56 protein-coding genes and 1 riboswitch (2 of these 57 only partly in view) are annotated in these 55,543 nt (G+C 67.9%); of the genes, 25 read left to right on the top strand and 31 right to left on the bottom strand.

Features of this window, described 5'->3' with window-relative positions; translation table 11 throughout:
• Nucleotides 1-130 carry the 3' portion of a phosphatase PAP2 family protein gene (locus LRK53_RS08600; RefSeq protein WP_027493875.1) on the top strand. Its footprint begins 665 nt before the window's first position, so only the last 130 of its 795 coding nucleotides appear in the window; its start codon lies beyond the left edge, outside the window; it ends in the stop codon at nt 128-130.
• The gene (locus LRK53_RS08595; protein ID WP_027493876.1) at nt 127-966 is read left to right on the top strand and encodes a DUF72 domain-containing protein; all 840 of its coding nucleotides are present in this window, start codon (nt 127-129) and stop codon (nt 964-966) included. Before LRK53_RS08600 ends, LRK53_RS08595 begins: the two co-directional genes overlap by 4 nt.
• A gap of 153 nt (nt 967-1,119) precedes the next feature.
• Here LRK53_RS08595 and LRK53_RS08590 read toward each other — a convergent pair whose 3' ends face one another.
• Nucleotides 1,120-2,673: a POT-type proton-dependent oligopeptide transporter gene (locus LRK53_RS08590; RefSeq protein WP_235642632.1), complete on the bottom strand. Its 1,554-nt coding sequence runs from the start codon at nt 2,671-2,673 to the stop codon at nt 1,120-1,122.
• Between the two features lie 138 nt (nt 2,674-2,811).
• Between LRK53_RS08590 and LRK53_RS08585 the strand changes: the two genes are divergently transcribed.
• From LRK53_RS08585 to LRK53_RS08575, 3 genes are read left to right on the top strand one after another with little or no spacing between them, the layout of a single operon-like run.
• A complete protein-coding gene (locus LRK53_RS08585; RefSeq protein ID WP_027493877.1) occupies nt 2,812-3,231 on the top strand; it encodes a ribonuclease domain-containing protein in 420 nt (139 codons plus the stop codon).
• Complete coding sequence (locus LRK53_RS08580; protein WP_027493878.1) at nt 3,228-3,668, top strand: barstar family protein; 441 nt, start codon at nt 3,228-3,230, stop codon at nt 3,666-3,668. Before LRK53_RS08585 ends, LRK53_RS08580 begins: the two co-directional genes overlap by 4 nt.
• Before the next feature lie 20 nt (nt 3,669-3,688).
• Nucleotides 3,689-3,934 (top strand): RNA-binding S4 domain-containing protein, encoded by a 246-nt coding sequence (locus LRK53_RS08575; protein ID WP_027493879.1) that lies wholly within the window; start codon nt 3,689-3,691, stop codon nt 3,932-3,934.
• Nucleotides 3,935-4,155: 221 nt separating this feature from the next.
• Here the strand turns inward: LRK53_RS08575 and LRK53_RS08570 are convergent, their stop codons facing one another.
• From LRK53_RS08570 to LRK53_RS08560, 3 genes are read right to left on the bottom strand one after another with little or no spacing between them, the layout of a single operon-like run.
• Nucleotides 4,156-4,737, bottom strand: a complete 582-nt coding sequence (locus LRK53_RS08570; protein WP_235642640.1) for an IS630 family transposase — start codon at nt 4,735-4,737, stop codon at nt 4,156-4,158.
• Nucleotides 4,697-5,221 carry a winged helix-turn-helix domain-containing protein gene (locus LRK53_RS08565; protein WP_235642338.1) on the bottom strand — a complete coding sequence of 175 codons (525 nt, stop codon included), beginning with the start codon at nt 5,219-5,221 and terminating at the stop codon, nt 4,697-4,699. Before LRK53_RS08565 ends, LRK53_RS08570 begins: the two co-directional genes overlap by 41 nt.
• Before the next feature lie 41 nt (nt 5,222-5,262).
• The gene (locus tag LRK53_RS08560; protein ID WP_027492635.1) at nt 5,263-6,069 is read right to left on the bottom strand and encodes an arylamine N-acetyltransferase family protein; all 807 of its coding nucleotides are present in this window, start codon (nt 6,067-6,069) and stop codon (nt 5,263-5,265) included.
• Nucleotides 6,070-6,197: 128 nt separating this feature from the next.
• On the opposite strand from LRK53_RS08560, the gene msrA reads away from it, so the two are divergent.
• On the top strand, nt 6,198-6,878 hold the full coding sequence (gene msrA / locus LRK53_RS08555) for a peptide-methionine (S)-S-oxide reductase MsrA (RefSeq protein WP_027492636.1): 681 nt from the start codon (nt 6,198-6,200) through the stop codon (nt 6,876-6,878).
• A 175-nt stretch (nt 6,879-7,053) separates the two neighbouring features.
• The gene (locus LRK53_RS08550) at nt 7,054-8,901 is read left to right on the top strand and encodes an ABC transporter ATP-binding protein (protein WP_235642631.1); all 1,848 of its coding nucleotides are present in this window, start codon (nt 7,054-7,056) and stop codon (nt 8,899-8,901) included.
• 366 nt (nt 8,902-9,267) lie between these two features.
• Here LRK53_RS08550 and LRK53_RS08545 read toward each other — a convergent pair whose 3' ends face one another.
• Together LRK53_RS08545 and LRK53_RS19215 are read right to left on the bottom strand one after the other, a co-directional pair.
• Nucleotides 9,268-10,338 (bottom strand): hypothetical protein, encoded by a 1,071-nt coding sequence (locus LRK53_RS08545; RefSeq protein ID WP_027492637.1) that lies wholly within the window; start codon nt 10,336-10,338, stop codon nt 9,268-9,270.
• Nucleotides 10,339-10,501: 163 nt separating this feature from the next.
• A complete protein-coding gene (locus LRK53_RS19215; protein ID WP_255324866.1) occupies nt 10,502-10,630 on the bottom strand; it encodes a hypothetical protein in 129 nt (42 codons plus the stop codon).
• Between the two features lie 33 nt (nt 10,631-10,663).
• On the opposite strand from LRK53_RS19215, the gene parE reads away from it, so the two are divergent.
• Complete coding sequence (parE, locus tag LRK53_RS08540) at nt 10,664-12,553, top strand: DNA topoisomerase IV subunit B (RefSeq protein WP_027492638.1); 1,890 nt, start codon at nt 10,664-10,666, stop codon at nt 12,551-12,553.
• Nucleotides 12,554-12,599: 46 nt separating this feature from the next.
• Nucleotides 12,600-13,121, top strand: a complete 522-nt coding sequence (locus tag LRK53_RS08535; RefSeq protein WP_027492639.1) for a 3-hydroxyanthranilate 3,4-dioxygenase — start codon at nt 12,600-12,602, stop codon at nt 13,119-13,121.
• An 80-nt stretch (nt 13,122-13,201) separates the two neighbouring features.
• Here the strand turns inward: LRK53_RS08535 and LRK53_RS08530 are convergent, their stop codons facing one another.
• A complete protein-coding gene (locus LRK53_RS08530; RefSeq protein ID WP_235642656.1) occupies nt 13,202-13,753 on the bottom strand; it encodes an NUDIX hydrolase in 552 nt (183 codons plus the stop codon).
• Between the two features lie 165 nt (nt 13,754-13,918).
• On the opposite strand from LRK53_RS08530, the gene LRK53_RS08525 reads away from it, so the two are divergent.
• Both LRK53_RS08525 and LRK53_RS08520 read left to right on the top strand, forming a co-directional pair.
• A complete protein-coding gene (locus LRK53_RS08525) occupies nt 13,919-15,403 on the top strand; it encodes an amino acid permease (RefSeq protein WP_027492640.1) in 1,485 nt (494 codons plus the stop codon).
• Nucleotides 15,404-15,746: 343 nt separating this feature from the next.
• On the top strand, nt 15,747-17,231 hold the full coding sequence (locus tag LRK53_RS08520; RefSeq protein WP_027492641.1) for an amino acid permease: 1,485 nt from the start codon (nt 15,747-15,749) through the stop codon (nt 17,229-17,231).
• A gap of 387 nt (nt 17,232-17,618) precedes the next feature.
• Here LRK53_RS08520 and LRK53_RS08515 read toward each other — a convergent pair whose 3' ends face one another.
• On the bottom strand, nt 17,619-17,951 hold the full coding sequence (locus LRK53_RS08515) for a high-potential iron-sulfur protein (RefSeq protein WP_027492642.1): 333 nt from the start codon (nt 17,949-17,951) through the stop codon (nt 17,619-17,621).
• A 165-nt stretch (nt 17,952-18,116) separates the two neighbouring features.
• Between LRK53_RS08515 and LRK53_RS08510 the strand changes: the two genes are divergently transcribed.
• From LRK53_RS08510 to LRK53_RS08495, 4 genes are read left to right on the top strand one after another with little or no spacing between them, the layout of a single operon-like run.
• Nucleotides 18,117-18,767 carry a methylthioribulose 1-phosphate dehydratase gene (locus LRK53_RS08510; protein ID WP_027492643.1) on the top strand — a complete coding sequence of 217 codons (651 nt, stop codon included), beginning with the start codon at nt 18,117-18,119 and terminating at the stop codon, nt 18,765-18,767.
• Nucleotides 18,764-19,315: a 1,2-dihydroxy-3-keto-5-methylthiopentene dioxygenase gene (locus LRK53_RS08505; protein ID WP_027492644.1), complete on the top strand. Its 552-nt coding sequence runs from the start codon at nt 18,764-18,766 to the stop codon at nt 19,313-19,315. Before LRK53_RS08510 ends, LRK53_RS08505 begins: the two co-directional genes overlap by 4 nt.
• 47 nt (nt 19,316-19,362) lie before the next feature.
• Complete coding sequence (mtnC, locus tag LRK53_RS08500) at nt 19,363-20,049, top strand: acireductone synthase (RefSeq protein ID WP_027492645.1); 687 nt, start codon at nt 19,363-19,365, stop codon at nt 20,047-20,049.
• Nucleotides 20,050-20,071: 22 nt separating this feature from the next.
• Nucleotides 20,072-21,076: a C13 family peptidase gene (locus tag LRK53_RS08495; protein WP_027492646.1), complete on the top strand. Its 1,005-nt coding sequence runs from the start codon at nt 20,072-20,074 to the stop codon at nt 21,074-21,076.
• A gap of 6 nt (nt 21,077-21,082) precedes the next feature.
• Here the strand turns inward: LRK53_RS08495 and hisIE are convergent, their stop codons facing one another.
• The 9 genes from hisIE to LRK53_RS08450 all read right to left on the bottom strand — a co-directional run bounded on the left by hisIE (nt 21,083) and on the right by LRK53_RS08450 (nt 28,877).
• Complete coding sequence (gene hisIE / locus LRK53_RS08490) at nt 21,083-21,709, bottom strand: bifunctional phosphoribosyl-AMP cyclohydrolase/phosphoribosyl-ATP diphosphatase HisIE (RefSeq protein ID WP_027492647.1); 627 nt, start codon at nt 21,707-21,709, stop codon at nt 21,083-21,085.
• Nucleotides 21,710-21,792: 83 nt separating this feature from the next.
• Nucleotides 21,793-22,569, bottom strand: coding sequence for an imidazole glycerol phosphate synthase subunit HisF (gene hisF, locus LRK53_RS08485; protein WP_027492648.1), 777 nt, complete (start codon nt 22,567-22,569; stop codon nt 21,793-21,795).
• Between the two features lie 157 nt (nt 22,570-22,726).
• Nucleotides 22,727-23,458 (bottom strand): 1-(5-phosphoribosyl)-5-[(5-phosphoribosylamino)methylideneamino]imidazole-4-carboxamide isomerase, encoded by a 732-nt coding sequence (hisA, locus tag LRK53_RS08480; protein ID WP_027492649.1) that lies wholly within the window; start codon nt 23,456-23,458, stop codon nt 22,727-22,729.
• A gap of 142 nt (nt 23,459-23,600) precedes the next feature.
• A complete protein-coding gene (hisH, locus tag LRK53_RS08475) occupies nt 23,601-24,194 on the bottom strand; it encodes an imidazole glycerol phosphate synthase subunit HisH (RefSeq protein WP_235642630.1) in 594 nt (197 codons plus the stop codon).
• On the bottom strand, nt 24,191-25,258 hold the full coding sequence (gene hisB / locus LRK53_RS08470; RefSeq protein ID WP_027492650.1) for a bifunctional histidinol-phosphatase/imidazoleglycerol-phosphate dehydratase HisB: 1,068 nt from the start codon (nt 25,256-25,258) through the stop codon (nt 24,191-24,193). The genes hisH and hisB overlap by 4 nt, the downstream gene beginning before the upstream one ends.
• Nucleotides 25,255-26,331, bottom strand: coding sequence for a histidinol-phosphate transaminase (gene hisC, locus LRK53_RS08465; protein WP_027492651.1), 1,077 nt, complete (start codon nt 26,329-26,331; stop codon nt 25,255-25,257). Before hisC ends, hisB begins: the two co-directional genes overlap by 4 nt.
• Nucleotides 26,328-27,626 carry a histidinol dehydrogenase gene (hisD, locus tag LRK53_RS08460; RefSeq protein WP_027492652.1) on the bottom strand — a complete coding sequence of 433 codons (1,299 nt, stop codon included), beginning with the start codon at nt 27,624-27,626 and terminating at the stop codon, nt 26,328-26,330. The genes hisC and hisD overlap by 4 nt, the downstream gene beginning before the upstream one ends.
• A gap of 28 nt (nt 27,627-27,654) precedes the next feature.
• Entirely contained in the window at nt 27,655-28,548 is an 894-nt protein-coding gene (gene hisG, locus LRK53_RS08455) for an ATP phosphoribosyltransferase (protein WP_027492653.1), read from the bottom strand.
• Entirely contained in the window at nt 28,545-28,877 is a 333-nt protein-coding gene (locus LRK53_RS08450; RefSeq protein WP_027492654.1) for a YerC/YecD family TrpR-related protein, read from the bottom strand. The genes hisG and LRK53_RS08450 overlap by 4 nt, the downstream gene beginning before the upstream one ends.
• A gap of 140 nt (nt 28,878-29,017) precedes the next feature.
• A riboswitch (cobalamin riboswitch) is annotated at nt 29,018-29,228 on the top strand.
• A 348-nt stretch (nt 29,229-29,576) separates the two neighbouring features.
• Between LRK53_RS08450 and LRK53_RS08445 the strand changes: the two genes are divergently transcribed.
• The 3 genes from LRK53_RS08445 (at nt 29,577) to LRK53_RS08435 (ending at nt 33,439) form a co-directional block, all read left to right on the top strand.
• Complete coding sequence (locus LRK53_RS08445) at nt 29,577-32,000, top strand: ribonucleoside-diphosphate reductase subunit alpha (RefSeq protein ID WP_051257564.1); 2,424 nt, start codon at nt 29,577-29,579, stop codon at nt 31,998-32,000.
• Between the two features lie 85 nt (nt 32,001-32,085).
• Nucleotides 32,086-33,183 (top strand): ribonucleotide-diphosphate reductase subunit beta, encoded by a 1,098-nt coding sequence (locus tag LRK53_RS08440; protein WP_027492655.1) that lies wholly within the window; start codon nt 32,086-32,088, stop codon nt 33,181-33,183.
• 10 nt (nt 33,184-33,193) lie between these two features.
• On the top strand, nt 33,194-33,439 hold the full coding sequence (locus LRK53_RS08435; RefSeq protein WP_037089635.1) for a glutaredoxin family protein: 246 nt from the start codon (nt 33,194-33,196) through the stop codon (nt 33,437-33,439).
• Between the two features lie 452 nt (nt 33,440-33,891).
• On the opposite strand, the gene LRK53_RS08430 is transcribed toward LRK53_RS08435, so the two are convergent.
• The 5 genes from LRK53_RS08430 to LRK53_RS08410 all read right to left on the bottom strand — a co-directional run bounded on the left by LRK53_RS08430 (nt 33,892) and on the right by LRK53_RS08410 (nt 36,456).
• Nucleotides 33,892-34,053: a 30S ribosomal protein THX gene (locus LRK53_RS08430; RefSeq protein WP_081666607.1), complete on the bottom strand. Its 162-nt coding sequence runs from the start codon at nt 34,051-34,053 to the stop codon at nt 33,892-33,894.
• Between the two features lie 68 nt (nt 34,054-34,121).
• A complete protein-coding gene (locus LRK53_RS08425) occupies nt 34,122-35,066 on the bottom strand; it encodes a cation diffusion facilitator family transporter (RefSeq protein ID WP_027492656.1) in 945 nt (314 codons plus the stop codon).
• Between the two features lie 58 nt (nt 35,067-35,124).
• Complete coding sequence (locus LRK53_RS08420) at nt 35,125-35,559, bottom strand: MerC domain-containing protein (RefSeq protein ID WP_027492657.1); 435 nt, start codon at nt 35,557-35,559, stop codon at nt 35,125-35,127.
• A 97-nt stretch (nt 35,560-35,656) separates the two neighbouring features.
• Complete coding sequence (locus LRK53_RS08415) at nt 35,657-36,145, bottom strand: transcriptional repressor (RefSeq protein ID WP_235642629.1); 489 nt, start codon at nt 36,143-36,145, stop codon at nt 35,657-35,659.
• 5 nt (nt 36,146-36,150) lie between these two features.
• Nucleotides 36,151-36,456 carry a hypothetical protein gene (locus LRK53_RS08410; protein ID WP_235642628.1) on the bottom strand — a complete coding sequence of 102 codons (306 nt, stop codon included), beginning with the start codon at nt 36,454-36,456 and terminating at the stop codon, nt 36,151-36,153.
• 100 nt (nt 36,457-36,556) lie between these two features.
• Here LRK53_RS08410 and LRK53_RS08405 point away from each other — a divergent pair, with 100 nt between their 5' ends.
• The 5 genes from LRK53_RS08405 (at nt 36,557) to LRK53_RS08385 (ending at nt 44,611) form a co-directional block, all read left to right on the top strand.
• Complete coding sequence (locus LRK53_RS08405) at nt 36,557-37,234, top strand: response regulator transcription factor (RefSeq protein WP_027491540.1); 678 nt, start codon at nt 36,557-36,559, stop codon at nt 37,232-37,234.
• A 5-nt stretch (nt 37,235-37,239) separates the two neighbouring features.
• Nucleotides 37,240-38,625: a sensor histidine kinase gene (locus LRK53_RS08400; protein WP_235642627.1), complete on the top strand. Its 1,386-nt coding sequence runs from the start codon at nt 37,240-37,242 to the stop codon at nt 38,623-38,625.
• 145 nt (nt 38,626-38,770) lie between these two features.
• Nucleotides 38,771-39,937 (top strand): efflux RND transporter periplasmic adaptor subunit, encoded by a 1,167-nt coding sequence (locus LRK53_RS08395; RefSeq protein WP_051257481.1) that lies wholly within the window; start codon nt 38,771-38,773, stop codon nt 39,935-39,937.
• A 22-nt stretch (nt 39,938-39,959) separates the two neighbouring features.
• Nucleotides 39,960-43,154: an efflux RND transporter permease subunit gene (locus tag LRK53_RS08390; protein ID WP_027491537.1), complete on the top strand. Its 3,195-nt coding sequence runs from the start codon at nt 39,960-39,962 to the stop codon at nt 43,152-43,154.
• On the top strand, nt 43,151-44,611 hold the full coding sequence (locus LRK53_RS08385; protein ID WP_235642626.1) for an efflux transporter outer membrane subunit: 1,461 nt from the start codon (nt 43,151-43,153) through the stop codon (nt 44,609-44,611). Before LRK53_RS08390 ends, LRK53_RS08385 begins: the two co-directional genes overlap by 4 nt.
• 12 nt (nt 44,612-44,623) lie before the next feature.
• Here LRK53_RS08385 and gltX read toward each other — a convergent pair whose 3' ends face one another.
• Together gltX and LRK53_RS08375 are read right to left on the bottom strand one after the other, a co-directional pair.
• Nucleotides 44,624-46,024, bottom strand: a complete 1,401-nt coding sequence (gene gltX, locus LRK53_RS08380) for a glutamate--tRNA ligase (protein WP_027492441.1) — start codon at nt 46,022-46,024, stop codon at nt 44,624-44,626.
• 82 nt (nt 46,025-46,106) lie between these two features.
• Entirely contained in the window at nt 46,107-46,544 is a 438-nt protein-coding gene (locus tag LRK53_RS08375) for a DUF4399 domain-containing protein (protein WP_027492440.1), read from the bottom strand.
• 112 nt (nt 46,545-46,656) lie between these two features.
• Between LRK53_RS08375 and LRK53_RS08370 the strand changes: the two genes are divergently transcribed.
• On the top strand, nt 46,657-47,817 hold the full coding sequence (locus LRK53_RS08370; RefSeq protein WP_037089456.1) for a glycosyltransferase family 4 protein: 1,161 nt from the start codon (nt 46,657-46,659) through the stop codon (nt 47,815-47,817).
• A complete protein-coding gene (locus LRK53_RS08365) occupies nt 47,786-48,349 on the top strand; it encodes a phosphatase PAP2 family protein (protein WP_027492438.1) in 564 nt (187 codons plus the stop codon). Before LRK53_RS08370 ends, LRK53_RS08365 begins: the two co-directional genes overlap by 32 nt.
• A gap of 551 nt (nt 48,350-48,900) precedes the next feature.
• Here the strand turns inward: LRK53_RS08365 and accD are convergent.
• From accD to LRK53_RS08330, 7 genes are all read right to left on the bottom strand, one after another.
• Entirely contained in the window at nt 48,901-49,770 is an 870-nt protein-coding gene (gene accD, locus LRK53_RS08360; RefSeq protein WP_235642625.1) for an acetyl-CoA carboxylase, carboxyltransferase subunit beta, read from the bottom strand.
• Between the two features lie 46 nt (nt 49,771-49,816).
• On the bottom strand, nt 49,817-50,617 hold the full coding sequence (trpA, locus tag LRK53_RS08355; RefSeq protein ID WP_027492436.1) for a tryptophan synthase subunit alpha: 801 nt from the start codon (nt 50,615-50,617) through the stop codon (nt 49,817-49,819).
• On the bottom strand, nt 50,614-51,825 hold the full coding sequence (gene trpB, locus LRK53_RS08350) for a tryptophan synthase subunit beta (protein WP_027492435.1): 1,212 nt from the start codon (nt 51,823-51,825) through the stop codon (nt 50,614-50,616). The genes trpA and trpB overlap by 4 nt, the downstream gene beginning before the upstream one ends.
• A gap of 159 nt (nt 51,826-51,984) precedes the next feature.
• Nucleotides 51,985-52,998 carry a cupin-like domain-containing protein gene (locus LRK53_RS08345; protein ID WP_235642624.1) on the bottom strand — a complete coding sequence of 338 codons (1,014 nt, stop codon included), beginning with the start codon at nt 52,996-52,998 and terminating at the stop codon, nt 51,985-51,987.
• Nucleotides 52,995-53,618 (bottom strand): phosphoribosylanthranilate isomerase, encoded by a 624-nt coding sequence (locus LRK53_RS08340; protein ID WP_027492434.1) that lies wholly within the window; start codon nt 53,616-53,618, stop codon nt 52,995-52,997. The genes LRK53_RS08345 and LRK53_RS08340 overlap by 4 nt, the downstream gene beginning before the upstream one ends.
• Nucleotides 53,615-54,382, bottom strand: coding sequence for a tRNA pseudouridine(38-40) synthase TruA (truA, locus tag LRK53_RS08335; RefSeq protein ID WP_027492433.1), 768 nt, complete (start codon nt 54,380-54,382; stop codon nt 53,615-53,617). The genes LRK53_RS08340 and truA overlap by 4 nt, the downstream gene beginning before the upstream one ends.
• A gap of 104 nt (nt 54,383-54,486) precedes the next feature.
• A protein-coding gene (locus tag LRK53_RS08330; protein WP_027492432.1) for a motility hub landmark protein FimV crosses the window boundary here: on the bottom strand, nt 54,487-55,543 show its 3' end. Its footprint extends 1,307 nt past the window's final position; the window shows 1,057 of its 2,364 coding nt (coding positions 1,308-2,364); its start codon lies beyond the right edge, outside the window; it ends in the stop codon at nt 54,487-54,489.

Genomic DNA, 55,543 nt, shown 5'->3' with positions numbered 1-55,543 from the left:
CCGCATCATGCTGCAGGTGCACTACTTCAGCGACGTGATGGGCGGCTATGCGGCGGGCGGGGCGTGGCTGGTGCTGTGCATCGGCGCCGCCGAACAGCTGCGCCGGCCGGCAACGGGAGTACGGCCATGAACGACCTGTTCGCTGCCGCCAGCCACGACGGCCCGCGCATCCGCGTCGGCATCGGCGGCTGGAACTACGCGCCGTGGCGCGACAATTTCTACCCGGCGAAACTGGTGCAGCGGCGCGAGCTGGAATACGCCAGCCGCCAGCTGCGCGCAATCGAGATCAACGGCACGTTCTACGGCGCGCAGAAACCGGCCACCTACGCGAAGTGGGCGGCGGAAACGCCGGCCGGTTTCGTCTTCTCGTTGAAGGCACCGCGCTACATCGCCGAAGGCAAGCGACTGGCCGACACCGGCAAGGGCGTCAGCGGCTTCGTGCACGGCGGGCTGGCCGAAATGGGCGACCGGCTGGGACCGATCCTGTGGCAGCTGCCGCCATCGCGCCCGTTCGACGCCGACGACCTCGCCGCCTTCCTCGCCCTGCTGCCGCGCGAACTGGACGGCCGGGCGCTGCGCCACGTGCTGGAAGTGCGCCACCCCAGCTTCCTCGACCCGCGCTACGTGGAACTGGCGCGCATCCATCGCGTGCCGACCGTGTTCACCGACTCACCCGACTACCCTTCGCTGGCCGACCTCACCGGCGATTTCGCCTATGCGCGGCTGATGCGCAGCGAAGACGCCAACCCCGCCGGCTACGTGCCCGCCGAGCTGGACCGCTGGGCCGGCCATGCACGCGACTGGGCAGCGGGAAACGACATTGCCGCCCTGCCGCACGTGTCCGCGCTGCAGCCGCCGGCAGCGCCGCGCGACGTGTTCGTGTTCTTCATCAGCGCCGCCAAGCACCGCAACCCGGCCGCGGCGATGGCGCTGCAGTCACGCATCGACGCCCCGCTCTCACCGTAGGAGCCCGCTGGCGGGCGATGCTCTTGGGGCCGGGATTCAGGATTCAGGATTCAGGATTCAGGATTCAGGATTCAGGATTCGGGATTCGGGATTGGTGATTCGGGATTCGCGAAAGCAGAGCATCGCCCGCCAGCGGGCTCCTACGGGTGATCGTCATGCCGATCGGTAGTGGTCCATCTCGCGATAACGCCGCGCGTACAGCCCGAACGCCAGCGCGGCGAGCAGCGCGAACGCGGCGAAGAAGAACATCTGGAATGCGGTGACGCTGAGGCCTGAGCGGGCGATCGAGCCGGTCACCGCCTCGTTGCGCACCGCCGCGTTGGCCAGCAGCACCCACAGGTTGCCGACCGTGGTGGTGAGGTTCCAGAAGCTCATTACCACGCCCTTCATCGAGGCCGGTGCCTGGCTGTAGGCGAACTCCAGCCCGGTGGCCGAGACTAGTACCTCGCCGAAGGTGAGCAGCGCGTACGGCAGCACCTGCCACACGATCGACAGCGGATCGCCGCCGTCGATCACCACCTGCAGCCCGCCCACCACGATCCAGGCCAGGCCGCTGAAGGCGATGCCGGCGGTCATCCGGCGCAGCGCGGTGGGCTGGTAGCCGGCGCGGCGTAGCAGCGGGTACAGCACCATGTTGTTGAACGGGATCAGCAGCATCACCAGCAGCGGGTTCAGCGCCTGCATCTGTGCCGGCCGGAACCAGGACGGCATCGCCATCTCGCCACCCTGGATCACCCAGGTCGAGGCCTTCTGGTCGAACAGCGAGAAGAACGGCGTGGTCAGCGCGAAGATCACCATCACGCGCAGCACGTTGCGTGCGCCATCGACGGCAGCGTCCGGATGCACGCCGCGCGCGCGATCCATCTGCAGCCACGCGCCGCCGCCCACGCCGCCGATCAGCACCACCAGCGCGATGCACGCAGCAATGACGAAGCCCAGCGAAGGCACCAGCGCAAACGACGCCAGCGCCGCCACCACCGCGGCCACCGCCAGCCACAGGCCGGGGCGCGCCTGACCCGGCCGCTGCGCCAGCAGCGCGGTGCGGATCACCCGCGAAAACGCATGTGGGTCCGGCGGCCCCGGTGGCACCATCACGTACTGCTTGCGGCCCAGCCAGAACACCACGGTGGCGACGAACATCAGGCCGCCGGGGATGCCGAACGCCACCGCTGCGCCGAAGTGGTGCAGGAACAGCGGCATCAGCAGCGAGGCGAAGAACGAGCCGAAGTTGATGATCCAGTAGAACGCGTCGAACACCATCTTCGCCAGGTGCTTGCTGGACTGGTCGAACTGGTCGCCCACGAACGATGCCACCAGCGGCTTGATGCCGCCCGCGCCCAGCGCGATCAGCCCCAGCCCGGCGAAAAAGCCCAGTCGGTTGTTCTCGAAGATCGCCAGGGAAGCATGCCCGGCGCAATACACCAGGCTCATCCACAACACGGTGTGGTACTTGCCGAAGAAGCGATCGCTGAGCCAGCCGCCCAGCAACGGGAAGAAGTACACGCCGATCACGAAGGTGTGGAACACGTCCTTCGCCGCCAGTGCGCGCTGCCCCTCGGGCAGGTACAGCAGCAGCGAGGTGATCAGGAACGGGGTGAGGATGTTGCGCATCCCGTAGAAGGAAAAACGCTCGCAGCCTTCGTTGCCGATGATGTAGGCGATCTGCCGCGGCAGGCGGCCCTCGGTGTGCTCGGGGGTATGACTCATCGCGATTCCAGGAACGGGGGCGGCGCAGACAGCGCGGCCACGGCGGCCGAGTGTGCGCAATTTCATGCGGTCGCGGAACCCCGGCCCGCGCAACGGCCCTGCTAAGCTCGCGCCGCCTCCCTTCGCTCACCTGCCTGCATGCGTTCGTTCAAGCCCCTGATCGTGCTGGTCGTCGTCCTCGCGGCGATCCTGTGGAAGCACTACACCGGCGTCCCGGCACCCGCCGCCGTGCCGGCAACGGCCGCGACCGCCGCTTCCGTCCCGGCCCTGCCCGCGGCCCCCGCCGCAGACGCGCTGCCGCCCGAGGCGCGCGACACGCTGGCGCTGATCGCCCGCGGCGGCCCCTTTCCGCATGCCCAGGACGGCGCCGTGTTCGGCAACTACGAAGGCCTATTGCCGAAACAGTCGCGCGGCTACTACCACGAATACACGGTGGAAACGCCCGGTGCGCGCAACCGCGGCGCGCGGCGCCTCATCACTGGCGGCACGCCGCCGGTGGTCTGGTACTACAGCGACGACCACTACCGCAGCTTCCGTCGCCTCGAGATGACCCAATGAATCCGCACGGTTTCGATCTGGACCTGACCAAGCCCGGCCTGAGCGGGGTGTATTTCGTCGGCGTCAACGATCTGGACCGCCTGGCGCGCGCCGCCACGCGCGATGAACTGCACGTATGCCGCACCGACCTCGCTGGCTGCCGCGACAAGAACGAACTGCTGCGCCGCCTCGCCGTCTCGCTGCAGCTGCCGGCCAGCTTCGGCCACAACTGGGACGCGCTGGCCGATTGCCTGCGCGACCTCGGCTGGCTGCCGGCGTGGGGCCACGTGCTGCTGTTCGACCATGCCGACGAACTGCGCCAGGCCGCCGCGGCCGACTACGACATCCTGCTCGGCATCCTCGACGACGCGGCCACCTTCGGCGCAGAACACGACCGCCCATGGTTCGCGTTCCTCGCACTGCCCGACAGCGCGTTCGACGAACGCCCCACCGCCTGACCCAACCACCCGGGACACCCATGCAAATCATCGACTTTGAACTGGAAGGCGACTACGTCGAACTGAACCTGCTGCTGAAGCTGGTCGGTCTGTGCGACAGCGGCGGCGCTGGCAAGGCGATCGTGGCCAGTGGCGCAGTGCGCGTGGACGGCGCGACCGAGCTGCGCAAGACCTGCAAGATCCGCGCAGGCCAGGTCGTGCGCATCGATGACGCCGAAATCCATGTGCTGGCCGACCCCAACCCGCACGACTCACGCTCCCGGTAGGAGCCCGCTTGCTCTTGGAGCCGAGATTCGAGATTCGAGATTCGGGATTCGGGATTCGGGATTCGGGATTCGGGATTCGGGATTCGGGATTCGAGATTCGAGATTCGGGATTCGAGATTCGGGATTCGCAAAAGCAGGGCATCGCCCGCAAGCAGGCTCCTGCCCCCCTTTTCCCCGGTGATGCGGGTCAGTCCGGCAACTCGCCCAGCCGCTGATTCATACTAATTTGCGTTCAATGATATAGAAGTTATCCACTTGAAGCCGGTCAAAGACTGGGTTTGGTCGTGATCGACTTCCAGTGCGCGCAATCCGCCGGCTAGGGTCGTTTCGACGGCATCGAGGTTCTTGAAGACCTCGTTGCCGAAGTCTTGCTCGCGCAAGGCCTTCCAGAGATGCTCGGCTGGGTTGAGCTCGGGGCTATAGGGGGGAAGGAACACCAGGCGCATGGAGTCGGGAACGACCAGGGCGTTTGCCTGATGCCAGCCGGCTTGATCCATGACCATGAGAATGAACTCGCCAGGATGGCGACCGGCCACTTCGGCCAGGAACAGGGACATGGCCTCGGCATTGACCCACGGCAAGATGAGACTGTCGAGGACGCCGTCGTGAGGACTCACGGCGGCGAAGGCGTAGATGTATTGACGTTCCAGCCGCGCCCCCACGACAGGACGTGTCGGTGAGGGCGCCCAACATCGCCGTGGCGAGCCGAGCAGGCCAAACCGCCCCTCGTCCTGGAACATCAAGCGAACCGGGCGACCGCACCTAGCCTGACGCGCGACCTCGGCGCGAACGCAGCGCCGCAGTTTTTTTATATGCCGCTTGGGCCGAAACGTCTGCCTTCGGGTGGCGGGGCCGTGGAATCACCTTGCGCCAACCATGCCGCTCCAACAGGCGATAGATCGTCGACAGCGCCACCGGTTTGCCGACCCGTGCCGCATATGCCTGCCGGATATCCAAGGCACGCAACATCCCACCCATCTCGGCCTGTCGCACAAACGGCTCCAGCAGTGCCTTCTCCTCTTCCTCGCTCAAGTACTGATGATGGCGGCCGCCACGCTCGTTCAGCGCGAAGATCGCCTCACCTTCCTTGGCCCAGCGCGAATGGATCGTATGGACGGTCGACGCCGACCATCCCAGGATCTGGGCAATCTCCTGCGCCGAGCTCCCCAGTGTGGCCCGTAGCAGCACGCACTGGATTCGCTGGTACTCGCGATGCGATCCGGCTTGCTTCAGTCGCTCCGCCAGTCGCTTCACCGTGGCCTTGTCGTTGCCGATCAGTGTCTTCACTTGCCATCTCCCTTCCAGGCGATGGCAAGAGTATATCTAGTTTATTGAACGCAAGTTGGTATCAGGCCAGCGTGCGGCGGCAGGCGTAGCAGGAATTCATGTTCCAGCACGTGGCGGATCTGGGCGACGTCAGCCAGCCGGTGCCGCTCGGGCTCCCGGCCCAGCCGGCGCACGGTGAACTCATGGTTGAGCAGGCTCAGGCGCCGGTCGGCGGTAGTGCGCGCCGCGATCAGGTTGTGCGGAAAGCGCGAGGCCGGGTGCGTGGAGACGTAGTGGTTGGCCACCACGTAGTCGACCATCTCGCAGCGGCGCAGGTCGAATCGGTACAGCGTCAGCCACTGCCCGCGCACGCATGACTGCATGCGCCATTCGCCATCGCGCTCGACCAGCCGGAACGGCTCGTGGCCGGTCGGCTGTTCCACGTCGGCCTGCAGCCGCAGTACGCCGGTCAGCACCTGGTTGCCGAAACCGACGTCCGCCAGCCAGCTCGCTCCGTCCAGCTCGACGCGCAGCAGCATGTGGGTCTGCGCGGTGACCGCATCCTCCGGGTGCTGCCACAGCACCCGCGCGATCAGCCCGGATACGTCGAAGCCGATCGTGCACAGTACCGCGGCGAACAGCAGGTTCTGCTCGAAGCAATAGCCGCCGCGGCCCTCGTGCACCAGCTTGCGTTCCAGCGCGGGCGTATCCAGCGGCACCGGCAGGCCCAGCAGCGGGGAGAGGCTCTCGAACGGGATCGCCGCCACATGCGCCACGGCCAGCCCGCGCAAGCTGGCCAGGTCGGCGGCCACGCTGCCGTGCCAGCCGATGCGCCGCAGGTAGGCATCCAGATCAATGGAACCGTGCATCCCTCAACTCCATGAAACCGATCAGCATGATGGTACCGGGCCAGCCGGCCCCGCACAGGTAACCAATGGCATGTGCCCGGCGAAGAACAGATACCGGCCACGCGGTGGCCATGCCGGCGAGGCGCAGCATGATCCGTCGCAGCACATTCCAGTCCGTGTCGCTGGCCGCCCTGCTGATGCTGGGCGCGAACGCCTGCCAACCGGTATCCGCCGCCAGCGGCGCGCTCCCGGCGCCGACCGTCGATACCCCGGAAACCGCCGCCCACGGCGAGCAGGTCGCGGTGCTGGCTGGCGGCTGCTTCTGGGGCGTCGAGGCGGTGTTCGAGCACGTCAGGGGCGTGAACGAGGTGATCGCCGGCTACTCCGGCGGCGACGCCGACACCGCACATTACGACGAGGTCAGCGCGGGCGACACCGGCCACGCCGAATCGGTGCAGGTGCATTTCGACCCGGCCCAGGTCAGTTACGGCACGCTGCTGCAGGTGTTCTTCTCGGTCGCACTCGACCCGACCGAGCGGAACCGGCAAGGCCCCGACGTGGGCAGCCAGTACCGCTCGGTGATCTTCTACGCCAACCCCGAGCAGCAGCGCATCGCCGGCGCCTATATCGCGCAGCTGACCGCGGCGAAAACCTTCCCGGCGCCGATCGTTACCCAGGTAGTGCCGCTGCGCGCGTTCTACCCGGCCGAGGCGTACCACCAGCATTACTTCCAGCGGCACCCGTACAACCCATACATCGCCATCAACGACGCGCCGAAAGTGGCGCAGCTGCGACAGCTGCTCCCCGAGCTATACCAGGTCTCTCTGTAGGAGCGCACCCTGTGCGCGATGCTCTTCGTCACGTGACAAAAAGGCATCGCGCACGACCGAAGGAAGTCCCCTGTGGACAGGGTGCGTTCCTACACGTTCTGCCTTGCGTGAAGGGGCACGGCCCCCATCTCGGGAGTTCCGCGCAAGCTGCGCCCATGGCCTGACGACCTCCCACGTGCCGCCCCACCCTTTCCCCGAACCCGCTGGATCGAGCGAACTCACCCGCAGCTTCCTGGGCGTGTTCCGCTATAGCGGGCGCGCGCTGGAACTGGTGTGGAGCACCAGCCAACCACTGACCGTCGCGCTGGCGCTGCTGACCCTGGTCGCCGGCCTGCTGCCGGCCGGCGTGGCCTGGGTCGGCGCGCACATCGTCGATGCGGTGGTGAACGCCAGCCGTGCGTGGTCCGCCAGCGGCCAGGCAGGCTTGCGGCCGGTATACGAATGGGTGGCGCTGGAAGGCGTGCTGGTGGCGGCGCTGGCCGGCGCACAGCGCGGGCTTTCAATGTGCCAATCGCTGCTGCGCGCGCAACTGGGCCAGCGCGTCAACGTGATGATCCTGGAGAAGGCGCTCACGCTGGAACTGGCGCACTTCGAGGACTCCGAGTTCTACGACAAGCTCACCCGCGCCCGCCGCGAGGCATCCAGCCGGCCGCTGTCGCTGGTCACGCGCACGTTCGGGCTGGGCCAGAACGCGATCTCGCTGCTCAGCTACGGCAGCCTGCTGCTGCAGTTCTCGCCGTGGGCGGTGGCCGTGCTGCTGCTGGCCGGGCTGCCGGCGTTCTTCGCCGAAACGAAGTTCTCCGGCGACGCATTCCGGCTGTTCCGCTGGCGCTCGCCGGAAACGCGCATGCAGCTGTACCTGGAAACCGTGCTGGCGCGCGAGGACCACGCCAAGGAAGTGAAGCTGTTCGGCCTCGGCCCGCTGCTGCTGGGCCGCTATCGTGGCATCTTCGACAAGCTCTACCGCGACGACCGCGACCTCACCGTGCGGCGCGAGAGCTGGGGCTTCGGGCTGGGCCTGCTAGGCACGCTCACGCTGTACGGCGCGTACGCGTGGATTGCGGCAAGCACCGTGGCCGCGCGCATCACACTGGGCCAGATGACGATGTACCTGATGCTGTTCCGCCAGGGCCAGGCGGCGGTGTCGGCGATGCTGTCGGCGATCGGCGGCATGTACGAGGACAACCTGTACCTGTCCACCCTGTACGAATACCTGGAGACCCCGGTGCCGCCCGCCACCGGCATGGCGCAACGCGGCGCTAAGCCCGACGACGGCATCCGCTTCGAGCACGTCGGCTTCACCTACCCCGGCGCCGGCGAGCCGGCGCTGCACGACATCAACCTGCACATCCGTCCCGGCGAATCGCTGGCCCTGGTCGGCCAGAACGGTTCAGGCAAGACCACCCTGATCAAGCTGCTCACGCGGCTGTACGCGCCGGACCGCGGCCGCATCCTGCTCGACGGCACCGACCTGCGCGAGTGGGACGAGGCCACCCTGCTGCAACGCATCGGGGTGATCTTCCAGGACTTCGCGCGCTACCAGATGCGCGTGGGCGAGAACGTGGGTGTCGGCGACGTCGGCCATTTCGAGGACGAAGCACGCTGGCGCGACGCCAGCGACAAGGGCATGGCCAGCGACTTCATCGACAGCCTGCCGGCCGGCTTTCACACGCAACTGGGCAAATGGTTCAACGACGGCCGCGAGCTGTCCGGCGGGCAGTGGCAGAAGATCGCGCTGGCCCGTGCCTTCATGCGCTCGCGTGCCGACATCCTGGTGCTGGACGAACCCACCGCCGCGATGGACGCGCAAGCCGAAGCCACCATCTTCGAACACTTCCGCGAACTCTCCGGCGGCCGCATCGCCATCCTGATCTCGCACCGCTTCTCCACCGTGCGCATGGCCGACCAGATCATCGTGATCCAGGACGGCCGCATCGTCGAACACGGCAACCACCAGCAGCTGATGGCGCTGGGCGGGCACTACGCGCAGCTGTTTTCGCTGCAGGCGCAGGGGTATCGGTGAGGCCGTGACGACCGCAGCAACCACCAGCAGCTGCTGGCCGGAAGACTCAACTTTGAAGTTCGGCACACTCGACGTCGAAGCCCGCCCCCCAGGAAAGGTCTGAACAAGCCGTCATCCCAGCGAAAGCCCGGACCCAGCGCCCAACTGTTTGAAGACGCTGGATTCCAGCTTTCGCTGGAATGACGAGCAAAGACCTGACCAGAACATCCCTGAAACGCCACGGATCAGCTACGCCGGTGCCGGATTCGCGTGAGCGAGTCCGGCCGTGCACGGGGCCCGCGATCGAAGAAAACCACAGATGTGGCTTTCTTCACCAGCTGCGGAACCAGGATCCTTCCGCAAGAAGAAGGCAGCCTACGGCATCGTTCAACGGCGACCTGCGGCATTGACCGGCACCATCACCATCGGCGAAGGCTTTTTCAGCGAGGCATCGGCGTCACCCGTCGCCATCGATACCATGCGGCCGCCGCTGACATAGTCGATCTCCCTCGTGCCTTCGCTGAACACCTTACGCGACTGTTCGATCCGATCAGTCGCGATCTGGCCGGCCAGATCAAGCTGCAGCATATGTGCAATCTCGGCACCGCTGGCCCGCATCGCGGTCTTCAGCGCATCACCCTGGTTGGCTGCCCACGCATTTGCCAGATGCTGGGCGCGGGTATCGGCATCCCAGACTGGCAGGGCCGCCTGAGCCAGCCGCTGGCGATGCTCGACCTGCTCCTGGTTGATCTTCGTGCGCAGGCGGGCCGCTTCCGAGTCGCGCCGATTCGGCTCGGCGTTTGCCTTCGCAATGTCGTCATCGACGTGCAATGCGGAATAACGCTGATTCTCCTGCGTCACCATGCGTTGGCTGTCTTCAGCGGTTTTCTGCGGCGCCACCTGGCGCTCCGACTGATAAACCAGCACGTTCCGATAAACCGGTTGGTCCGGAGTTGCGCCGGCGTCCTGAATCGAAACAGTCACAATCACTTGCAGTGCTGAAAAATCCGGTGTCATCGAATATGCGGTTTGCACCAGTAAACGACGGGCCGCGGAGGTCGGTCGGATTGACGTCATCGTGTAATTGCCGAAATGCGTTGGTTGCAGGACCAGCGCCTGCTGCAACGAGTCGCTCAGCACCGACCTCGCATCAAACCCCTGCAGCGCCGTGCGCAACGGTTGCACGTGCGCCTCGGCGAAACGCTCTGCCTCCGCCTTCACTGCGGCATTCACGATCACCATGCCGAGTGCGCCACCGGCTGCTGCTGCAAGGATCGGCACGCCAGGCTCCGGCACCACGTTGATGTTGGCGGCAGTAAAAGTATCCTGCGCAGCCAAGCTGTCCTGATCAATGACGTCAACCACCGGCAGCGGCTCCAGCGCCTGCAGTTGGGCCGAACTCGGCCGTATCACCTGCGCCTGCTGTGCACAGCCACCCACTCCCAATACCGCTGCCATGGCAACGGCCAACCTGCATCCTCGGCTCATGCTTTTCCCCTGATTCGATCTGATGACCAGATCACGCCATGCCCGAAGCGGCATGGCGAGCTGGCGAGCAACTCTAATCTCCCGTTCCGCGCAGCGACAAGCCGGCCGCAGGACCGCAATAAATTGCGCCATGTCACGACACGGAGCGATCGTTGACATCATCCAGGATCGATTCAAACACCGAGTCCGGTTCTTCGGCCGCGAACGCCGTCGGCATGGCGCATTCGCCCGCCAGCTTGACCCTGCCTGCCTGCCACCCCATGCTTCACCGTCTTTTCTCCATCGAAACACCCGCATGAGCAGTCGCTACAACGCCGCCGATATCGAAGTCCTCTCCGGCCTGGACCCGGTCAAGCGCCGGCCCGGCATGTACACCGACACCACCCGCCCGAACCATCTGGTGCAGGAGGTGGTGGACAACTCGGTGGACGAGGCGCTGGCCGGCTACGCGACGGCGATCGAGGTGGTGCTGCACGGCGACGGCTCGGTGGAAGTGAGCGACGACGGCCGCGGCATGCCGGTGGACATCCACCCCGAAGAGGGCGTGTCCGGCGTCGAGCTGATCATGACCCGGCTGCACGCCGGCGGTAAGTTCAGCGGCAAGAACTACAACTTCTCCGGCGGCCTGCACGGCGTGGGCGTGTCGGTGGTGAACGCGCTGTCGGAAAAGGTCGAGGTGACCATCCGCCGCGACGGTTCCGAGTACCGCATGGTGTTCGCGCACGGCGACAAGATCAGCCCGCTCGAAGTGATCGGCAGCGTGCCGAAGAAGCGCAGCGGCACCACCCTGCGTTTCTGGCCCGAGGCGAAGTACTTCGATTCGCCGAAGATCTCGCTGGCGAAGCTCAAGCATCTGCTGCGCGCCAAGGCGGTGCTGTGCGCGGGCCTCAGCGTGAAGTTCACCGACGAGGCTTCGAGCGAAGTCGTCGAGTGGCATTACGAGGACGGTCTGCGCGACTACCTGCGCGGCGAACTCGACGGCATCGAGGCGCTGCCGAACGATTTGTTCGTGCATCACATGGCGCGCGACGTCGAGGGCCTGGAAGTGGCGCTGGCCTGGCTGCCGGAAGGCGAGCTGGTGCAGGAGAGCTACGTCAACCTGATCCCCACCGCGCAGGGCGGCACCCACGTCAACGGCCTGCGCTCGGGCCTCACCACCGCGGTGCGTGAGTTCTGCGACATCCGCAACCTGCTGCCGCGCGGCGTCAAGCTGGCGCCGGAAGACGTGTGGGAACGGCTGTCGTTCGTGCTGTCCACGCGGCTGCAGGACCCGCAGTTCGCCGGCCAGACCAAGGAGCGGCTGTCCTCGCGCCACGCCGCCGGCCTGGTCGAGAACGTCATCCACGACGCCTTCAGCCTGTGGCTCAACCAGAACGTGGAGATGGGCGAGCGCATCGCTACGCTTGCGATCGAACGCGCCAGCGCACGGTTGAAGGCGGCCAAGCAGATCGTGCGCAAGAAGATCACCCAGGGCCCGCAACTGCCCGGCAAGCTGGCCGACTGCACCGCCACCGACCTCAGCCGCACCGAGCTGTTCCTGGTCGAGGGCGACTCCGCCGGCGGCAGCGCCAAGCAGGCGCGCGACAAGGAGTTCCAGGCGATCCTGCCGCTGCGCGGCAAGATCCTCAACACCTGGGAGGTGGAATCCACCTTGGTGCTGGCTTCGGAGGAAGTGCACAACCTCGCCGTGGCGATCGGCTGCGACCCGGGCAAGGACGACCTTTCCGGCCTGCGCTACGGCAAGGTGATCATCCTCGCCGATGCCGACTCCGACGGCCTGCACATCGCCACCCTGCTGTCCGCGCTGTTCCTCAGGCACTTCCCGAAGCTGGTCAGCGAAGGCCACGTGTTCGTGGCGATGCCGCCGCTGTTCCGCGTCGACGTGGGCAAGCAGGTGTTCTACTGCCTCGACGAGGCCGAGAAGGAAGCGATGCTGCAGCGGGTCGAGCGCGAGAAGATGAAGGGCGCGGTCAGCACCACCCGCTTCAAGGGCCTGGGCGAAATGAACCCGCCGCAGCTGCGCGAATCGACCATCCACCCCGATACCCGCCGGCTGGTGCAGCTCACCGTGGACGACGGCGACGGCACCGCACGCCTCATGGATCTGCTGCTGGCGAAGAAGCGCGCCGGCGACCGCAAGTCCTGGCTGGAGGAAAAGGGCGACCTGGCCACGCTGGAGGTGTGATGCGTACGCTGGCGCTAAGATGTACGCGTCACCTGCGAGCAACGCCATGGCCCTGCCCCCGCCCATCAACCTGCAGCGCTGGATCGAGGAACACCGCCACCTGCTGAAGCCGCCGGTGGGCAACAAATGCATCGTCGACGGCGACTTCATCATCATGATCGTGGGCGGACCAAACGCGCGCACCGACTATCACTACGATGAAGGCCCCGAGTTCTTCTACCAGCTCGAGGGCGAGATCACGCTGAAGGTGCAGGACGAAGGCGTAGCCCGCGACATACCGCTGCGCGCCGGCGAGATCTTCTACCTGCCACCGCGCGTGCCGCATTCACCCAACCGCGCCGCCGGCTCCATCGGGCTGGTGATCGAGCGCCTCCGCACCGCCGGCGAAAAGGACGGCCTGATGTGGTTCTGCGAGCGCTGCAACCACAAGCTGTACGAGGAATATTTCGTGCTGGACAGCATCGAGCGCGACTTCCCGCCGGTGTTCGAGCGCTTCTACCGCTCGCGCAAGGCGCGCACCTGCACCGCCTGCGGCCACCTCAACCCGGCGCCAGCGAGATATGGGTAGGAGCCCGCTCGCGGGCGATAGCTCTTGCGAATCCCGAATCCCGAATCCCAGCTCTTAATGCATCGCCCGCGAGCGGGCTCCTACGAGTGACGGGTGAGCCACTTGCGCGCCATGCGCCGCAACGAAACGTCCAGGCTTTCGTCCTTCGCCACCTCGACAACCGGTCGCCAGGCCAGCGCACGGGATTCCTGGTTGATCGTGAAGCACTCGTCCGCACCAGCGCGCACCACGTAGCGCACGTCGTAGTGCCAGTGTTCCGGCTCGCTGCCGCGTGCTGGGATGCGATGCCGGTCGAGGTCGAAGATGCCGCCCTCGACACGCAGGCCGGCCACGCCGGTCTCCTCCCGCGCCTCGCGCAGTGCCACGCTTGCCAGCTCGGCATCACCGTCGGCGTGGCCACCGGGCTGCAGCCAGCGGTCCAGCTTGCGGTGGTGCATCAGCAGCACGCGCCCGCCATTCGCGCTGACCAGCCAGGCCGAGCCGGTGAAGTGGCCCAGCAGATGGCTGCGCTCGAACACCGCGGCATGCGACGCGAGGAAAACATTGAAGGCGGCAACCAGCTCGCCGTCTCCGGGATGGCGTGCGCGATAGTCGTCCAATGCAGCGCCCAGCTGCGGAAAATGCGATGGCATGGCTGGTGGCAGGTGGTGGAAAAACAGCGGCCATTCTAGCTGCATCGCGTCTTGTACCCCTTCCATCGCTCCGCTAAGGTTGGCCGTCCGTCGGCTCGTCGCGTCCCTCTTCGTCGCGTTTCCGTTCGAGCGCGGCGTCGCTGTTTTCCCCGGGGGAGCCGCTGCATGCTGTTCAAGCGCATCAAACCGATCGACCAGATCATCGCCACGACGGAGAAGAAAGGCCTCACCCGTCAACTCGGCGCCTTCCAGCTCACCATGCTTGGCATCGGCGCGATCATCGGCACCGGCATCTTTGTGCTCACCGCCGAGGCAGGCCAGAAGGCCGGCCCCGGCATGATGATCGCGTTCGTGATCGCCGCAGTGGTGTGCGCGTTCGCTGCGCTGGCCTACGCCGAACTCGCCTCGATGGTGCCGGTGGCCGGCTCGGCCTACACCTACACCTACGGCGTGCTCGGCGAGACCACCGCCTGGATGGTGGGCTGGGCGCTGGTGCTGGAGTACACCATCGCCGCCAGCACGGTGTGCGTGGGCTGGGCCGGCTACGTCAACGGCCTTCTTACGCACGCTGGATTCGGCTTGCCGCACTTCCTGCAGGTAGGCCCGATGGACGGCGGCAGCTTCAACCTGCTGGCCTGCCTGATCGGCCTGGCGGTCACCGGCCTGCTGGTGATCGGCACCTCGAAATCGGCTACGGTCAATACCGTACTGGTGCTGGTCAAGATCGTCGCGCTCACCGTCTTCATCATCATCGTTTTGCCGGCGGTGAAGGATCAGAACTTCACGCCGTTCGTGCCGAACGGCTGGGGCAGCCCGATGGGCGGCATCGGCGTGCTGGGCGCGGCGGCTTCCATCGTGTTCGCCTACATCGGCTTCGACGCCATCTCCACCGCGGCCGAGGAAACCCGCAACCCGAACCGCAACATCCCGATCGCCCTGATCGCCTCGCTGAGCGTGTGCACCATCTACTACCTGCTGGTGAGCTACGCCGCGGTGGGCTCGGTGGGTTCACAGCCGATGATGGGTCCGGACGGACTGGCGCTGGAGCCGGGCACCCCGGCGTTCGCCGCGGCCTGCCAGGGTTCGGACGCGCTGGTGTGCAGCAAGGAGGCGCTGGCCCACGTGGTGCGCCTGCTCGGCTACACCAATACCGCCGCCTTCATCGCCTTCGCCGCCGGCATCGCGCTGCCGTCGGTGATCCTGACCATGACCTACGGCCAGACCCGCATCTTCTTCACCATGTCACGCGACGGCCTGCTGCCCAGCAAGCTGGCCAAGATCCATCCGCGCTTCCACACGCCGCACGTAATCACCCTAATCACCGGCACCTTCGTCTCGCTGTTCGGCGCGCTGTTCCCGGTGGGCATCCTCGCCGACATCACCAACTCGGGCACGCTGTTCGCGTTCATCATGGTGGCGGTGGGCGTGCTGATCCTGCGCCGCACCCAGCCCGGGCGCCCGCGTCCGTTCCGTACCCCGCTGCCGTGGCTGATCTGCCCACTGGCGATCATCGGCTGCCTGCTGCTGTTCCTCAACCTGTCGAAGGAAGCCAAGATCACCTTCTTCGCGTGGGGTGCGATCGGCCTGGTGGTGTACTACCTGTACGGCCACCGCAAGAGCCACCTGGCTCGCGGCGTCGAAGCGGACTGATCCCGCCCGACGCATGCTGATCGCTACGCCGCCGGCACGTCCACAAGAGCCTTGTTCAATGTCTCTACATGGCCCGCGTTGTCTTGCCGTGGCCGTCAGATGGCGGCGCGTGGCGCAGCGCCTGCCTGGCTGGCAGAGCCTGACCCTGCGAAGGCAGGGGCCAAGCCGCGCGCTGCCGCATGGCAGCCACGGCAAGGCAACCCGAAGGGCCGGGGCTGTTTGCCCGCATTCCTGCGTCATTACTCGGTCGTGGATCGACCTCCACTCCCTCGTTCTTCCTTGGCCTGCGCGCAAACAGCTCCCGGCGCGGGCCATATAGAGACATTGAACAGGCTCTGACCCCATGCTCAAGCAACTGCTCGCCCGCAAGACCGACTTCAACGAACCCGACGACACGCACGGGCCTACCCTGCGCCGCACGCTCGGCCCCTGGGGGCTGACCGCGCTGGGCATCGGCGCGGTGATCGGCGGCGGCATCTTCGTGATCACCGGACAGGCCGCGGCCGACCATGCCGGTCCGGCGGTGATCCTGTCGTTCATCCTGGCAGCGATCTGCAGCACGTTCACCGCGCTGTGCTACGCCGAATTCGCCACGCTGATCCCGGTTTCTGGCAGCGCCTATTCCTACGCCTACGCCACGCTCGGCGAACTGATGGCGTGGTTCATCGGCTGGAACCTGGTACTGGAATACGGCGTGTCCGCCTCGGCGGTGGCGGTGAGCTGGACCGGCTATTTCCTCAGCCTGCTCCAGCATATCGGCACCACCTTCAACATGGACCTGAGCCTGCCCGCGGCACTGACCAATGCGCCGCTGACCTTTACCGCCGACCACCAGCTGGTCGCCACCGGCGCGCTGTTCAACCTGCCGGCGGTGGTGCTGATCCTGCTGCTGACCTGGATCTGCTATGTCGGCATCCGCGAGTCGAGCCTGGCGAACACCGCGATGGTGGCGCTCAAGGTCGGCCTGATTACCCTGGTGATCGTGGTCGGCTGGCGCTACGTCGACCCGTCCAACTGGACCCCGTTCGTGCCCGAGTCGCAGGGTCACTACAAATACGGCTGGCCCGGCGTGCTGCGCGGCGCGGCGATGGTGTTCTTCGCCTACATCGGCTTCGAGGCGACCTCGGTGGCCGCACAGGAGTCGCGCAACCCGCAGCGCGACCTGCCGATCGGCATCCTCGCCTCGCTGGCGATCTGCACCGTGCTGTACATCTCGATGGCCGCGGTGATGACCGGGCTGACTTCGTACACCCTGCTCGGTACCGATGAGCCGGTGGTGACCGCCCTGCATGGTCACCCGCAGCTGGAATGGCTGCGCTGGCTGGTGGAGGTCGGCGCACTGCTCGGCCTGTCGTCGGTGGTGCTGGTGATGATCATCGCGCAGCCGCGCATCTTCATGATCATGGGCCGCGACGGCATGCTGCCCAAGATATTCACGCGAATCCACCCGCGCTACCGCACGCCGCACCTGAATACGCTGATCACCGGTGCGGGCATCGCCCTGCTCGCGGCGATCTTCCCGCTGGATGTGCTGGGCGATCTGGTGTCGATGGGCACGCTGATCGCGTTCATGGCGGTCTGTGCCGGCGTGTGGATCCTGCGGCATACCCGGCCGGAGCTGCCGCGCACATTCCGCGTGCCGTTCGCGCCGGTGGTCTGCACGCTCGGCATCCTCAGCTGCCTCGCCCTGCTGTCCACCATGGCCTGGTACAACTGGTCGCTGATGATCGCCTGGACCCTGATCGGGTTGGTGATCTATTTCAGCTATGGCAACCGGCACAGCCACCTGCGCGACTCGATGGCGGACGCCCCTTCCACCGATGCGTAATTTCGCCGAATAGCGCAGAAAAAATCGTATTTTCTGCAAAGACCGCCAAAATACTGCAAACAGCACTTATCTGTCGATACCTAATGAATTCTCGAAAATTTCCAGGAGAGCTGAAATATCTTCTTTAGTTTCAATGAATTAATGAGAATTTTCCAAGAGGAACCGCGGGACCGGTCGCCCATTCGGCGAACTCGGTAGTATCATCCTCAGTCCGCGGGTTGATCACTTGGCAGTGGGCCCCGGATCGCGGCTCGGCGCGTCAGGTGGGTAGCTCCTCAGCCTGGTGTGTCCGGGCCGCACTTTTGCCCGCGTAACACGTCTCGCCCGCAGAAACGAAAAGGCCGGCGATACGCCGGCCTTTCGATACAAGCCTCTGGATTGACGCGATCAGGCTTTCTTCGGCGTGTGCGACACGCACCAGCCCTTCGCATTCACCGATTTGCCCGGGAACAACTGGCACGGGCCGCGGCCGGTGGCGCCGCCACTGTAGAACTGGCAGTTGGTGCAGTCGTCGCCAGCCTTGTGCTTCGCGTTGGTGGTCTTGGTGGCATCCTCCACGTAGCCCAGCGCCTTCGCGGTCGGATCCGACTCGCTCAGTGCCGGCAGATCCGCCGCCCGCGCAAAGCGCGGCAGGCTGCCCATGACCACGGCAGCTGCCGTGGTGCCGGCAGCCACCTTGAGGAACCGGCGACGTGATTCGATATCTTGTTCTTTCGACATGGGCAAGCCTCCGTCGGAATCTGTCCGGCACACCCCGCGCCGGATCCTCGCCGATGGTACGCCCGCCGTCCAAATCTTCCCTGACTTGCGAGAATGGATCTCATTACAGCACGGTCGCACAGCAGCACATGGTATAGTCAACGTCCATTTGGACGTCCAAACCGCATGAGCCAGACCCTGCCAGCTGCGATCCCCGCCAGCGTGTTCGAACGCTGCGCCGACGCCATCGCCGACGCCGCACGCGAGCTGTCGGCGATGGGCTGGACGCCGGCCACCAGCAGCAATTTCTCCATGCGGGTCGACGCCGGCCACGCGGCGATCACCGTCTCCGGTAGGCACAAGGGCCGGCTGGGCCGCGGCGACATCATGCTGATCGACCTGGACGGCCATGCGGTCGGCACCGACGCCCGCCCCAGCGCCGAAACGGCGCTGCACACCCAGATCTACCGACGCTGGCCGGAGATGAACGTGGTGCTGCACACCCACTCGCACGTGCAGAGCGTGGCCTCGCGGCTGTTCGCCGCCGACGGGGTGATCCGCCTGCAGGGCTGGGAACTGCAGAAGGCGATCGCCGGCTACCACACCCACGAAAGCGTGCTGGAGATCCCGGTGTTCCCGAACACCCAGCACATGCCCGAGCTGGTGGCCCGGGTCGACGCCTGGCTGGACACCGGCAAGCCGCTGCATGCCTACCTGATCGACGGCCACGGCATCTACACCTGGGGCCGCGACATGGCCGAGACCCGGCGCCATCTGGAAGCGCTGGAGTTCCTGCTCGGCTGCGAACTTGACCTGAAAAGACTGAGGGCATCATGAGCCGCCTGCGTATCTTCGACGAAACCCGACCGCAATCGCCGCTGACGGTGATCGACGAACACGCCGCGATCGTCGCGGAACTCGCCAGGGCCGGTGTCCGCTTCGAGCAGTGGGAAGCAAGCCAGCCGATCATCCCGGGCGCCAGCCAGGACGAGGTGATCGCCGCCTACCGCGGCGACATCGACCGGCTGATGGGCGAGGAGGGCTACCAGGCCGTGGACGTGATCAGTCTCACCCCGGACCACCCTGACCGCGCCGCGCTGCGCCAGAAGTTCCTCAGCGAGCACACCCACAGCGAAGACGAGGTGCGCTTTTTCGTCGCCGGCTCCGGCCAGTTCACCCTGCATCTCGGCGGCAAGGTCTACGACATCCTGTGCGAGCAGGGTGACCTGATCGGCGTGCCCGACGGCACCCGGCACTGGTTCGACATGGGCGAAGCGCCCTACTTCGTGGCGATCCGCCTGTTCACCAACAAGGAAGGCTGGGTAGCCAACTTCACCGGCGACACGATCGCCGAGCGCTTCCCGCGCATGGCGCCTGCCGTGTAGGAGCCCGCTCGCGGGCGATGCTCTTCCCGAACCCGGATCCCGAATCCATGATCGAAATCCGCGCCATCGTCACCGACATCGAAGGCACCACCAGCTCGATCGACTTCGTGCGCGAGGTGCTGTTCCCCTACGCGCGCAAGCGGCTGCCGGCCTTCGTCGAAACCCACGGCGACAAGCCCGAGGTGCAGCACTGGCTGCACGAAGCTGCCTTGGAGGCCGGGCTGGTGGAGGCCCATCGCCAGGACGTCATCGAGTTGCTGCTCAAGTGGATCGACCAGGACCGCAAGTCCACCGCGCTGAAGGCGCTGCAGGGCATGATCTGGAAGGACGGCTATGAGGCCGGCGACTACCGCGCGCACATCTATCCGGAAGTCGCCGCGCGGCTGCGCGACTGGCGCGCCGACGGACTGCGCCTGTACGTCTACTCCTCCGGCTCGGTGCCGGCGCAGAAACTGTTTTTCCGCCACAGCGAGGCCGGCGACCTGGGCGCGCTGTTCGCCGGCTACTTCGATACCGAGACCGGCCCGAAGCGCGAGGTCGAATCCTATCGGCGCATCGCCGACGCCATCGGCGAGCAGCCGCGCCACCTGCTGTTCCTGTCCGACATCGTGGAAGAACTCGACGCCGCGCAGGCGGCCGGCTTCCACACCGGCTGGCTGGTGCGCGAGCCGCAGGCGCTGCCCGATGCGCCGCGCCATGCGGTCTATCGCGATTTCGACGCGATCACGCCGTGAAGCCGCCGCACGCGCCCCCGCCATGCGTAGCATCCTGACCGTCCTGCTCGCGTTTGCCGCCGGGGTGCTGCTGGCGACCTGGTGGCCAAGCCAGTCCACGGCACCCAGTGCCGACCACTTCGTCGCCGCGGCACCTGGCAGCGCCGCGGCAGAAGCCGCGCCGAGTGACGACGCCGATGCCGACCGCTGGCCCAGCCAGGCTCCCACCCCGGAACAGGTGCTGTATGCGCAGCCGCGGATGATGCGCGACGCCTTGGCGCAACTCGGCCCGCGCGTACCTGGCCAGCCGAACCTGTACCTGCTCGCCTTCGCCGGCGACGGTGGCGAGGACGTATTCCGCAATGAGGCCGAGTACGCCGCGCGGTTGTTCGCGCAACGCTTCGGCGCCAGCGCGCACAGCCTGGTGCTGGAGAACAACCCGGCCAGCCTGACCACCCGGCCGCTGGCCAGCTGGAGCAACCTGGAAACCGCGCTCGAAGGCCTGGGCAAGGTGATGCAACCAGACCAGGACATCCTGCTGCTGTACTTCACCAGCCACGGCAGCGAGAACCACGACCTCCTGCTCGACATGGACCCGCTGCCGCTGGACCAGCTCGGCGCCAGCGACCTGGCCGGCATCCTGGCCATGCACCCGTTCAAGTGGAAGGTGGTGGTGGTCAACGCCTGCTACTCGGGCGGTTTCGTGCCGCCGCTGCGCGGCCCCGGCACCCTGGTGCTCACCGCCGCCCGCGCCGACCGCAGCTCGTTCGGCTGCGGCAGCGATTCCGACATCACCTACTTCGGCAAGGCCTGGCTGGTCGATGCGCTGAACCGCACCGACAACTTTGCAGATGCGTTCAAACGGGCCAGCGGCGAAATCAGCCAGTGGGAGCGGCAGGGCAAGCTCACCCCCTCGGAACCGCAGATCGACATCGGCAGCGGCATCACCGAGCAACTCGCCCTGTGGCGCAAGGGGCTCACGCCGGGACCGGCGTTGCCGTTCAGCCCGTTGCCGGCCGGCAACGCATCCGTCGCCACGCCCCGCTAGTCCGGCTCATCCACGCCGCGCATGTCGTTCGGCCAGCACGCGGGCGACGTCGGCCAGGCCAAGTCCGCGCGCGCGCAGCGCCACGGTGAGATGGAACAGCAGGTCGGCCGCCTCGCCCAGCAATTCTGCATCTCCCTGCGCGACAGCGGCCAGCGCCGTCTCGACGCCTTCCTCGCCCACCTTCTGCGCGATGCGGCGAATGCCGCCGTCGAACAGCTTCGTGGTGTAGCTGCCCTCCGGACGCTCGGCATGACGCCGCGCGACCAGCGCATCGAGTTCGGCGAGGAAGCCCAGCGGCGGGCGCGGGTCTTCGCCGAAGCAGCTGGAGGTGCCGAGGTGGCAGGTCGGCCCGTGCGGGGCGGCCTGGATCAGCAGGGTGTCGGCGTCGCAATCGGTGCGGATCGACTTCAGCGCGAGCACGTGGCCGGAGCTTTCGCCCTTGGTCCACAGGCGTTGCTTGCTGCGGCTGTAGAAGGTGACCTGGCCGCTGGCTTGCGTCTGCGCCAGCGCCTCGGCGTTCATGTAGCCGAGCATCAGCACTTCGCCGCTGAGCCAGTGCTGCACGACCGCCGGCAGCAGGCCGTCGCCCTTGGCCCAGTCGAGACGTGAAAAATCGGCATTGGGATCAGTCATCGGGATACCTGCTGCAAACACGCGTCGAAGCATGTGATCAAGTTTGGCTCTCTCGTCATTCCGGCGAAAGCCGGAATGACGAGCTAGGGGATACGTCGTACCGCGACACCTTGCGACTGCAGGTATTCCTTGAGCGCAGATATCGCGATCGCGCCCGAGTGGAACACGCTGGCCGCCAGCGCACCGTCCACGTCGGCCTCGTCGAAGGCATCGCGGAAGTGTTCCGGCTCGCCGGCGCCGCCGGAGGCGACCAGCGGCACGCGACAGAGCGCGCGGGCCGCGAAAAGCTGCTCCAGATCGTACCCCCGGCGCACGCCGTCGCTGCCCATGCAGTTCAACACGATCTCGCCAGCGCCGCGCTGCTGCGCCTCGACCATCCAGTCCAGCGTGCGGCGCGGCAGCGCCTGGGTCTTCGCAGGGTCGCCGGTGTACTGGCGCACGCGCCACTCGCCGTCGGCGTCGCGCAGCGAGTCGATGCCGACCACCACGCACTGCACGCCGAACGCGGCAGCCAGTTCGTCGATCAATCCGGGACGTTCCAGCGCCGGCGAGTTCACCGAAATCTTGTCGGCGCCCGCGTGCAGCACCTCGCGCGCCTCGTCCACCGAACGGATGCCGCCGGCCACGCAGAACGGAATGTCGATCACCCGCGCGACCTTCTCGACCCAGCCGCGATCCACGCTGCGCCCTTCGGGACTGGCCGTGATGTCGTAGAACACAAGCTCGTCGGCGCCTTCGTCGCGGTAGCGCAGCGCGAGATCGACGATTTCGCCCATCACCACGTGGTCGCGGAAGCGTACGCCCTTGACCACCTGGCCCTCGCGCACGTCGAGGCAGGGAATGATGCGGCGGCTCAGCATCGTGCAACTCCAGCCGTCGCCGCATCCAAACCCTTCCCTGCGAGCAGGGGAGGGTTTGGGAGGGGTGTTCTTCGCTGCGCGCACAAAAGCCCAACCCCCTCCCAGCCTCCCCCTGCGTGCAGGGGGAGGAGAAAAGCCCGCAAGGTCGTCGTCAACTTCATACTGCCAGCGCCTCCGCCACGGTGAAGCGACCTTCCAGCAGCGCGCGACCCAGGATCACGCCGCGCGCGCCGGCTTCGCGCGCGGCGCGGATGTCGTCCAGCGAGCGCACGCCGCCGGAGGCCTGCACGGCCAGCAACGGCACCGTGGCGGCAAGATGGCGGTAGAGATCGAGGTTGAAGCCGGCCAGCATGCCGTCGCGGTCGATGTCGGTGCACAGCAGGTGGCGCGCGCCGCGCGCGGCGTACCACGGCGCCAGCTCATCCAGCGTGCGCGCTTCGACTTCGGTCCAGCCTGCGCTGGGCAGGCTCCAGCGACCATCGAGGCGGCGCGTATCGAGTGCGAGAGTCAGCCTGTCGGCACCGTAACTGCCCAGCCAGCCAGCCACGGGTTCGGGTTCGCGGATCGCCACGCTGCCCAGCACCACGCGCTGCACGCCGGCGTCGAACAGCCGGCGCAAGTCGTCTTCCCCGCGTACGCCGCCGCCGGCCTGGATCTGCATGCCATCGGCGGCGATGGCCTGGATCACCGCGAGGTTGGCCAGGCTGCCCGAGCGCGCACCGTCCAGGTCGACCAGGTGCAGCCAGCGCGCGCCGGCCTCGGCATAGCGGCGCGCCAGTGCGCGCGGATCGGCCGCATAGGTGGTCTGCTGCGCGTAGTCGCCCTGCTTCAGGCGCACCACCTGGCCGCCACGCAGGTCGATCGCGGGGATTACCTCGAAATATGTCACCAGGAAACCTCGAAGAAACTTCCCATGCCGTCATTCCCGCGAAAGCGGGAATCCCTATCGATCTTGCGCAATAGCAACCTGGATTCCCGCTTTCGCGGGAATGACGGCAAACAAGCAGGTTTTCGGCCGGTGGCACTCATACTCATAGTTCGAGGAAGTTCTTGAGAAGCTTCGCGCCGACGGCGGCGGAACGCTCGGGGTGGAACTGCATGCCGTAGAAATTGCCGCGCGCGATCACCGCCGAGAACGAGTCGCCGTAATCGCAGTCGGCCAGTGTCCAGTCGCCGGTCGGTACAGCGTAACTGTGCACGAAGTAGGCCTGTTCGCCGTCGTCGAGCCCGGCCAGCAGCGGATGTTCCCGCTGGATCGACAAGCCATTCCAGCCCATGTGCGGCACGCGCAGGCCGGGCGCATCGGTGAAACGGCGCACCGGCGCCGGGATCAGTCCGAGGCACTCCGTGCCGCCCTCTTCCGAATGCGCGCACAACAGCTGCATGCCGAGGCACACGCCGAGCACGGGCTGTTCCAGCGAGCGCAGCACGTTGACCAAACCCAGCTCGCGCAGCCGCGCCATGCCGGGACCGGCGGCGCCCACGCCGGGCAGGATCACCTTGTCGGCACCACGGATCGCCGCTGCGTCCGAGGTCAGCGCAGCGTCCACGCCCAGCCGCTGCAGCGCGTAGCGCACCGAGCCGATGTTGGTGCCACCTGCGTCGACCAGCACCACGTTCATCACAGCGCGCCCTTGGTGCTGGGCAGTTCGCTGCCGGAGCGTGCGATCGCCTGGCACAGCGTACGCGCCACCGCCTTGAAGCAGGCCTCGACCATGTGGTGCGCGTTGTCGCCGCGCACGCTCAGGTGCAGGTTCGCGCCCAGCGTCTCGCACAGCGAGCGGAAGAAATGCGGCACCAGTTCGGTCGGCACCTCGCCCACCCGTTCGCGCGGGAAGCTGCCTTCGAACACGAAGTAGGGCCGGCCGGAAAGGTCCAGCGCAGCACTGGCCTGCGCCTCGTCCATCGGCAGGGTGAAACCGTAGCGGCCGATGCCGCGCTTGTCGCCGAGCGCCTGCTTCAGCGCCTGGCCCAGCGCCAGCGCGCAGTCCTCGATGGTGTGGTGTTCGTCGATGTGGGTGTCGCCGTCGCAGGCCAGTTCCAGCGCGAAACCGCCATGCTTGCCGATCTGCTCCAGCATGTGGTCGAAGAAACCCAGGCCGGTATGCGCCTGCGGCTCGGCCACCCGATCCAGGTCGACGCTGACCGTGATGCGGGTTTCCTTCGTGTTGCGCACCACCGTGGCGGTGCGCGGCGCATCCAGCAGCTGATGCGCCAATGCATCCCAGCTCGTGCCGAGCGGGCCCACACGGAAACCGCGCACGCCGAGATTCGCGGCGAACTGCAGGTCGGTTTCGCGATCGCCCACCATCGCCGACACCGCCCGGCTCCAGCCGTCATCGGCGAGGTAGTGCCGCAGCATGCCGACGCCGGGCTTGCGCGTATCGAGGCCCTCGTGCGGGAAACTGCGGTCGATCAGCACCTCACGGAAGCGGATGCCCTGCGAGGCGAGGATGCGCAGCAGCAGTTCGTGCGGCCCGGTGAAATGCGGCTCCGGGAAACTGTCGGTGCCCAGGCCGTCCTGGTTGCTCACCATCACCAGCTCGTAGCCGGCGGCGACGAAGCGCTGCAACGCGGCGATCACGCCAGGCAACAGGGCTAGCTTCTCGTAGCTGTCGATCTGCTCGTCGGCCGGCTCCTCGATCAGGCAACCGTCGCGATCGACAAAAAGAATCTTGCGGGTAGTCATGCCGATCCCTCGGCAGCATCCCAGCCATCCAATACAGCCAATACCCGATCATTCTCCGCCGGCGTGCCGATGGTGATGCGCAGCGCGTCGCCGAGGTTGGGGTAGCGGCGCACGTCGCGCACCACGATGCCGGCGGCGAGCAGGCGCCGGTAGGCCGCGCCGGCATCGTCGAAGCGCACGGCGAGGAAGTTCGCCTGCGACGGCAGCACGTCGCGCACGCCGGGCAACCGGCGCAACGCCTCGCGCATCCGTGCGCGCTCCGCGCGCACGACGGCGAGGTGTTCGCGCGCGTTCGCCTGCCCCCAGCCGGACAGCGCCAGCAGCGCCGCGTCCACGCTCGGCAGCGGCAGCGGGTACGGCGCCATGATCCGGCGCAGCAGGGCGATCACGTCGGCGTTCGCCAGCAGGCTGCCGATGCGCACGCCGGCCAGCGCCCAGGCCTTGGACAAGGTGCGTAGCACGGCGAGGTTGTCGTAGCGGTCGATCAGGTCGGCCACGCTGCCTTCGTCGGCGAACTCCACATAGGCCTCGTCCACCACCAGCAGCGCGCGGCCGGCCAGCGCGCGCGCCAGCCGCTCCAGGTCGGTGCGCGGCACCGGCTGGCCGGTGGGATTGTTCGGCGTGCAGATGAAGACCAGTTTCACTGCCGGGGTCAACGCGGCCAGCACCGCATCCGCGTCCAGCGTGGCGTCCGCCGTCAACGGCACCTCGACGATGCCCGCGTCCTGCACCCGCGCGCACACCGCATACATGCCGAACGTGGGCGGCTGGATCAGGATCGCGTCGCGGCCGGCGCGACAGAACGCGCGCACCAGCAGGTCGATCGCCTCGTCGCTGCCGCGACCGACCAGCAACTGTTCGCGCTGCACGCCGTAGAGGGCCGCCAGCGCGTCGATCAGGGTGGCGGGCTGCGGCTCGGGATAGCGGTTGCAGCCAAGGCCGTCGTCGCCCACCGGCGCCCACGCCGACTCGTTCGCGTTGAGGAACACCTCGCCGCCGCTGGCCTCCATCCGCGCCGAGGAGTACGGCTGCATCGCGCGGATCTCCGGCCGCGCCAGATCGAGCACGCTCATGCCAAAGCCTCCAGGCGCAGCGTCACCGCGCGGCGGTGCGCTTCCAGTTGCTCCGCCGCCGCCAGCGTGGCGGTGCACGGGCCGATGTTGCGCAAGCCGTCCGCGCTGACTTCCTGCACGCTGATCTGCTTCTGGTAGCTCGCTACCGACACGCCGCTGTAGCTGCGCGCGTAGCCATAGGTTGGCAGCACGTGGTTGCTGCCGCTGCAGTAGTCGCCCACCGATTCGGGCGCCCACTGGCCGAGGAAAATCGAGCCGGCGCTCTCGACGCCGTCGAGCAGCGCACGCGGCGCGGCCACCTGCAAAATCAGATGCTCGGGGGCGTAGCGGTTGCTCACCTCCACTGCCTGCGCCAGCGAGTCGACCGCGATCAGCCGACTCTGCGCCAGCGCCTGCGCGGCGATCGCTGCGCGCGGTAGTTCGGCGCATTGCCGCTCGACTTCGGCAGCCACCCGATCGAGCAGCGCAGCCGACGGACTCAGCAGGATCACCTGCGAATCCGGCCCGTGCTCGGCCTGCGACAGCAGGTCGGCGGCGACGAAGACCGGATTCGCCCCGGCATCGGCGATCACCAGCACTTCGGACGGGCCGGCCGGCATGTCGATCGCGGCGCCGTCCGGGTCGGACGACACCTGCAATTTCGCTTCGGTGACCCAGGCATTGCCGGGGCCGAACAGCTTGTCGCACTTCGGCACCGATTCCGTGCCATAGGCCATCGCGGCGATCGCCTGCGCGCCGCCCAGCTTGAATACCTTGTGCACGCCGGTGAGGCGCGCGGCGTACAGCACCGCCTCGTCGCAGCGGCCGTCCGCGCGCGCCGGCGAGCACAGCACCACCTCGCGGCAACCGGCGATGTGCGCCGGCACGCCCAGCATCAGGGCGGTCGACGGCAACGGCGCGCTGCCAGCCGGCACGTACAGGCCGACCCGGCCGATCGGCCGCAGCATGCGCTCCACCCGCACGCCGGGTGCGGTATCCACCGCCACCGGCTGCAGCGCCGCCGCGCGATGGAACGCCTCGATGCGCGCTGCCGCTTCGCGGATCGCGGCTTTCAGGGCCGGATCGAGAGAAGCCTCGGCCGCGGCGAATTCGGTCTCATCCACCGCGATCGCCTGCAGTTCGCAGCGGTCGTACTTCGCGCTCAGTTCGCGCAGCGCCGTGTCGCCGCCTTCGCGCACGGTGGCGATGATCTGCTCGACGCCGCGGCGCAGTTCGTCGACCCGCGACTGCGCGGGGCGCGCCAGCGCCTCGCGGCGCGCCGTTTCATCCAGGGCGTTCCAGTCCAGACGTTTCATGTGAGCCTGCTCTTCATGCCAATCTGCTTCATGCCAACATTTTCTCCACCGGCAGCACGAACATCTCGCGTGCCCCAGCCTTCTTGATCTCTTCCAGTTGCCGCCAGCTCACTTCGCCGGCACACAGCGCCTGCAGCATCAATTGATCTGGCTGGCCGGCTACCGGCAACAGGGTCGGCTGCGGACCGCCCGGCAGCAGGCGGGTGACGGCTTCCAGCGTGTGACGCGAGGTCTGCAGCAGCAGCAGGCGCGACTCGCGCACTTGGATCACCCCGTCCAGCCGCTTCAGCAGCAGTTCCAGCAGGTCGCCGCGCTCGTCCACCGGCAGCGCCTGCGGCCCGGCCAGCACGGCTTCGCTGTGCAGCAGCACGTCGGCCTCGCGCAACTGGTTCGCCACCAGCGTGCCACCGCTCTGCACCAGGTCGCAGATCGCATCGGCGGTGCCCAGCTTCGGCGCAATCTCGACCGAACCAGCCAGGGTCACCACGCCGGCAGCGATCCCTTGCGTGCGCAGCCATTCGCCCAGCAGGCCCGGATACGAGGTGGCGATACGCCGGCCTTCCAGTTGCCCGGGCCCGTGGTAGTCCAGCTCCTGCGGCACCGCGATCGACAGCCGGCAACGGCCGAATCCGAGCGGACGCAGTTCACTCAGCGGCTCGGCCTCGCGCCCCGCGGTGAGCTGGAATTCGTTCAGCACATTGCGCCCGACGATGCCCAGGTCGCACACGCCCTGCGCGATCAGGCCGGGGATGTCGTCGTCGCGCACCAGCAGCAGATCGACCGGCTCGCCCTCGCCGAAGCAGAACAGCTTGTCGCGACTTTGCCGGAAGGTGAGTCCGCAGCGGGCCAGCAGCTCCAGCGCCGGCTCGGTGAGCCGGCCGGACTTCTGCATCGCGATGCGCAGGCGGTCGCGCGGCTTCATGCCTTCTTCCTCGCGGCCTGCGCCTGCCGCCGCGCCGCGCGGGCTGCTGCGGCCAGGTAGCCGCCGTTGCCCTGGTTGAGATAGCGCGCCACCCGCCCGATGGTGGTGATGCTGACCGCGGTGCGCTCGTGGATCTCCCGATACGGCAAGCCGTCCAGCAACAGCGGCACCACGCGCCAGCGATCCACCATCACCTCCAGCTCGGCCGGCGTGCACAGATCGCCGAGAAAGGCGGCCATTTCCTCCGCGTTCTTCAGCGACAGCAGCGCCTCGTACAGGCTTTGCGCGGCGGCATTCACGGCAGTTGCGTCAGGTGATCTACGTTTCATGATGTACTAATGCGTTAATACAATAGCGCACAGCATAGCTGCCATGATGCGCTGCGGCAAGCCCCGGATGCCGGCGGTCGTCATGGCGCCGACATCGTGACGCAAGGACCATCTCTGGTATTGACGCACGCCACAAGACCCAATATGTTGTGCTCGTCGGTACCTCGGCCGCTTGCGGCAGCCGGGTTGAAAAGGGAATCCGGTGTGAATCCGGAGCTGCCCCGCAGCGGTAAGCGGAAACGAACTGCCTTACAAGCACTGGGCGCACAGCACCCGGGAAGCGAGGCACAGTAGGTGGGCCAAGGCCCGCGTCCGCAAAGTCCGAAGACCTGCCGACACACCGGGCCGAACGTCCGGTGCGGGTGACCGCTTCCGCGGGGGAGCGCGTCGCGAATCGGGCGCCCTGCCCGGTCGCGCGCGCTTGCCTTGCCAAGCCCAACCCTCTTGGCCCTGCGCGCGGGAGCAGGCAACTGGTCAAGAAGCCGCCTCTCGGCTTCCCTTCGGGGAACGCACATGCCACACCTCATGCTCACCTTGCGCCGCGCGCGCCCGGGCGCGCGCCACCACGCTGACACGTCACGCCGCAGCCAGGCCCGTCCCCCCGGCTGACGGCGCTCCACCGCATCCCTTCATCATCACTGGCCCGCCACCTCGGTGCGCCGGTCATGCCTGCCTGTGCTTCAAAGAAGGACACCCCTCATGCTGGAAACCATCATCAAGCGCGACGGCCGCGTCGAGCCGTTCACTCCGTCCAAGCTCAACCAGTGGGGCGAATGGGCCGCGCAAACCCTGGGCGACGCGGTGGACTGGCCTTCGGTTGTGCTGGAAGCGGTGGCCGGTTTGTCCGGCACGTCCAGCACGCGCGAGCTGCAGCAACAACTCATCAAGACCTGCCTGCACTTCGACACCTGGTCGTACAACCGCATGGCCGGGCGGCTCTACGCCACCTTGATCCGCAAGAATCTGTACGGCCGCGACCGCCCCAGCGTGCAGGCGCTGCACCGCAAGCTGCAGCAGCTCGGCTACATGGAAGTACTGGATTACTCCGCGGCGGAATACGCGCAGGTGGAGGCGATCATCGACCACGAGCGCGACTTCGCCTATGCGCATTACCAGTTGCACACCCACCTCACCAAGTACGCCATTGCCGACCGCGTCAACGGCGTCCACCACGAGACGCCGCAGTTCATCTACATGCGCATGGCGATGGCGCTGGCGGCGGATCAGCCGCGCGCGCGCCGCATGCACGACGTGGAACGCCTCTACGAACACCTGTCGCTGAACCGCATCAACGCGCCCACGCCCAACCATGTGAACCTGGGCACGCCGCTGCGTGGTTACGCCAGCTGCTGCCTGTACACCACCGGCGACAACGCGCGCTCCATCGCGGTGGGCAACCACATCGCCAACACCATGACCTACATGTCCGCCGGCATCGGCGCGCACATGCAGACGCGCTCGCTGAACGACCCGGTGCGCGGCGGCGTGATCCGCCATCAGGGCAAGCTGCCGTATTACCGCGCCCTGGTGGCCGAGGTGAAATCCAACCTGCAGAACGGCCGCGGCGGCGCCTGCACCAGCTACTTCTCGATCTTCGACCCGGAAGTGGATGCTCTGCTGCGGCTGAAGAACCCGATGTCCACCGCCGACCGGAAGATCCGCGGCATGGACTACTCCTGGGGCGGCAACCGCTTCTTCGCGCGCAAGGTGGCCTTGAACGAGGACGTGTTCCTGTTCAACTGCTACACCGCGCCCGACCTGCAGGAGGCGCTGTACAGCGGCGATGAGACGCGCTTCGAGGCGCTGTACCGGAAGTACGAGGCGGACACGGGCTTCAGCAAGACCTTTGTCAGCGCGCGCGAACTGCTCATCACCGCCAGCAACGAATGGAACGAGACCGGGCGCATTTACGAGCACAACATCGCCGAGATGAACCGGCATACGCCGTTCAAGGACACCATCTACAGCTCCAACCTGTGCTCGGAAATCGCCCTGCCCACGGCACCGTACAACCACATCCTCGAACTGTATGCGCAGCACGACATCTCCTTCGTCACCTTCGAGACGGAGGCCGGCGACACGCGCCGCATCGAGGGCGGCGAGCGCATCGCCACCGCACGCGGCGAACTGTGGCCCGAGGATCTCGCCGTGGGCGACGTGGTCGATGGCGCCCGCGTCAAGCGCATCGCCCAGCGCTCCTCGCCCGAGGTGGCCACCTGCAACCTCGCCGGCATCTGCGTGGACAACATCGATTCGGAAGAGCAATACGCCGAAGTGGCCTATTACGCGCTGCTCATGATCGACAAATGCATCCACCTCGCGCACTACGAGCTGCCGCAGGTGGGCGTGACCTCGCGCCGGCGCCTGAATGCCGGCGTGGGCATCCTCGGCCTGGCCCACCTGATGGCGAAAAACCGCCAGCGCTACACGACGCCCGAAGGCAAGGCCTTCATCCACGCCGTGGCCGAGCGGCACTACTACCACCTCCTGCGCGCCAGCCTGCGGCTGGGCCAGGAACTGGGCAACGCGCCGTGGATGCACAAGACGCGCTGGCCCGAAGGCTGGCTGCCGCTGGACACCTGCAACGGCAACATCGACAAGCTCGGCAACTTCCGCATGCACTACGACTGGGAGGCGTTGCGCGCCGAGATCAAGGCCAATGGCGGCATCCGCAATTCGGTACTGGTGGCGCATATGCCCACCGAAACCAGCGCCAACGCCTCGGGCACCACCAACGGGCTCTATCCCGTGCGCGAGCTCACCCTCATCAAGACCGACAACCACCGGGTGAACTACTGGGCCGCGCCCGAGGGCGACAGCATCGGCGAGTGGTACCAGTCGGCCTGGGACATTCCCGCACGCGACCTCACCGAGATGTACGCCATCGTGCAGAAGTGGACCGACCAGGGCATCTCGGCCGACTTCTATCGCCGCGTAATCGGCGACGACTGCATCGAATCCACCGAGATGATCGATAACTACCTCTACCGCGTGAAGCTGGGGCTGAAGTCCAAGTACTACATGAACCAGAAGACCTCCAACGGCATGCAGGAGATCGCGGCAACCACCGCGACCAGCGCCGTCGACGAGAAGGACAGCGATTGCGAGGCATGCACTTTGTGAAGCAGTGGCGGCCTCGCCCCGTCCGTGCGGACGAAGCCGCTCCCGCAACAACAGCCACCACCGCACACACCGCCACGAGAACGCCATGACCGACAACATTTTCAACTACGCCAAGACCGACTACGCCAAGCCCTCGCTGTTCCTGGGCCAGAAGCCTGGCTTGTTCGACACCATCAACCGCCACTACCCCGACATCTGGCGCCTGTACAAGGCACAGAAATCGCTGGACTGGGACGAAAACGAGTTCGACTACTCCTCCTGCAACGCCGACTTCAAATCCTGCTCGCGCGCCACCTGGGAAATGATGATCAAGACCCTGGCCTGGCAATGGGAAGCCGACAGCGTGGCCTCGCGCGCCATCGCCCCGGTGCTGGCGCCCTTCATCACCTCCAGCGAGCTGTGGGCCTGCTGGCAGCGCATCTCCGATAACGAGGTGATCCACGCCGCCACCTATTCGGAGATCGTGCGCAACTCCTTCGACGACCCGGGCGCCATCATCGAGGAGATCCTGCGCGTGGAGCAGGCGCACGCGCGGCTGGAGCGCGTGGTCAAGGCCTTCGCCGACGGCTACCGCGCCTCGCACCGATACGCGCTGGGGCAGCTGCCCGACGACCAGGCCACCTACAACACCGTGTTCATGACGGTGGTGGCGCTGTTCTGCATGGAGCGCATCCAGTTCATGGCGAGCTTCGCCGTCACCTTCGCCATCTGCGACACCGGCCTGTTCCAGCCCATCGGCAAGGCGATCCAGAAAATCGCCCAGGACGAGCTGGAAATCCACGCCGAGCTGGATCGTGCCGTGCTGGCCAACGAGCTCACCACCGAACGCGGCCAGACCGCCTTCCGCACATGCCGCGGTGAGATCGAGGCGCTGATCGAGGAAGTGGTGGACAGTGAGCTCACCTGGATCGCCTACCTGTTCGACGAGGGCCGTGAGCTGGTCGGCATGAACCCCGAGCGCCTGTCGGCATGGACGCTGTACTGCGCCAAGGACGTCTACCAGACGCTGGGCCTGACCACCACGAAATACGCCCTGCCCGGCGCCAACCCGCTCAAGTACATGGAGAAGTGGCTGAACATCTCCAAGACCCAGGCCTCGCCGCAGGAACAGGACATCGCCGCCTACAAGGTAGGCGTGATGCGCCGCACCGACAAGAACCTGATCTTCGACGCCGACTTCTGAAGGAGCCTCCATGCAAGTCATCATCTACGGTCGCGACCACTGCGCGAGCTGCGACAAGACCAAGCTGCTGTGCCAGATGAAATCCATCACCTTCCAGTACCACAACGTGGGCAGCGACATCAGCGTGGACGAGTTGCGCAGCAAGGTGGGCCAGCGCACCACCAGCCTGCCGCAGATCTTCCTGGCCGAAGGCGACACGATCCGCTACGTGGGCGGCTACGACGACTTGCGCAGCGCCCTGCAACGCATGCATTGAATTCTTCAACCTCTCAGCCCGGCCACGACGAGACCACGATGAGGGCATGGCGAGGGCATGGATGCCCGAGTTGAGGCAATGCAGGAGCAATTGCCCGATGCCCGAGTTGAGGCAACGCAGGAGCAGTTGCCCGATGTGCGAGTTGAGGCAACGCAGGAGCAGTTGCCCGATGCCCGAGTTGAGGCAACGCAGGGAGCAACTGCCCGATGCCCGGTCGGGAGTCAGTCACGAAATGACTGGGTCGCGCAAACGCGTGCGAAAAAGCTCGCCAGGAGCAAACCTGTACAGCCGCAGCTGACCCGTACGGCGGGCAGCAAGGATGCCGCACGCACGTGCGCCGGGCACGCCGATGAAACATTCCGCACGACGCGGAGTTTTTCGCCGGTGCTGGCCACAGGCCAACAAAAACCCCGCCGAGGCGGGGTTCTGGTTGGCCGCAACCGGCGAAGGAATCAGGCCGATTTCTTCTTCGGCGCGGCTTTCTTGGCGGCGGCCGGCTTGGTCACGGTCGGCTTGGCGCCCACCACGGCCGGCGCCACGGCGTGCGCGCGGGTGTTGCCATAGCTGCCACGGTACGTCTTGCCGCGACGGGTCTTGCGATCGCCCTTGCCCATGGGGAACTCCTTGATTTATTGGATGAACGGCCGCTCATCATAGCAGCGTTCGGCGCCGCACGGGATAGTCAGCGACGGCCGTGGCCGGCACAGTCGTCGCTCGCATCGAGACAACTCCCGGGATCGATCTGCACGGTCACGTGCTGGATCCCGAAACGCTCCAGCAGCATGCGCTTGATGGCCTGCAGGGCCCGCGCGCCATCGGCGCGATCATGCAGCTCGGCATGCACGGTGGCCATGCGCGAACCCGAGGCGAGCTGCCACACGTGCAGGTGGTGGATGTCGCAGATGCCGGGGTCGGCGGTGCGCAGCGACGCTTCCACCAGCGCGCTGTCCATGCCGTCGGGCACGCCCTCCAGCAGGATGTGCGCCGACATCCGCAGCAAGCGCCACGCGCTGCCCAGGATCAGCAGCGAGATCAGCAGCGACAGCAGCGGGTCGGCCCACAGCCAGCCGAACCAGCGGATCGCCAGCGCCGCCAGCACCGCCGCCAGCGAACCGAGCAGGTCACCCAGCACATGCAGGCTGGCGCCGGCCAGGTTGACGTCGTCGTGCGCATGTCCGTGCAGGGTACGCAACACCAGCGCATTCACCAGCAGCCCCGCGACCGCCACGGCCAGCATGATTCCAGACAGGATCTCCCCGGGATGCAGCAGCCGCGCGACGGCCTCGTAGACGATCCAGCCGACCAGCACGAACTGGCCCAGCGCATTGACGAACCCAGCCAGCACCTCCATCCGGCCATAGCCGTAGCTGCGCCGTGCGTCGGCCGGCCTGCTCGCCATCCGCGCGCCAACGACCGCCAGCAGCAGGGCCAGCGCATCGACCACCATGTGCCCCGCGTCGGCCAGCAAGGCCAGCGAACCAGACCACACGCCACCGGCCGCCTCGACTGCCATCATCACGACGGTTAGCACGAACGCGAACAGCAGCTTGCGACTGCGTCCGTCGGACGCGACCGCCGAATCGTGCGCGTGTTCGTGGTCGTGCGGGTGGGCGTGGGCGGTGTTCATGCACACATGCTAGGAACAGCCACTGCCGTTACACAATCACCGCCGGATTCGCTACGACTCAGTGCGCGCACTGCGGGCCGTGCACGTGCGCACCGTTGCTGCGGCTGTCCAGCCGCAGATTGACGAAATGCGCAGCGGCCAGCAGCAGGCCGCCAAAGGTCACCAGCACGCTGTGCAGGACCGGCGTGGAGCCGTCGATATAGATGATGCCGAGCAGCAGCAGGGCCAGCCCCGGCGCCGCCAGCCGCAATGGCAGGGTGCGCTGGTGCCGGCGGTAACCGCGGACCAGGACGAACGAGGCCAGCACGCAGGCAAACAGCACGAACACGCGCTCGAAGCGATGGTCGGCCAGGAATTCCAGGCCCAGCAGCGGCAGCAGCGCAATCACGAAGGGCAGCAGCGCGCAGTGGATCGCGCACAGGAAAGATGCCGTCGCACCGACGCGATCGGCGGCATGCCACCAGCGGATTTTGTTCGCCTGCTCGGAGTCCATCGTCGTGCCCGGCACCGCCAGAGGTGGCGGCTCAAGTGTTCAGCCGGGTGGATGTTACATTATAACGTTGCAAAACGCCATGCCGACCGTCGCAGGTTCATCCCTTGCGACAATGCCGGCAGGTGCCATGGACTTCCAGCGTCTGCGCCTGCGGACGGAAACCGAACGCCTTCGCCTGCGCCTCGATCAGCTCGGCGACCCGCTCGTCGCAGACCTCCTGGGCGCTGGCGCAGGTATCGCAGATCAGGAACGGCACCTGGTGCGCCTCAGCCGGGTGGTGGCAGGAGACGAACGCGTTGATGGATTCCAGCTTGTGGATGAAGCCGTTCTCGAGCAGGAAATCTAGCGCGCGGTAGACCGTGGGCGGCGCCGCGTTGCCGTGCTTCTCGCGCAGCTGGTCGAGCAAGTCGTAGGCCTTGACCGGCTTGTCTGCAGCGGCAACCAGTTCCAGCACCTCGCGCCGCAGCGCGGTCAGGCGCAGGCCGCGCTTCTCGCTGGCGAGTTCCACCGCCGCCACGAAACCCCTGGGATCATCATGGTGGTGATGGTGGTGCGGGTGCGGCCTGGTGGAGATGGCAGTCGTCAATGTGGTCACCTCGGCGGCAATTGTACACCCCGGCCACGCCTTCGCCCCGGCAGCGGCGGCGGTTGGCGACGACGCGGTCGGGCCAGCACCACGAACCAGCCCAGCGGTCCCAGCAGGGTGGCCCACACGACGCCATCGACCAGCCGACCCCGCCACCAGCCGAGCAGCGCGCCGACCAGGACGAACAGCAGACTCCACCAGAACAGCGCCGCCCACGGCACCAGCCGCATCAGGTTGAAGAAGATCCGCCAGAAGGCATCCGGTGCGGCGGGATCGACTCCCACGGTCGCGCTGTCCAGCCATTCGTTCATGCGATCCCGCAGCTGCCGTTAGGATAGGCACGATGCTGTCCGCAGACGGCGCCTGTGCGCAAGCGGGCGCCACCGCCGAGCCCACGAGGAACCCACGCTCATGCGCTGCCTGCTGATCGAGGACGACCTGGCGACCGCCGAGCTGGTCCGCCATGGGCTGGAGCGGGCCGGCCACGTAGTGCAGGCATGCCACGAAGGCGATACCGGACTGCGCCTGGCGCTCGATGGCAGCTGGGATGTGCTGGTACTGGACCGCATGCTGCCCGGCGGCGTGGACGGCCTGGGCGTGCTTGCCGCCTTGCGCAGCCACGGCATCGCCACGCCGGTGATCGTGCTGAGCGCGCTGTCCAGCCTGGATGAGCGCGTGCGCGGCCTGCGCAGCGGCGGCGACGATTACCTGGGCAAGCCGTTCGCATTCGACGAGCTGCTGGCGCGGATCGAGGCGCTGGCGCGGCGCGCAGTGCAGCGCAGCGAACCGGACGTGATCGAGATCGGCGACCTGCGCGTGGATACCCGCAACCGGCGCGTGCATCGCGGCACCCAGGCGATCACGCTGCAGCCGCGCGAATACCAGCTGCTCGAATACCTGGCCCGCCACCAGGGCATGGTGGTCACCCGCCGGATGCTGCTCACCGCGGTGTGGGGTTACCACTTCGATCCGGAGACCAACGTCATCGACGTGCAGATAAGCCGGCTGCGCAACAAGCTGGACCGCGACTTTCCGACACCGCTGATCCACACCGCCCGTGGGGTCGGCTATACCCTGCGCGCCGAATGAGCATCATGCGCAGCGGCCTGCGCCATTCCGTCGTGCTGCGCATGGCGCTGGGCTACGGCCTGCTGCTGCTGGTCTCGGTTGCGGTGGTTTCGGCGATCTTCTACATCGGCACCGCCGGGCTGCTCGCACGCAACATCGACAAGCAGCTCGAACTGGGCGCGCGCCGACTGGTGCAGTTGCACGACCGCCAGGGACTGTCCGCGCTGCGCCAGGAGATCTTCGGCCTGCTCACCGACGACCAGGACGTCAACACCGAGATCTATCAGCTCGACGCGCCCGACGGCAGCGTGCTGATCGGCAACCTCGACCGCTGGCATGCCACCGGCACCGCCACCGAGGCGCTGCTGGAGCAACCGGTGCGGCGGCGCGGCCAGGACACGTTGGGGCGCCTGCTCGTGCATCGTTTCCCGGACGGCGCGGTACTGGTGGTGGGGCGCGACCTGCAGGATCAGCGCGACCTCGAACGCATGGTGCTGGCCGCGCTGGCCATGGGCGGCCTGATCGCCTTCGCGCTGGCGGCGGGCGGCGCGCTGCTGGTGCGACTGCAGCTGCAGCGCCAGCTCAAGGCGATCCACCGCACCACCGCGGAGGTTGCCGCAGGGCGGCTGGACCGGCGCATCACGGTCGGCCGTTCGCGTGACGAGTTCGCGATGGTGGCACGCGACGTCAACCGCATGCTCGACCAGATCGAGCAGCTGATGAACAGCGCCCGCGACGTCTCCAATGCGATCGCGCACGACCTGCGCACGCCGCTGGGCCGCATCCGCGCCGTGCTGGAGGACGCGCTGCATCCGCAGCAGCCGCCGCAGGCGCTGCGCGAAGCTGCGACCAGCGCGATCGACGAGATCGACGCGGTCACCCGTCTGGTGGACAAGCTGCTGCAGATCGCCGAGGCCGAGGCCGGCGTGCGCCGCCAGAACTTCGAGCCGGTCGCCTTGCGCGAGCTGGTCGGCGACATCGTCGAGCTGTACCAGCCGGCAGCCGAAAGCGAGGGCATGACGCTTGCGCTGACGGTCGAGGACGAACCGCAGGTGGAGGCCGACCGTGACCTGCTGGCGGGCATGCTGGCCAACCTGCTCGACAACGCGCTCAAGTACGCCGGCCACGGCGCCGCGGTGCGGGTCGTGGTCCGCGCCGCGGCGGAAGACGTGCGCATCGAGGTGGCCGACGACGGGCCGGGCATCCCGCCCGGGTTGCTGGGTCGGGCGACCGAGCCGTTCTTCCGCGCCGATGCCAGCCGCTACCAGCGCGGCAACGGCCTGGGCCTGTCCATCGCGGCGGCCGTGGTCGCCCTGCATCGCGGGCAGCTTCGGCTGGAGGACGCGGCCCCCGGCCTGCGCGTGGTCATCCGGTTGCCGCGCGGGAACGACGGCAACCTTTCCGGACGGTAACTGTTTCCGCCCGGATCGCGCGATTAACTTAGCGCCGCCTGGCACGCGGCCGCCCCCGGCGATCCACACCGAGGCGGGCGGCCTCACCCCGCACGCCGCCCTTTGCCGCGCGACCTGCGCATGCCCTGCCCCCAAGGAATGCGTGATGTATGACCTCATCCGAACGATGCGCCCGGCGCTGCAACCGTGCCTGCTCGCGGCGCTGCTGGCCGTGCTTGCCGCCTGTGGCCGCCGCGCCGATCCGCCTGCGGCCACGGCCCGGCCCGGCGACAGCGTCACGCTGACCGAGCGCCAGGCGCAGCAGGTGGTGGTGCTGCCGTCGCAATGGCGCGCATTCGACCGTCGCCTCGATGCCGTCGGCTACATCGACTTCGACCAGGACCGCCTGGCCCAGGTGTCTTCGCCTTACCAGGGCCGCGTGCGGCAGGTGCTGGTGCAGGTCGGCGACCGCGTGGCCAGGGGGCAGCTGCTGTTCACCGTCGACAGCGCCGACCTTGTGCAAGCGGAGTCGAACCTGGTGGCCGCCGCCGGCGTGCGTGCCCTGGCCAGCCACACCCTCGAACGCGCGCGCCAACTGCTCGACATCCAGGCGAACGCCCGCAAGGACCTGGAGCAGGCCATCGCGGACCAGCAGACCGCCGAGGCCAGCTACCGCGCGGCGTGCACGGCGCTGCGCCTGCTCGGCCAGACCGACGCGCAGATCGACCGCATCGCCACTCGCCGCGCCATCGACGGCGAACTGCGCGTGACCAGCCCGATCGCCGGGCAGGTGGCGGCGCGCGCGGTGGCGCCGGGCGACTGGCTGCAACAGGGCGGCGCCGCGCCCATCAGCGTGGCTGCCGACGATGCGCTGTGGATAGTGGCCGGCGTGCCGGAGGACGAGATCGCCGAGATCCACCCCGGTGATCCGGTCAGCGTGCGGGTGGACGCCCTGCCGGGACTGGTGCTGCAGGGCCGGGTCGACCTGGCCGGCAGCAGCGCCGATCCGATCACCCACCGGGTGCAGGTGCGCACGGTGCTGCACGGCGCCGACGCACGGCTGCGCCCGCAGATGCTGGCCAGCATGGAGGTGCGCACTGCGCCGCCGGCGCGCGTGGTGACCGTGCCCGCCGAGGCCGTGGTGCGCGAGGGCGACGGCACCATGACGGTATACGTCACCACCGACGGCCGCCGCTTCACGCGGCGCCCGGTGGCACTGGGCCGGCAGCAGGACGGCCAGGACGAGATCGTCAGCGGCCTCGCCGCCGGCGAGCGCGTGGCCGGCAGCGGCGCGCTGTTCCTGAGCAACGCGCTGGCGCTGCAGTCGCAGTAGCCCACCTGCAAGGAAACGCATCGTGCTCAGAGGCATCGTCGCATTCGCGCTCAACCGCCGCTCCATCGTGCTGATGGCGCTGCTGGCGTTCCTGATCGCCGGCCTGGTGGCGTATTCCAAGCTCAACATCGAGGCCTATCCGAACCCGGCTCCGGTGATCCTGGAAATCACCGCACAGGCACCCGGCCTGTCGGCGGAGGAAATGGAGCGTTCCTATACCCGCCCGATGGAACTCGGCCTGGCGACCACGCCGGGGGTGGACACGATCCGCTCGACCTCGTTCTACGGCCTGTCCTTCGTGCGCGTCACCTTCAGGTACGGCGTCGACTACTACCGGGCGTACACCCAGGCCGCGCTCAACCTGCAGCAGAACGTGAGCCTGCCCAACGGCGTGCAGCCGCAGATCCAGGCCTCCAGCCTGGTCGGCGAGATCTACCGCTACCAGCTGGTCGGTCCGCCACACTTCGGGCTGACCCAGCTGCGCACGCTGCAGGACTGGGTGGTCAGCCACCGCCTGCTGTCGGTGCCCGGCGTAGCCCAGGTGGTCACCTGGGGCGGCACCACCAAGGCTTACGACGTGGATGCCGACCTGCACCGACTGCAGGGCTACGGCATCACCCTGCCCCAGTTGATCGCGGCGATCGGCAACGCCAACACCAACGTCGGCGGGCGCACGATCGGCATCGGCCAGCAGTCGGTGAACATTCGCGGCATCGGCCTGATCCGCGACACCAGCGACATCGGCGACATCGTGCTGGCGCAGTCGCACGGCACGCCGGTGCTGGTGAAGGACGTCGCCCGCGTCTCGATCGGCCACGTGCCGCGCCTGGGCCAGGCCGGCCGCGACGACCAGGACGACGTGGTGACCGGCATCGTGGTGATGAACCGCACCGAGCAGACCAGCGACGTCGTGGCGCGCGTCAAGGCCGAAGTCGCCAGGCTCAACAGCGATGGCACGCTGCCCGCCGGCGTGCGCCTGGCGCCGATCTACGACCGCTCCACGCTGGTCGCGGTCACCACACACACGGTGTTGCACAACCTGCTGTTCGGCTGCCTGCTGGTGTTCCTGATCCAGTGGCTCTTCCTCGGCGACCTGCGCAGCGCGGTGATCGTCAGCGCCAACATTCCGGTAGCGCTGTTCTTCAGCATCATCCTGATGGTGGCGCTGGGCGAGTCGGCCAACCTGCTCTCGGTGGGCGCGGTGGACTTCGGCATCATCGTCGACTCGGCGGTGATCCTGATCGAGAACATCTTCCGCAACTTCCAGAAGGGCGCCGACGAGCGGCAGGAACTGCTGCACGAGCATGCGCAGAACGAGTTTGCCATGTACGCCCGCGGCGGCACCGCGCACAACTGGAAGGAACGGCTGCGCCTGCTGTTCATCAGCGCGATCCAGGTCGACCGCGCGGTGCTGTTCTCCACCGCGATCACGGTGGCCGCCTTCATCCCGCTGTTCACCATGCAGGGCGTGGAAGGCCAGATCTTCAACCCGATGGCGCGCACCTATGCCTATGCGCTGTCCGGCGCGCTGATCGCCACCTTCACGGTGACGCCGGTGCTGGCCTCGCTGCTGCTGCCGCGCCACGTCGCGGAAACGGAGACCTGGTTCGTCCGCGCGATCCGCCGGCTCTATTCGCCGATCCTCGAGCAGGCGCTGCGCCGGCGCCGGCTGACTGCACTGATCGGCACGGGCTTCCTGCTGGTCGCCGCGCTGCTGGCCACCCGCATCGGCACCGAGTTCATGCCGACGCTGGAGGAAGGCAACCTGTGGATCCGCGCCACCATGCCCACCACCATCACGCTGGAGGCCGGCGAGGCCCAGGTGGGCCGCATGCGCCGCCTGATCAAGGCGCACCCGGAGGTGGTCACCGTGGTCTCCCAGCACGGTCGGCCGGACGACGGCAGCGACGCCTCGGGCTTCTACAACGTGGAGTTGTTCGTGCCGCTGAAGCCGCAGGACGAATGGCCCGCGGGCGATACCAAGGAGAAGCTGGTGGACTCGCTGCAGCGCGAATTCGGGCAGGCCTTCCCGGGGGTGCAGGTCAACTTCTCGCAATACATCCAGGACAACATCGAGGAAGGCCTGTCCGGCGTGAAGGGCGCCAACTCGGTGAAGATCGTCGGCCCGGAACTGCCGGTGCTGGAAAAACTGGCCGACCAGGTGATGGAGCAGATGCGCCGCGTGCGTGGCGTGGAAGACCTCGGCGTGTTCCACGTGCTCGGCCAGCCCAACCTCGACATCACCGTCGATCGCGCCAGGGCCGCACGCTACGGCCTCAACACCGGCGACATCGACAGCGTGATCCAGGCGGCGGTCGGCGGCACCCAGGCCACTACGGTGATAGAGGGCGACCGCCAGTTCCCGCTCACCGTGCGGCTGGCCGCGCCGTACAGATCCGATCCGCGCGCGATCGGCGACATCCCGGTGGGCTACACCGCCTCGAACGGCGTCACCGCCTACGTGCCGCTGCGCGAGGTGGCCAACATCTCGCTCGATACCGGCGCCTCCTACATCTACCACGAGCGCAACGAGCGCTTCATCCCGGTGAAGTTCAGCGTGCGCGACCGTGACCTCGGCGGCACCGTGGCCGAGGCGCAGCGGCGCATCGCCGCGCACGTCGCGCTGCCGGCCGGCTACCACCTGGCCTGGGCGGGCGAGTTCGAGGACATGCAGCAGGCCAAGGTGCGCCTGGCGGTGGTGCTGCCGATCGCGCTCGGGCTGATCCTCGCCCTGCTCTACACGCTGTTCAACTCGCTGCGCGACAGCCTGCTCACGCTCGCCGCGATCCCCCTCTCGATCGCCGGCGGCCTGATCGCGCTGTACCTGTCGGGGCTCAACCTCAGCGTGTCGGCGGCAATCGGCTTCATCTCGCTGTTCGGCGTGTCGGTCATGAACGGGATCCTGGTCATCAGCCACTTCAACCACCTGTTGTTCGAGGGCAGCCCGCCGCTGGAGGCGATGCGCCTGGCCGCCGAGCAGCGCATGCGCCCGATGCTGATGACCGCGCTCTCGGCCTGCATCGGCCTGCTGCCCGCCGCGCTCTCCACTGGCATCGGCAGCCAGGTGCAGCGTCCGCTGGCCACGGTGGTGGTGGGCGGCATGCTGCTGGGACCGCTGATGCTGCTGGTGGTGGCGCCGGCACTGCAGGTGCTGGTGGTGGAGTGGTCGCAGCAGCGCAGTCGACGCCGCACCACCGCGACGGAGCCCTCGCCGTGAACGCGCGCGCCTACCGCTTCGCCGCCTGCCTTGCCACCGCCGTGCTGGTCGCCGGCTGCGCGGTCGGCCCCGACTACCGGCGCCCGGCGCTGCCGCCGGCGGACGCCTACCTGCGCGAGCCGCTGCCGGCGACGATAAGCGGCGCGGGCGACAGCCAGCGCCTGCTGCCGGGGACGCAGGCCAGCGCGGCATGGTGGCGGGCCTACGGCTCGCCGCAGCTCGACGCGCTGGTGGCGCGCGCGCTGACGCACAACCCGTCGCTCGACGGGGCACGGGCCGCACTGCGCGTGGCGCAGGAAAATCTCGCCGCGCAGCGGGCAGCGTTCCTGCCGAATGTGCAGCTCGGCTACTCGGCCAGCCGCCAGCGGAACGCCGTGGGCACCCTCTCGCCCGCGCTGACCTCCGGCCAGCCGATGTATACGCTGCACACGGCGCAGCTCACAGTGGGCTACGCGCCGGACGTGTTCGGGCTGAACCGGCGCACGACCGAGTCGCTGGCCGCGCAGGCGCAGGCGCAGCGCCTGCAGTTGGAAGCCGTGCGCCAGGCACTGGCCGCGAACGTGGTGGCGGCGGCGGTGCAGGAAGCCTCGCTGCGCGCGCAGATCGCGGCCACCGAGGGCATCGTCGCGGACGCCACCCGTGCGCTCGCGCTGGTGCGCCGGCAGGTCGAACTGGGCGGCGCCTCCGGCCTCGACGCGGCCGCGCAGGAAATCGCCCTGGCCCAGGCCCGCGCCGCCCTGCCCGTGCTGCAGAAGCAGGAGCAGCAGAATCGCGACCTGCTCGCGGTGCTGGCCGGGGAGCCGCCCGCGCAGGCAAACGAGCCGCCGTTCGCATTGGACCGCCTGCAGCTGCCGCGCGAGCTGCCGGTGGCGCTGCCGGCCACGCTGGTCGAGCGGCGCCCGGACGTGCGCGCCGCCGAGGCCGAGGTGCATGCCGCCAGCGCCCAGGTCGGTGTGGCCGTGGCCAGCCGCTTTCCGCAGTTCTCGCTGTCCGCGCAATACGGCGGCAGCGCCACCGCCTTCGACCGCATGTTCGCCTCGGGCAACACGTTCTGGAGCCTGACCGGCGGCGTGGCGCAGACCGTGCTCGACTTCGGCGCGCTGAAGCACCGCCAGCGCGCCGCCGAGGCCGCCCTGCAGCAGGCCGTGGCGCAGTATCGCGGCACCGTGCTGGCCGCGTTCCAGAATGTCGCCGACGCGCTCTACGCACTGGACGCCGACGCCCGCGCGGCCGAGGCCGCCGCCAGCGCCGAGTCTGCCGCGCGGCGCACGCTGGAACTCACCCGCCGGCAGCAGCAGGCAGGCCAGGTGGGCGGGCTGGCCGTGCTCGTGGCGGAGCAGGCCTGGCAGCAGACGCGGATCGCCGCGGTGCAGATGCAGGCGACGCGCCACGCCGACACCGCGGCGCTGTTCCTCGCCCTCGGCGGCGACTGGCGGGGCAACACACCGAAGCCGTGAGCTGCGCGGGGCTCAGCCCCGTGCCAGGGTCTTCGCGTAGTCGAGGCGGCGCAGCGCCTCGGCGCGGCCGGCCAGGTAGATGGTGTGCTCGATCGAGGGCGAGACCTGGGTGCCGGTCATCGCCACGCGCAGCGGCTGGGCGACCTTGCCCATGCCAAGCGCCAGCTGCGCGGCGACCTGTTCGATCACCTGGTGGATGGGCCCGGGTTGCCACTGGACCTCGGCGAGCAAGGCCTTCGCCGCATCGAGCACGGCCGGCGCGCTGTCGTTCCTCAGGTGCTTGGCCACCGCCTTGTCGTCCCACTCGACGATGGGGCCGTACCAGATCTTCGCGCGCTCGGCCATTTCCTTCAGCGTGTGCACGCGGTCGCGCAGCGCCACGATCACGTCGACCGGCGCCGGGCCGTGCGAAGCGTCGATGCCGGCACGCTGCAGGTGCCACTCGAACTCGGCGGCCAGCGACTGCGGCTCGTCGGTCTTCAGGTAGTGCTGGTTGAGCCAGGCGAGCTTCTCGGTGTCGAAGCGCGAGGCAGCCTTGTTGACGTTGGCGATGTCGAACAGCGCGATCATTTCCTCACGCGAGAAGATCTCCTGGTCGCCGTGCGACCAGCCGAGGCGCACCAGATAGTTCAGGATCGCGTGCGGCAGGAAGCCGTCGGCGCGGTACTCCATCACGCTGACCGAGTTGGTGCGCTTGGAGAGCTTCTTGCCTTCCTTGTCCAGGATCATCGGCAGGTGCGCGAATTCCGGCACTGGCGCACCGAGCGCCTGGTAGATGTTGATCTGCCGCGGCGTGTTGTTGACGTGGTCGTCGCCGCGGATCACCTCGGTGATGCCCATGTCGATGTCGTCGACCACCACCGCGAAGTTGTAGGTGGGCCAGCCGTCGGAGCGGAAGATCACCAGGTCGTCCAGCTCGCTGTTGGCGATCTCGATGCGGCCCTTCACCTTGTCCTCGAACACCACCGAACCCTCCGTCGGGTTACGGAAGCGGATCACGCGATTCGGATCCTCGCGGAAAGGTTCGTTGCGGTCGCGGTAATAGCCGTTGTAGCGCGGCTTTTCGCCCGCCTTCATGGCCGCCTCGCGCATCGCCTCGATCTCTTCCTTGCTCTCGTAGGCGTAGTAGGCGTTGCCGGCGGCGACCAGTTCGCCGGCGACCTGTTTGTAACGCGCCAGCCGCTGGGTCTGGTAGAACGGGCCTTCGTCGGCGTCGAGATCGAGCCAGTGCATGGCGTCGAGGATCGCCTGCACGGCCTCCTCAGTGGAGCGCTCGCGATCGGTGTCCTCGATGCGCAGGATGAACTGGCCGCCGCGGCGACGCGCCTCCAGCCAGCAATACAGCGCGGTGCGCGCCCCGCCGATGTGCAGGAAGCCGGTGGGGCTGGGGGCGAAGCGGGTGCGGACGGTCATCGGTATATCAGCGGAATGGGATTGAGCCGCCGATTTTAACCGATCTGCGACATGCGCCCGCGCATCTGCCGGCCGGATCCGCTCACTTCACGTGAATGGTGATCTTCCTCGACACCACGGTCGGCTCGAACGGCACGTGGTTCTGGTCGCCCAGCTCCAGTTGCAGCGTGTGCGTGCCCGGCTTCAGCTTCAACGTGGTCTCGGTCTGGCCGCCGCCGAAATGGATGTGCTGTTCGTCCTTCGGAACCGGCTGGCCGGCGGGCGGCAGCTCCTTCACGTCGACCAGCAGGTGGTGGTGGCCGGTGTGTTCCTTGGCCACGCCGGCCGGCGCCACGCCCATGCCCTTGAGGCCAAAGCGCACGGTGACGTCCTGGCCCACGGTGGCGCCATTGGCGGGCGCGATGATGTACGCCTCGGCACCGGCAGGAGCCGGCGTGGCCGGCAGGCCGGCCGGGGCATCGGCGGCCAGCGCGGTGCCGGTCAACCCGGCCATGGCCAGGGCAAACAGGATACGTTTCATCGTCGGTCTCCAGTGAGGGAAGAACGACCCAGTGTAAGCGCAGCGTCATGCCCTCGCCACGCCAGCGCAACGCCGCGGCGCGAAGCTGCGCCCAGCCAGCACGGGTATTCTCATGCGCATCGGCATCGTCAGCGAGACCTATCCACCGGAAATCAACGGCGTCGCGCTGACCGTGCACAGCCTCGCCGCCGGGCTCGCCGCCCGCGGCCACTGCATCGACCTGATCCGTCCGCGCCAGCCGCAGTCGCACGGCGACGAATCCGGCATCGACGTGCTCGAACTGCGCGGCGGCGCGCTGCCCCGCTATCCAGGTCTGCGCTTCGGCCTGCCCGCCGGGCGCACACTGCGGCGGCACTGGTCGCGGCAGCGCCCCGATGCAGTCTATGTGGCCACCGAAGGGCCGCTCGGCTGGTCGGCCGTGCGCGCCGCCAGGCAGCTGGGCATCCCGCTCAGCAGCGGTTTCCATACCCGCTTCGACAGCTACGCCAGCCATTACGGCGTGGGCCTGCTCACGCCGCTGGTGCGCGGCTACCTGCGTCGTTTCCACCAGCGCGCCGCCGCCACGCTGGTGCCGACCGATGCGCTCGCACAGGAACTGCACGCCATGGGCATCACCAATACGCGCCTGCTGCGCCGCGCCGTGGATACGCAGCTGTTCCATCCGAACCGCCGCGACATGGCCCTGCGCGCCGACTGGGGCGTGGACGCCGCCACGCCGGTGGTGCTGTACGTGGGGCGCATCGCGCCGGAGAAGAATCTCGAACTGGCGGCACGAACCTTTCGCGCGATCCAGCAGCAGGTGCCGCGGGCGCGCTACGTGTGGGTCGGCGACGGCCCGGCCCGCGACGCGCTGCAGGCCGCGCATCCGGATTTCATCTTCGCCGGCGTGCAACGCGGCGAGGCACTGGCCCGGCACTACGCCAGCGCAGACCTGTTCCCGTTCCCCAGCCTCAGCGAGACCTTCGGCAACGTGATCATCGAGGCCCTGGCCGCCGGCCTGCCGGTGGTGGCGTACGCCGAAGGCGCTGCGCGCGAGCACCTGGTCGACGGCGTCAACGGTTGCTGCATTGCTACGGGCGATGAGGCGGCCTTCATCGACGCCACGGTCAGGCTGGCCAGCAACCCGGCGCTGATCCGGCACATGGGCCGCGCGGCGCATGCCGGCGTGGCGGGGCTGTCGCCCGAAGCGGTGATCCGCGATTTCGAAAACCTGCTGCGCGAAATGGCCGAGGAGAACCTGCATGAACACGCCTCCGTCGCTGCCCAACTCTGAACTCCTGCCTGGACCCCGCTTCGCGCTGGATCGTCGCGTCTGCGTGATCGCCAACCACTGGGGCGCCCGTCGCGTGGTGGGTGCATGCTTCGGCATGGTCAGCCGGCTCGGCGACGGCATGTTCTGGTACGCGCTGATGGCGGCGCTGGCGGCGTTCGGCGGCCAGCGCGGGCTGATCGCGGCCACGCACATGGCGGTCACCGGACTCGCTGCGCTGCTGCTGTATCGCGTGCTGAAACGTTGGACGCGCCGCCCGCGTCCGTATCGCGCCTGCCCCGGCGTGATCGCGCACGTGCCTCCGCTGGACGAGTTCAGCTTCCCGTCCGGACATACCCTGCAGGCGGTGGGCTTCAGCATCGTGGCGCTGGCCTGGTATCCGGCGCTGGCACCGCTGCTGCTGGGCTTCACCGCGCTGGTCGCCGCCTCGCGGGTGATCCTCGGCCTGCACTACCCGAGCGATGTGCTCGCCGCCATCGTGATCGGCGGCATGCTCGGCGGCGCCTCGCTATGGCTGGCCGGCCTGCCCGGCTGAGAGGTTGTGATTTTTTCAACCTCCCAGGCCGGCCACGGCGAGGCCAGGGCGAGGGCATGGCGAGGGCATGGATGCCCGAGTTGAGGCAACGCAGGGAGCGGTTGCCCGATGCCCGAGTTGAGGCAACGCAGGAGCGGTTGCCCGATGGCCGGACATGAAACAGTCACGCCAGTGACTGTTTCATGTGAGCGAGTCCGGGCATGTACCGGACTCGCGATCGAAGAAAACCACAGGATGTGGTTTTCTTCACAAGCGCTGAGCAGATCCTGCGCACGCCGTCGGCCGTGTCTTTGCGCTCAAGCAGATAGCGCACTTGTCCACAGGCTTTACCGCGCGCGCTCCACAATCGCTGTGGAAAACCAGTGCCGCACACCGCGCCGTCATGCGCAACTCGTGACCAGCGCGTAGCAAGTGCTTGATGGAGCAGCGGCGAAGTCGGCTTGTCCACAGGCTTTGCCGGAACGCTTCCACAGCAGCTGTGGAAAACCCTTCGGCAAGAACGACGATGCCGCCCGCAGGCGGCATCGCATCATGGCAGGCAGCTCGCCCGCTCAGGCCGCGCGTGGCGCCTTCATCAGGATGCCGAGCAGATCGGCCAGCTTGTCGCGCATCTCGCGGCGGTCGACGATCAGGTCGATCGCGCCGTGTTCGAGCAGGAACTCCGAACGCTGGAAACCTTCCGGCAAGGTCTCGCGCACGGTCTGCTCGATCACCCGTGGGCCGGCGAAGCCGATCAGCGCCTTCGGCTCGCCGATATTGATGTCGCCGAGCATCGCCAGGCTGGCGGAGACGCCGCCGGTGGTCGGGTTGGTCAGCACGCTGATGTACGGCACGCCGGCGTCGCGCAGGCGCGCCAGCGCGGCGGAGGTCTTGGCCATCTGCATCAGCGAGAACAGCGCTTCCTGCATGCGCGCGCCGCCGGTGGCGGAGAAGCACACCAGCGCGCTCCGGTCGGCCAGCGCACGTTCGGCGGCGCGGGCGAATTTCTCGCCGACCACCGAACCCATCGAGCCGCCCATGTAGGCGAACTCGAACGCCGTCGCCATCAGCGGACGGCCCTTGAGCCGGCCGCTCATCGCGACCATCGCGTCCTTCTCGCCGAGCTTCTTCTGGGTGGCGACGATGCGGTCGCGGTACTTCTTGGTATCGCGGAATTTCAGCGGATCGGTCGGCTCCAGGCTGGCCCACAATTCCTGCGCCGAGCCCTCGTCGAGCAGCGCGCCGAGTCGCACCCGAGCGCTGATGTAGTGATGGTGACCGCACTTGGGGCAGACCATCAGGTTGCGTTCCAGCTCCGGCCGGTACAGCACGGTGCCGCAACCGCCGCACTTCTCCCACACGCCCTCGGGTACTGAACCCTTGCCGCCGTTCGGACTCTGCGGGCGGGTGCGCGGGTTCATGATTTTCTGCAGCCAGTTCATTGCATCGCCCTACCGTTCGTGCGCGCCACCCAGGGCAGCATGTTGTTCAGTGCGCGTCGAGCGCGCTGCGAATCGGCGCGAGAAACGCGCGTACCCGTCCAGCAATGTCATCGGCATCCGTCGCGCCGGCCAGCTTGTCCACCAGCGCGCTGCCGATCACCACCGCGTCGGCAAAACCGGCGATCGCCTGTGCGCTCGCTGCATCGCGGATGCCGAAGCCCACCGCCACCGGCGCCTTCGCACGGGCGCGGATATCGGCCACGCGCACCGCGATGTCGCCGGTGCTCAAGTGTGCCGCACCGGTGATGCCGGCGAACGAGACATAGTACAGGAAACCCTCGGCCGAACCGCACAGCTGCGCCATACGCGAGGGTTCGGTGGTGGGCGCGGCGAGCAGGATCTGCTGCAGCCCGGCGTCGCGCAACGGCTGCAGCACGGCGGACTCCTCCAGCGGGCAATCGACCAGCAGCACGCCGTCGACGCCGGCCTGCACGGCCTCCTGCGCGAAGCGCGCGTAGCCGTGGATCTCGACCGGATTCAGATAGCCCATCAACACGATCGGCGTGTCCGCATCGCGCTGGCGGAACCTGGCGACCCAGCCCAGCACGTCGGCGAGGCCCACGCCCTTCGCGATGGCCCGCTCGCTGGCGTGCTGGATCACCGGGCCGTCCGCCATCGGATCGGAGAACGGCACGCCCAGCTCGATCAGGTCGGCGCCGACGTCGACCAATGCATGCATCAACGCCACCATGTGCTGCGGTGACGGATCGCCGGCAGTGACGAACGGGATCAGGCCGGTGCGATTGGCGGCCTTCAGTGCAGCGAAGCGGCGGTCGATGCGGCTCATACCTCGACTCCTTCGCGCGCGGCGATCGTGTGCACGTCCTTGTCGCCGCGGCCGGACAGGTTGCACAGCACGATGCCGTCCGGCGGATACTCGCGCGCCAGCTTGACCGCCTGCGCCACCGCGTGGCTGGACTCCAGCGCGGCCAGGATGCCTTCGGTGCGCGCCAGCAGGTGGAACGCCGCCAGCGCCTCGTCGTCGGTGACGCCGACATAGTCGGCGCGGCCGGTGTCCTTCAGGAACGCATGCTCGGGGCCGACGCCCGGGTAATCGAGGCCGGCCGAGACCGAATGCGTCTCGGTGATCTGGCCGTTGTCGTCGCACAGCACGTAGGTGCGGTTGCCGTGCAGCACGCCGGGACGGCCGGCGGCCAGCGAGGCCGCGTGATGGCCCGTCGCGATGCCCTCGCCCGCCGCCTCGGCGCCCACGATGCGCACGCCGGCGTCGTTGAGGAAGGCATGGAACAGGCCGATCGCGTTGGAGCCGCCGCCGACGCAGGCGGTCAGCACGTCGGGCAGGCGGCCATACTCTTCGAGCATCTGCGCGCGCGCCTCGCGGCCGACGATCGCGTTGAAGTCGCGCACCATCAGCGGGTACGGATGCGGCCCGGCAACGGTGCCGATGATGTAGAAGGTGTCGGCCACGTTGGTGACCCAGTCGCGCATCGCCTCGTTCAGCGCATCCTTCAGCGTCTTCGAGCCGGAAGTGACCGGCACCACCTCGGCGCCGAGCAGCTTCATGCGATAGACGTTGATCTTCTGCCGCTCGATGTCCACCGCGCCCATGTAGACCACGCACTTCAGGCCCAGCCGCGCCGCCACCGTGGCGCTGGCCACGCCGTGCTGGCCGGCGCCGGTCTCGGCGATGATGCGGGTCTTGCCCATGTTGCGCGCGACCAGCGCCTGGCCCACGGTGTTGTTGATCTTGTGCGCGCCGGTATGGTTGAGGTCTTCGCGCTTGAACAGGATGCGCGCGCCACCGACGTGCTTCGACAGCCGCTCGGCGTGGTAGATCGGGCTGGGCCGGCCCACGTAGTGCTTCAGGTCGCGGTCGAGTTCGGCGATGAAGGCCGGATCCTGGCGCAGGCGCAGGTAGGCTTCGGTCAGTTCGGCCAGCGGCGCCATCAGGGTCTCGGCGACGTAACTGCCGCCGTAGTTGCCGAAGCGGCCGTGCGCGTCGGGGTAAGCGTTGTAGTCCACGATCTTGCTCATGTAGTCACTCGATACGGGCGTCGGAGCGCACCCTGTCCACAAGGGACTTCCTTCGGTCGTGCGCGATGCTTTTGTCCACTATGCAGAAAGAGCATCGCGCACAGGGTGCGCTCCTACAGGCAAGCAGCCATCTTAGCGGCAAGCCCGACCGAACGGGGGTCACAGGTAACGGCGAATGGAGGCCCTGACCTCGGCCAGTTGTCCGGGCGTGAGCGGGCCGAGGATGCCGCGCCGGTCGGCGGGCAAGTGTGCGGCGGGATCCTCGTCGCCGAACACGTAGTAGTCCAGCAGTTCCTTCCACGCCGCCCGTTCCGCCGGCGGCAGCGCGCGCAAGGCGAGGATGCAGTGCATCAGGGCGCCCAGCGCAGTGTCCGGCGCATGACCGTCGGCAGGCACCGGCCGCCACCAGTAGTTCACCAGCGCGTTGATCCGCTGCAGGGATTCCACGTGATGCCACCACAGCGGCGGAATGTAGATCGCATCGCCGGGATGAAGCTCCGCCGCCTGCGCCTCGGCCAGCGCCCGTTTCAGGCGGGGAAAGCGCGGATCGTCGGGGCGGTCGAGCCGGGCGATGCCGATCGCCGCGCCGGTAGGCGCGAAATCCAGCGGCCCGACGTACAGGTTGCGCGCCTGTTCCGGCGCGAACAGGGTGAAGCGCCGGATGCCGCACACCACGCAGGCGACATTGTGGTACTCGTCGAAATGCGCCGGCGTGGTGACCCGGTTGCCGATCCAGATGCGCGGCTGGATGCTGCGGTCGAGGAAGGGAATGGCGTGATCGTCCAGCAACCCCGGCAGGCACTCGGCGATCAGCGCGCTCTGCATCGCCAGCCCCGGCGCCTCCGGCTGGCGGCTGTACTGCGCCAGCCGCTGCAGGCCCTGGCCGATCGAGACGCGGTGGTGCTCGTAGTTGAAGCCGTCGAACGCCGCGTTGTAGCCGATCACCCCGCCCTCGCCCGGCGGCAGCAGCAGCGCATCAACCTCGCCGCCGTTGTCCCGCCGCGCCAGCTCGCGCGCAAACGCGTCGTCCGACTGCCGCGCCCAGGCCACCATCGGCCAGTCGCGGCACAGGCCGCGGATCACCAGCGGGCGGGCGCGGCCGACCAGCTCGGCAAGGGCGGGCGAACCGTCGCCATCGCGGCATTCCTCGATGGCGGCCGGAGCGCCGCTCACGCCGTATCCGCCTCGCGCACCGCGCGGATGAAGGCTTCCAGCCGGGCCGGGTCCTTGATCCCCGGCGCCGACTCCACCCCGCTGGCCACGTCCACCGCCCACGGCCGCGCCGTACGCACGGCCTCGCCCACGTTGCCGGCGTGCAGGCCGCCGGCCAGGATCAACGGCTGCGCCAGGCTATCCGGCAGCAACGACCAGTCGAACGTCCTGCCGCTGCCGCCGGCCTCGCCTGCCGCGTGGCCGTCCAGCAGCAGGCCGGCGGCGTGCGGATACGCCTGCAACCGGGACAACGCCGTCGCGCCCTCGCCCATCGCAACCGCCTTGAGGAACGGATGGCCGAACTGCGCGCACCAGGCGTCGCTCTCGCTGCCGTGGAACTGCAGCCAAGTGGGCCGCACGGCGTCGAGCACCTGCTGCACCAGTGCTGCCTCGTCGTCCATGAACAAGGCCACGGTGGCCACGAACGGCGGCAGCGCCGCCACGATCTCGCGCGCCTGCGCCAGCGTCACCTGCCGCCGGCTGCGTGCGGTGAACACCAGCCCGATCGCGTCGGCACCGAGCCGCGCGGCGAGCAGCGCGTCGCCGACCCGGGTCATGCCGCAGCACTTGATGCGGGTCACTGGCTCACCTCGCCCGGCAGGCCCCAGTACGGCTCGTAGCGCGGGCCGATGAAGGTCAGTCCGGTAGCCGGCGCGGTCGGTCCAGCCAGCTGGCGGTCGCGGCCGGCCAGCAGCTCGGCCACCCATGCGACCGGCTGCTCACCACGACCGACCGGCAGCAGCGAGCCGACGATGTTGCGCACCATGTGGTGCAGGAACGCGTTCGCCTCGATGTCGACGAACACCTGCCCGCCCTCGCGCCGCACGCTCACCGCCAGCACGCTGCGGCGCGGGTGCGCGGCCTGGCAGGACAGCGCGCGGAACGCGCTGAAATCGTGCTCGCCCAGCAGCGCCTGCGCGGCTTCGTGCATGCGCGCGGCATCCAGCGGCAGGCGCTCCCAGGTGACGTAGCGCGCATCCAGCGCCGCCCGCACCGGCCGGTTGAGAATGTGGTAGCGATAGCGCCGGCTGCGTGCCGCGTAACGCGCGTGGAAGCTGTCCGGCACCGGTTGCGCCCACAGCACCGCCACGCTGGCCGGCAGGTTGGAGCAGCCGCCGAGTACCCAGCCGCGCATGTCGCGGCGTGCTTCGGTGTCGAAGTGCACGACCTGGCAGCGGCTATGCACGCCGGCATCGGTGCGCCCTGCGCAGCTGACCTCGACCGGATGGTCGGCCACCTTCGACAATGCTTCCTCCAGCACACCCTGCACGCTGACATCGGCCTTCAGGCGCTGCCAACCGCTGAAATCGGTACCGTCGTATTCGATGCCCAGGGCAATGCGCATGGAGTCGTGCAGCGGTTCGTCGAAAGAAGAAAGATTAGCAGGCCACAACGGCATCGGGCCGGCAAAAACCGGCCCGATGCGTTCCGCGCGTTGCTGCCCGCGGCTCAGTGCAGGCTGTCGAGCAGGCGCTTGGCGGCATCCTTCTGCATCTGGCTGCCTTCCTTGGCCACCTCGTCGAGCATGGCGCGGGCGCCTTCGGCGTCGCCCATGTCGATATAGGCGCGGGCCAGGTCGAGCTTGGTGTCCACCGGGTCGTCGTTGAACTCGCTCAGGTCATGGCCAGCGTCGGCCGCCAGCGGCATGCTGTCGTCTTCCTCGAAGTGCCAGCTCGACACCGGCTCGGTGGGCGCGGGCCGGCTCGATGCCAGCGGCGCGACCACGGTGGCGTCGTCCCCCGCCGGCGCCGCTGTCGGTGCCGGGCGCGCCGCCGTTTCGCCAGCGGTCCGGGTGAGATCGAAGTTGAAGTTGTATTCGCTGACGGGCTTGGACCCGCTCGGCGGCAGCGGCGGCGGCGCGGAGACCACCGTGGGCGCATCACCCTTGTCGGCATAGTCGTCGATGTTGAACGCGCCGCGCGCTTCGGCCTCGCCGGACAGCGCCGGCTCGGCGTGATGGTCGAACAGCGGGTGGCCCGGCGCCAGGTCCTCGCCCATGTGCAGCACATCCTGCCACTCGTCCTGCTGCGGATCGACGATATGGGCGTGCATCGCCTCGGCCGCCGCCTCGAAATGCTCGACGTCGCGGCGCGAGTAGTACAGGGTGACCAGTTCCAGGTGCAGGCTGATGTCATCGGGATGTTCGGCCAGCTGGTCGAGCAGCTCGTCCTGGTCGACGTCGCCGCCGGGAAAATCCTGAGCGGAGGCGGCGGTCGAACCGAAACGGTTGGCCAGCGACGGCGGCACCTTGGACGCCTCGGCGGCCGGCTTGCGCCGGCGGCCCAGCATGGCCAGCAGGATCAGCAGCACGATCGCACCGCCCGCGGCCGCCCAGGCCCACGTATGCATGTACCACGGCTGTTCCAGCGGCGCCGGCGCATGGGCCGGCGGCGTGGCGACCGGCTTCTCCACCGGCTTGGCCAGCGTCGACGTCGCGATCGGCGTGGTCATCACGGTGCTGGCGTGCGCCGGGGCGCGGGCCGGAGCGGAGGCAGCCGCCGCAGTG

Source organism: Rhodanobacter thiooxydans (genome assembly GCF_021545845.1).
Lineage (GTDB): Bacteria > Pseudomonadota > Gammaproteobacteria > Xanthomonadales > Rhodanobacteraceae > Rhodanobacter.
The sequence above is the reverse complement of the archived record's forward strand: the minus strand, read 5'-3'. Positions and strand labels throughout refer to the sequence as shown.

What these genes read in the sequence shown, in the direction of transcription:
- LRK53_RS08595 (WP_027493876.1), top strand. Translation starts at nt 127, where the DNA reads ATGAACGACCTGTTCGCTGCCGCCAGCCACGACGGCCCGCGCATCCGC.
- LRK53_RS08590 (WP_235642632.1), bottom strand. Translation starts at nt 2,673, where the DNA reads ATGAGTCATACCCCCGAGCACACCGAGGGCCGCCTGCCGCGGCAGATC.
- LRK53_RS08585 (WP_027493877.1), top strand. Translation starts at nt 2,812, where the DNA reads ATGCGTTCGTTCAAGCCCCTGATCGTGCTGGTCGTCGTCCTCGCGGCG.
- LRK53_RS08580 (WP_027493878.1), top strand. Translation starts at nt 3,228, where the DNA reads ATGAATCCGCACGGTTTCGATCTGGACCTGACCAAGCCCGGCCTGAGC.
- LRK53_RS08575 (WP_027493879.1), top strand. Translation starts at nt 3,689, where the DNA reads ATGCAAATCATCGACTTTGAACTGGAAGGCGACTACGTCGAACTGAAC.
- LRK53_RS08560 (WP_027492635.1), bottom strand. Translation starts at nt 6,069, where the DNA reads ATGCACGGTTCCATTGATCTGGATGCCTACCTGCGGCGCATCGGCTGG.
- msrA (WP_027492636.1), top strand. Translation starts at nt 6,198, where the DNA reads ATGATCCGTCGCAGCACATTCCAGTCCGTGTCGCTGGCCGCCCTGCTG.
- LRK53_RS08545 (WP_027492637.1), bottom strand. Translation starts at nt 10,338, where the DNA reads ATGGCAGCGGTATTGGGAGTGGGTGGCTGTGCACAGCAGGCGCAGGTG.
- LRK53_RS19215 (WP_255324866.1), bottom strand. Translation starts at nt 10,630, where the DNA reads ATGGGGTGGCAGGCAGGCAGGGTCAAGCTGGCGGGCGAATGCGCCATG.
- parE (WP_027492638.1), top strand. Translation starts at nt 10,664, where the DNA reads ATGAGCAGTCGCTACAACGCCGCCGATATCGAAGTCCTCTCCGGCCTG.
- LRK53_RS08535 (WP_027492639.1), top strand. Translation starts at nt 12,600, where the DNA reads ATGGCCCTGCCCCCGCCCATCAACCTGCAGCGCTGGATCGAGGAACAC.
- LRK53_RS08530 (WP_235642656.1), bottom strand. Translation starts at nt 13,753, where the DNA reads ATGCCATCGCATTTTCCGCAGCTGGGCGCTGCATTGGACGACTATCGC.
- LRK53_RS08525 (WP_027492640.1), top strand. Translation starts at nt 13,919, where the DNA reads ATGCTGTTCAAGCGCATCAAACCGATCGACCAGATCATCGCCACGACG.
- LRK53_RS08520 (WP_027492641.1), top strand. Translation starts at nt 15,747, where the DNA reads ATGCTCAAGCAACTGCTCGCCCGCAAGACCGACTTCAACGAACCCGAC.
- LRK53_RS08515 (WP_027492642.1), bottom strand. Translation starts at nt 17,951, where the DNA reads ATGTCGAAAGAACAAGATATCGAATCACGTCGCCGGTTCCTCAAGGTG.
- LRK53_RS08510 (WP_027492643.1), top strand. Translation starts at nt 18,117, where the DNA reads ATGAGCCAGACCCTGCCAGCTGCGATCCCCGCCAGCGTGTTCGAACGC.
- LRK53_RS08505 (WP_027492644.1), top strand. Translation starts at nt 18,764, where the DNA reads ATGAGCCGCCTGCGTATCTTCGACGAAACCCGACCGCAATCGCCGCTG.
- mtnC (WP_027492645.1), top strand. Translation starts at nt 19,363, where the DNA reads ATGATCGAAATCCGCGCCATCGTCACCGACATCGAAGGCACCACCAGC.
- LRK53_RS08495 (WP_027492646.1), top strand. Translation starts at nt 20,072, where the DNA reads ATGCGTAGCATCCTGACCGTCCTGCTCGCGTTTGCCGCCGGGGTGCTG.
- hisIE (WP_027492647.1), bottom strand. Translation starts at nt 21,709, where the DNA reads ATGACTGATCCCAATGCCGATTTTTCACGTCTCGACTGGGCCAAGGGC.
- hisF (WP_027492648.1), bottom strand. Translation starts at nt 22,569, where the DNA reads ATGCTGAGCCGCCGCATCATTCCCTGCCTCGACGTGCGCGAGGGCCAG.
- hisB (WP_027492650.1), bottom strand. Translation starts at nt 25,258, where the DNA reads ATGACTACCCGCAAGATTCTTTTTGTCGATCGCGACGGTTGCCTGATC.
- hisC (WP_027492651.1), bottom strand. Translation starts at nt 26,331, where the DNA reads ATGAGCGTGCTCGATCTGGCGCGGCCGGAGATCCGCGCGATGCAGCCG.
- hisD (WP_027492652.1), bottom strand. Translation starts at nt 27,626, where the DNA reads ATGAAACGTCTGGACTGGAACGCCCTGGATGAAACGGCGCGCCGCGAG.
- hisG (WP_027492653.1), bottom strand. Translation starts at nt 28,548, where the DNA reads ATGAAGCCGCGCGACCGCCTGCGCATCGCGATGCAGAAGTCCGGCCGG.
- LRK53_RS08450 (WP_027492654.1), bottom strand. Translation starts at nt 28,877, where the DNA reads ATGAAACGTAGATCACCTGACGCAACTGCCGTGAATGCCGCCGCGCAA.
- LRK53_RS08445 (WP_051257564.1), top strand. Translation starts at nt 29,577, where the DNA reads ATGCTGGAAACCATCATCAAGCGCGACGGCCGCGTCGAGCCGTTCACT.
- LRK53_RS08440 (WP_027492655.1), top strand. Translation starts at nt 32,086, where the DNA reads ATGACCGACAACATTTTCAACTACGCCAAGACCGACTACGCCAAGCCC.
- LRK53_RS08435 (WP_037089635.1), top strand. Translation starts at nt 33,194, where the DNA reads ATGCAAGTCATCATCTACGGTCGCGACCACTGCGCGAGCTGCGACAAG.
- LRK53_RS08430 (WP_081666607.1), bottom strand. Translation starts at nt 34,053, where the DNA reads ATGGGCAAGGGCGATCGCAAGACCCGTCGCGGCAAGACGTACCGTGGC.
- LRK53_RS08425 (WP_027492656.1), bottom strand. Translation starts at nt 35,066, where the DNA reads ATGAACACCGCCCACGCCCACCCGCACGACCACGAACACGCGCACGAT.
- LRK53_RS08420 (WP_027492657.1), bottom strand. Translation starts at nt 35,559, where the DNA reads ATGGACTCCGAGCAGGCGAACAAAATCCGCTGGTGGCATGCCGCCGAT.
- LRK53_RS08410 (WP_235642628.1), bottom strand. Translation starts at nt 36,456, where the DNA reads ATGAACGAATGGCTGGACAGCGCGACCGTGGGAGTCGATCCCGCCGCA.
- LRK53_RS08405 (WP_027491540.1), top strand. Translation starts at nt 36,557, where the DNA reads ATGCGCTGCCTGCTGATCGAGGACGACCTGGCGACCGCCGAGCTGGTC.
- LRK53_RS08400 (WP_235642627.1), top strand. Translation starts at nt 37,240, where the DNA reads ATGCGCAGCGGCCTGCGCCATTCCGTCGTGCTGCGCATGGCGCTGGGC.
- LRK53_RS08395 (WP_051257481.1), top strand. Translation starts at nt 38,771, where the DNA reads ATGTATGACCTCATCCGAACGATGCGCCCGGCGCTGCAACCGTGCCTG.
- gltX (WP_027492441.1), bottom strand. Translation starts at nt 46,024, where the DNA reads ATGACCGTCCGCACCCGCTTCGCCCCCAGCCCCACCGGCTTCCTGCAC.
- LRK53_RS08375 (WP_027492440.1), bottom strand. Translation starts at nt 46,544, where the DNA reads ATGAAACGTATCCTGTTTGCCCTGGCCATGGCCGGGTTGACCGGCACC.
- LRK53_RS08370 (WP_037089456.1), top strand. Translation starts at nt 46,657, where the DNA reads ATGCGCATCGGCATCGTCAGCGAGACCTATCCACCGGAAATCAACGGC.
- LRK53_RS08365 (WP_027492438.1), top strand. Translation starts at nt 47,786, where the DNA reads ATGAACACGCCTCCGTCGCTGCCCAACTCTGAACTCCTGCCTGGACCC.
- accD (WP_235642625.1), bottom strand. Translation starts at nt 49,770, where the DNA reads ATGAACTGGCTGCAGAAAATCATGAACCCGCGCACCCGCCCGCAGAGT.
- trpA (WP_027492436.1), bottom strand. Translation starts at nt 50,617, where the DNA reads ATGAGCCGCATCGACCGCCGCTTCGCTGCACTGAAGGCCGCCAATCGC.
- trpB (WP_027492435.1), bottom strand. Translation starts at nt 51,825, where the DNA reads ATGAGCAAGATCGTGGACTACAACGCTTACCCCGACGCGCACGGCCGC.
- truA (WP_027492433.1), bottom strand. Translation starts at nt 54,382, where the DNA reads ATGCGCATTGCCCTGGGCATCGAATACGACGGTACCGATTTCAGCGGT.